This is a genomic window from uncultured Methylibium sp. (genome assembly GCF_902826655.1).
Taxonomy (GTDB): Bacteria; Pseudomonadota; Gammaproteobacteria; order Burkholderiales; family Burkholderiaceae_C; genus Methylibium.
The window spans coordinates 1-53,227 of the sequence record NZ_CADEFR010000021.1 but is presented as its reverse complement, the minus strand read 5'-3'; the positions used below and the strand labels follow the sequence as shown (position 1 = coordinate 53,227).

General features: G+C 71.4%; 62 protein-coding genes and 1 tRNA gene (1 of these 63 cut by a window edge). 32 read left to right on the top strand and 31 right to left on the bottom strand.

What is annotated here, in order from left to right; genetic code table 11:
- Positions 1-257: the end of a GTP cyclohydrolase I gene (folE, locus tag QZV97_RS10965; RefSeq protein ID WP_295641819.1), read on the top strand. 484 nt of this gene lie to the left of the window's left edge; 257 of the gene's 741 nt are visible here — the last part of the coding sequence; the start codon falls outside the window, past its left edge; it ends in the stop codon at positions 255-257.
- 7 nt (positions 258-264) lie between these two features.
- The gene (locus tag QZV97_RS10960) at positions 265-693 is read left to right on the top strand and encodes a BLUF domain-containing protein (RefSeq protein WP_295641818.1); all 429 of its coding nucleotides are present in this window, start codon (positions 265-267) and stop codon (positions 691-693) included.
- Positions 694-738: 45 nt separating this feature from the next.
- Here the strand turns inward: QZV97_RS10960 and QZV97_RS10955 are convergent, their stop codons facing one another.
- Genes QZV97_RS10955 through flgG form a run of 7 tightly spaced genes read right to left on the bottom strand, consistent with a single transcriptional unit; the run spans position 739 to position 8,689 of the window.
- The gene (locus tag QZV97_RS10955; RefSeq protein WP_295641817.1) at positions 739-1,977 is read right to left on the bottom strand and encodes an HDOD domain-containing protein; all 1,239 of its coding nucleotides are present in this window, start codon (positions 1,975-1,977) and stop codon (positions 739-741) included.
- Positions 1,978-1,979: 2 nt separating this feature from the next.
- Entirely contained in the window at positions 1,980-3,176 is a 1,197-nt protein-coding gene (gene flgL / locus QZV97_RS10950; RefSeq protein ID WP_295641816.1) for a flagellar hook-associated protein FlgL, read from the bottom strand.
- 23 nt (positions 3,177-3,199) lie between these two features.
- On the bottom strand, positions 3,200-5,161 hold the full coding sequence (flgK, locus tag QZV97_RS10945) for a flagellar hook-associated protein FlgK (RefSeq protein ID WP_295641815.1): 1,962 nt from the start codon (positions 5,159-5,161) through the stop codon (positions 3,200-3,202).
- A gap of 13 nt (positions 5,162-5,174) precedes the next feature.
- Positions 5,175-6,056: a flagellar assembly peptidoglycan hydrolase FlgJ gene (gene flgJ, locus QZV97_RS10940; protein WP_295641814.1), complete on the bottom strand. Its 882-nt coding sequence runs from the start codon at positions 6,054-6,056 to the stop codon at positions 5,175-5,177.
- A 2-nt stretch (positions 6,057-6,058) separates the two neighbouring features.
- Positions 6,059-7,198 carry a flagellar basal body P-ring protein FlgI gene (locus tag QZV97_RS10935; protein WP_295641813.1) on the bottom strand — a complete coding sequence of 380 codons (1,140 nt, stop codon included), beginning with the start codon at positions 7,196-7,198 and terminating at the stop codon, positions 6,059-6,061.
- Positions 7,199-7,241: 43 nt separating this feature from the next.
- Complete coding sequence (locus QZV97_RS10930) at positions 7,242-7,910, bottom strand: flagellar basal body L-ring protein FlgH (RefSeq protein ID WP_295641812.1); 669 nt, start codon at positions 7,908-7,910, stop codon at positions 7,242-7,244.
- Entirely contained in the window at positions 7,907-8,689 is a 783-nt protein-coding gene (gene flgG, locus QZV97_RS10925; protein WP_295641811.1) for a flagellar basal-body rod protein FlgG, read from the bottom strand. The genes QZV97_RS10930 and flgG overlap by 4 nt, the downstream gene beginning before the upstream one ends.
- A 300-nt stretch (positions 8,690-8,989) precedes the next feature.
- Here flgG and QZV97_RS10920 point away from each other — a divergent pair, with 300 nt between their 5' ends.
- The 14 genes from QZV97_RS10920 (at position 8,990) to QZV97_RS10855 (ending at position 16,191) form a co-directional block, all read left to right on the top strand.
- Complete coding sequence (locus tag QZV97_RS10920) at positions 8,990-9,607, top strand: hypothetical protein (protein WP_295641810.1); 618 nt, start codon at positions 8,990-8,992, stop codon at positions 9,605-9,607.
- A 153-nt stretch (positions 9,608-9,760) separates the two neighbouring features.
- Complete coding sequence (locus QZV97_RS10915; protein ID WP_295641809.1) at positions 9,761-10,174, top strand: hypothetical protein; 414 nt, start codon at positions 9,761-9,763, stop codon at positions 10,172-10,174.
- A gap of 96 nt (positions 10,175-10,270) precedes the next feature.
- Positions 10,271-10,762 carry a DUF1801 domain-containing protein gene (locus tag QZV97_RS10910; RefSeq protein ID WP_295641808.1) on the top strand — a complete coding sequence of 164 codons (492 nt, stop codon included), beginning with the start codon at positions 10,271-10,273 and terminating at the stop codon, positions 10,760-10,762.
- Positions 10,763-10,771: 9 nt separating this feature from the next.
- Positions 10,772-11,176, top strand: coding sequence for a nuclear transport factor 2 family protein (locus tag QZV97_RS10905; RefSeq protein ID WP_295641807.1), 405 nt, complete (start codon positions 10,772-10,774; stop codon positions 11,174-11,176).
- Positions 11,177-11,205: 29 nt separating this feature from the next.
- Positions 11,206-11,715 carry a hypothetical protein gene (locus tag QZV97_RS10900; RefSeq protein ID WP_295641806.1) on the top strand — a complete coding sequence of 170 codons (510 nt, stop codon included), beginning with the start codon at positions 11,206-11,208 and terminating at the stop codon, positions 11,713-11,715.
- Positions 11,716-11,733: 18 nt separating this feature from the next.
- Positions 11,734-12,141 carry a GFA family protein gene (locus QZV97_RS10895; protein WP_295641805.1) on the top strand — a complete coding sequence of 136 codons (408 nt, stop codon included), beginning with the start codon at positions 11,734-11,736 and terminating at the stop codon, positions 12,139-12,141.
- Positions 12,142-12,244: 103 nt separating this feature from the next.
- Positions 12,245-13,084: a hypothetical protein gene (locus QZV97_RS10890; RefSeq protein WP_295641804.1), complete on the top strand. Its 840-nt coding sequence runs from the start codon at positions 12,245-12,247 to the stop codon at positions 13,082-13,084.
- A 21-nt stretch (positions 13,085-13,105) separates the two neighbouring features.
- Positions 13,106-13,372 carry a DUF1653 domain-containing protein gene (locus tag QZV97_RS10885; protein ID WP_295641803.1) on the top strand — a complete coding sequence of 89 codons (267 nt, stop codon included), beginning with the start codon at positions 13,106-13,108 and terminating at the stop codon, positions 13,370-13,372.
- Entirely contained in the window at positions 13,369-13,872 is a 504-nt protein-coding gene (locus tag QZV97_RS10880; RefSeq protein ID WP_295641802.1) for a cupin domain-containing protein, read from the top strand. Before QZV97_RS10885 ends, QZV97_RS10880 begins: the two co-directional genes overlap by 4 nt.
- Entirely contained in the window at positions 13,872-14,288 is a 417-nt protein-coding gene (locus QZV97_RS10875; protein ID WP_295641801.1) for a DoxX family protein, read from the top strand. Before QZV97_RS10880 ends, QZV97_RS10875 begins: the two co-directional genes overlap by 1 nt.
- A 15-nt stretch (positions 14,289-14,303) precedes the next feature.
- Positions 14,304-14,819, top strand: coding sequence for an OsmC family protein (locus tag QZV97_RS10870; protein ID WP_295641800.1), 516 nt, complete (start codon positions 14,304-14,306; stop codon positions 14,817-14,819).
- A 57-nt stretch (positions 14,820-14,876) separates the two neighbouring features.
- Positions 14,877-15,305, top strand: coding sequence for a PH domain-containing protein (locus QZV97_RS10865; protein ID WP_295641799.1), 429 nt, complete (start codon positions 14,877-14,879; stop codon positions 15,303-15,305).
- Positions 15,302-15,820, top strand: a complete 519-nt coding sequence (locus tag QZV97_RS10860; RefSeq protein WP_366558905.1) for a GNAT family protein — start codon at positions 15,302-15,304, stop codon at positions 15,818-15,820. Before QZV97_RS10865 ends, QZV97_RS10860 begins: the two co-directional genes overlap by 4 nt.
- Complete coding sequence (locus tag QZV97_RS10855) at positions 15,817-16,191, top strand: VOC family protein (RefSeq protein WP_295641798.1); 375 nt, start codon at positions 15,817-15,819, stop codon at positions 16,189-16,191. Before QZV97_RS10860 ends, QZV97_RS10855 begins: the two co-directional genes overlap by 4 nt.
- A 21-nt stretch (positions 16,192-16,212) precedes the next feature.
- Here the strand turns inward: QZV97_RS10855 and QZV97_RS10850 are convergent, their stop codons facing one another.
- From QZV97_RS10850 to flgB, 12 genes are all read right to left on the bottom strand, one after another.
- A complete protein-coding gene (locus tag QZV97_RS10850) occupies positions 16,213-16,656 on the bottom strand; it encodes a hypothetical protein (protein ID WP_295641797.1) in 444 nt (147 codons plus the stop codon).
- Positions 16,657-16,742: 86 nt separating this feature from the next.
- Entirely contained in the window at positions 16,743-19,742 is a 3,000-nt protein-coding gene (locus tag QZV97_RS10845) for a serine/threonine-protein kinase (RefSeq protein ID WP_295641796.1), read from the bottom strand.
- A gap of 34 nt (positions 19,743-19,776) precedes the next feature.
- A complete protein-coding gene (locus QZV97_RS10840; RefSeq protein WP_295641795.1) occupies positions 19,777-20,319 on the bottom strand; it encodes an ECF-type sigma factor in 543 nt (180 codons plus the stop codon).
- Positions 20,320-20,403: 84 nt separating this feature from the next.
- A complete protein-coding gene (locus QZV97_RS10835) occupies positions 20,404-21,285 on the bottom strand; it encodes a patatin-like phospholipase family protein (protein WP_295641794.1) in 882 nt (293 codons plus the stop codon).
- Positions 21,282-21,854 (bottom strand): GNAT family protein, encoded by a 573-nt coding sequence (locus QZV97_RS10830; protein ID WP_295641793.1) that lies wholly within the window; start codon positions 21,852-21,854, stop codon positions 21,282-21,284. Before QZV97_RS10830 ends, QZV97_RS10835 begins: the two co-directional genes overlap by 4 nt.
- 58 nt (positions 21,855-21,912) lie before the next feature.
- A complete protein-coding gene (locus tag QZV97_RS10825; RefSeq protein ID WP_295641792.1) occupies positions 21,913-23,964 on the bottom strand; it encodes a diguanylate cyclase in 2,052 nt (683 codons plus the stop codon).
- 4 nt (positions 23,965-23,968) lie between these two features.
- The gene (gene flgF, locus QZV97_RS10820) at positions 23,969-24,697 is read right to left on the bottom strand and encodes a flagellar basal-body rod protein FlgF (RefSeq protein ID WP_295641791.1); all 729 of its coding nucleotides are present in this window, start codon (positions 24,695-24,697) and stop codon (positions 23,969-23,971) included.
- Between the two features lie 9 nt (positions 24,698-24,706).
- Positions 24,707-24,841 (bottom strand): hypothetical protein, encoded by a 135-nt coding sequence (locus tag QZV97_RS10815; RefSeq protein ID WP_295641790.1) that lies wholly within the window; start codon positions 24,839-24,841, stop codon positions 24,707-24,709.
- A 21-nt stretch (positions 24,842-24,862) separates the two neighbouring features.
- A complete protein-coding gene (gene flgE / locus QZV97_RS10810; RefSeq protein ID WP_295641789.1) occupies positions 24,863-26,131 on the bottom strand; it encodes a flagellar hook protein FlgE in 1,269 nt (422 codons plus the stop codon).
- Positions 26,132-26,157: 26 nt separating this feature from the next.
- Entirely contained in the window at positions 26,158-26,811 is a 654-nt protein-coding gene (locus QZV97_RS10805) for a flagellar hook capping FlgD N-terminal domain-containing protein (RefSeq protein WP_295641788.1), read from the bottom strand.
- A gap of 25 nt (positions 26,812-26,836) precedes the next feature.
- Positions 26,837-27,256 (bottom strand): flagellar basal body rod protein FlgC, encoded by a 420-nt coding sequence (gene flgC / locus QZV97_RS10800; RefSeq protein ID WP_295641787.1) that lies wholly within the window; start codon positions 27,254-27,256, stop codon positions 26,837-26,839.
- An 11-nt stretch (positions 27,257-27,267) separates the two neighbouring features.
- Positions 27,268-27,672, bottom strand: a complete 405-nt coding sequence (gene flgB / locus QZV97_RS10795; protein WP_295641786.1) for a flagellar basal body rod protein FlgB — start codon at positions 27,670-27,672, stop codon at positions 27,268-27,270.
- Positions 27,673-27,819: 147 nt separating this feature from the next.
- Here flgB and flgA point away from each other — a divergent pair, with 147 nt between their 5' ends.
- The 5 genes from flgA to QZV97_RS10770 all read left to right on the top strand — a co-directional run bounded on the left by flgA (position 27,820) and on the right by QZV97_RS10770 (position 31,022).
- Complete coding sequence (gene flgA, locus QZV97_RS10790) at positions 27,820-28,515, top strand: flagellar basal body P-ring formation chaperone FlgA (RefSeq protein WP_295641785.1); 696 nt, start codon at positions 27,820-27,822, stop codon at positions 28,513-28,515.
- 109 nt (positions 28,516-28,624) lie between these two features.
- Positions 28,625-28,927: a flagellar biosynthesis anti-sigma factor FlgM gene (flgM, locus tag QZV97_RS10785; RefSeq protein ID WP_295641784.1), complete on the top strand. Its 303-nt coding sequence runs from the start codon at positions 28,625-28,627 to the stop codon at positions 28,925-28,927.
- A gap of 26 nt (positions 28,928-28,953) precedes the next feature.
- On the top strand, positions 28,954-29,340 hold the full coding sequence (locus QZV97_RS10780; RefSeq protein ID WP_295641783.1) for a hypothetical protein: 387 nt from the start codon (positions 28,954-28,956) through the stop codon (positions 29,338-29,340).
- A gap of 103 nt (positions 29,341-29,443) precedes the next feature.
- Complete coding sequence (locus tag QZV97_RS10775; protein WP_295641782.1) at positions 29,444-30,520, top strand: lipid A deacylase LpxR family protein; 1,077 nt, start codon at positions 29,444-29,446, stop codon at positions 30,518-30,520.
- Positions 30,521-30,533: 13 nt separating this feature from the next.
- On the top strand, positions 30,534-31,022 hold the full coding sequence (locus QZV97_RS10770) for an anthrone oxygenase family protein (protein ID WP_295641781.1): 489 nt from the start codon (positions 30,534-30,536) through the stop codon (positions 31,020-31,022).
- A 22-nt stretch (positions 31,023-31,044) separates the two neighbouring features.
- On the opposite strand, the gene QZV97_RS10765 is transcribed toward QZV97_RS10770, so the two are convergent.
- The 11 genes from QZV97_RS10765 to QZV97_RS10715 form a co-directional block, all read right to left on the bottom strand.
- Positions 31,045-31,752, bottom strand: a complete 708-nt coding sequence (locus tag QZV97_RS10765) for an ABC transporter ATP-binding protein (RefSeq protein ID WP_295641780.1) — start codon at positions 31,750-31,752, stop codon at positions 31,045-31,047.
- The gene (locus tag QZV97_RS10760) at positions 31,745-32,503 is read right to left on the bottom strand and encodes an ABC transporter ATP-binding protein (RefSeq protein WP_295641779.1); all 759 of its coding nucleotides are present in this window, start codon (positions 32,501-32,503) and stop codon (positions 31,745-31,747) included. The genes QZV97_RS10765 and QZV97_RS10760 overlap by 8 nt, the downstream gene beginning before the upstream one ends.
- On the bottom strand, positions 32,500-33,474 hold the full coding sequence (locus QZV97_RS10755) for a branched-chain amino acid ABC transporter permease (protein ID WP_295641778.1): 975 nt from the start codon (positions 33,472-33,474) through the stop codon (positions 32,500-32,502). Before QZV97_RS10755 ends, QZV97_RS10760 begins: the two co-directional genes overlap by 4 nt.
- Positions 33,467-34,351: a branched-chain amino acid ABC transporter permease gene (locus QZV97_RS10750; protein WP_295641777.1), complete on the bottom strand. Its 885-nt coding sequence runs from the start codon at positions 34,349-34,351 to the stop codon at positions 33,467-33,469. Before QZV97_RS10750 ends, QZV97_RS10755 begins: the two co-directional genes overlap by 8 nt.
- A 10-nt stretch (positions 34,352-34,361) precedes the next feature.
- Entirely contained in the window at positions 34,362-35,546 is a 1,185-nt protein-coding gene (locus QZV97_RS10745; protein ID WP_295641776.1) for an ABC transporter substrate-binding protein, read from the bottom strand.
- A 35-nt stretch (positions 35,547-35,581) separates the two neighbouring features.
- Complete coding sequence (locus tag QZV97_RS10740) at positions 35,582-36,394, bottom strand: enoyl-CoA hydratase/isomerase family protein (RefSeq protein WP_295641775.1); 813 nt, start codon at positions 36,392-36,394, stop codon at positions 35,582-35,584.
- Positions 36,391-37,944: an AMP-binding protein gene (locus QZV97_RS10735; RefSeq protein ID WP_295641774.1), complete on the bottom strand. Its 1,554-nt coding sequence runs from the start codon at positions 37,942-37,944 to the stop codon at positions 36,391-36,393. The genes QZV97_RS10740 and QZV97_RS10735 overlap by 4 nt, the downstream gene beginning before the upstream one ends.
- The gene (locus tag QZV97_RS10730; RefSeq protein WP_295641773.1) at positions 37,937-38,452 is read right to left on the bottom strand and encodes a (2Fe-2S)-binding protein; all 516 of its coding nucleotides are present in this window, start codon (positions 38,450-38,452) and stop codon (positions 37,937-37,939) included. The genes QZV97_RS10735 and QZV97_RS10730 overlap by 8 nt, the downstream gene beginning before the upstream one ends.
- The gene (locus tag QZV97_RS10725; RefSeq protein WP_295641772.1) at positions 38,449-39,294 is read right to left on the bottom strand and encodes an FAD binding domain-containing protein; all 846 of its coding nucleotides are present in this window, start codon (positions 39,292-39,294) and stop codon (positions 38,449-38,451) included. Before QZV97_RS10725 ends, QZV97_RS10730 begins: the two co-directional genes overlap by 4 nt.
- On the bottom strand, positions 39,291-42,275 hold the full coding sequence (locus QZV97_RS10720) for a molybdopterin cofactor-binding domain-containing protein (RefSeq protein ID WP_295641826.1): 2,985 nt from the start codon (positions 42,273-42,275) through the stop codon (positions 39,291-39,293). Before QZV97_RS10720 ends, QZV97_RS10725 begins: the two co-directional genes overlap by 4 nt.
- A 167-nt stretch (positions 42,276-42,442) precedes the next feature.
- On the bottom strand, positions 42,443-43,327 hold the full coding sequence (locus tag QZV97_RS10715; RefSeq protein WP_295641771.1) for an AraC family transcriptional regulator: 885 nt from the start codon (positions 43,325-43,327) through the stop codon (positions 42,443-42,445).
- 179 nt (positions 43,328-43,506) lie between these two features.
- On the opposite strand from QZV97_RS10715, the gene QZV97_RS10710 reads away from it, so the two are divergent.
- The 10 genes from QZV97_RS10710 (at position 43,507) to QZV97_RS10665 (ending at position 50,285) form a co-directional block, all read left to right on the top strand.
- Positions 43,507-43,971 carry a low molecular weight protein-tyrosine-phosphatase gene (locus tag QZV97_RS10710; protein ID WP_295641825.1) on the top strand — a complete coding sequence of 155 codons (465 nt, stop codon included), beginning with the start codon at positions 43,507-43,509 and terminating at the stop codon, positions 43,969-43,971.
- Positions 43,972-44,126: 155 nt separating this feature from the next.
- Positions 44,127-44,660, top strand: a complete 534-nt coding sequence (locus tag QZV97_RS10705) for a Fe-S cluster assembly transcription factor (protein WP_295641770.1) — start codon at positions 44,127-44,129, stop codon at positions 44,658-44,660.
- Between the two features lie 26 nt (positions 44,661-44,686).
- Positions 44,687-45,907 (top strand): IscS subfamily cysteine desulfurase, encoded by a 1,221-nt coding sequence (locus tag QZV97_RS10700; RefSeq protein WP_295641769.1) that lies wholly within the window; start codon positions 44,687-44,689, stop codon positions 45,905-45,907.
- A 38-nt stretch (positions 45,908-45,945) separates the two neighbouring features.
- Positions 45,946-46,344 (top strand): Fe-S cluster assembly scaffold IscU, encoded by a 399-nt coding sequence (iscU, locus tag QZV97_RS10695; RefSeq protein ID WP_295641768.1) that lies wholly within the window; start codon positions 45,946-45,948, stop codon positions 46,342-46,344.
- Positions 46,345-46,354: 10 nt separating this feature from the next.
- Positions 46,355-46,678, top strand: coding sequence for an iron-sulfur cluster assembly protein IscA (gene iscA / locus QZV97_RS10690; RefSeq protein WP_295641767.1), 324 nt, complete (start codon positions 46,355-46,357; stop codon positions 46,676-46,678).
- 47 nt (positions 46,679-46,725) lie between these two features.
- The gene (gene hscB / locus QZV97_RS10685) at positions 46,726-47,244 is read left to right on the top strand and encodes a Fe-S protein assembly co-chaperone HscB (RefSeq protein WP_295641766.1); all 519 of its coding nucleotides are present in this window, start codon (positions 46,726-46,728) and stop codon (positions 47,242-47,244) included.
- A 7-nt stretch (positions 47,245-47,251) separates the two neighbouring features.
- On the top strand, positions 47,252-49,111 hold the full coding sequence (gene hscA / locus QZV97_RS10680; protein ID WP_295641765.1) for a Fe-S protein assembly chaperone HscA: 1,860 nt from the start codon (positions 47,252-47,254) through the stop codon (positions 49,109-49,111).
- A 7-nt stretch (positions 49,112-49,118) separates the two neighbouring features.
- On the top strand, positions 49,119-49,457 hold the full coding sequence (gene fdx / locus QZV97_RS10675; protein ID WP_295641764.1) for an ISC system 2Fe-2S type ferredoxin: 339 nt from the start codon (positions 49,119-49,121) through the stop codon (positions 49,455-49,457).
- Positions 49,457-50,161 carry a DNA polymerase III subunit epsilon gene (gene dnaQ, locus QZV97_RS10670; RefSeq protein ID WP_295641763.1) on the top strand — a complete coding sequence of 235 codons (705 nt, stop codon included), beginning with the start codon at positions 49,457-49,459 and terminating at the stop codon, positions 50,159-50,161. The genes fdx and dnaQ overlap by 1 nt, the downstream gene beginning before the upstream one ends.
- 49 nt (positions 50,162-50,210) lie before the next feature.
- Positions 50,211-50,285 (top strand) — tRNA-Val (locus QZV97_RS10665).
- Between the two features lie 49 nt (positions 50,286-50,334).
- On the opposite strand, the gene QZV97_RS10660 is transcribed toward QZV97_RS10665, so the two are convergent.
- The gene (locus tag QZV97_RS10660) at positions 50,335-51,027 is read right to left on the bottom strand and encodes a GntR family transcriptional regulator (RefSeq protein ID WP_295641762.1); all 693 of its coding nucleotides are present in this window, start codon (positions 51,025-51,027) and stop codon (positions 50,335-50,337) included.
- 106 nt (positions 51,028-51,133) lie between these two features.
- Between QZV97_RS10660 and scpA the strand changes: the two genes are divergently transcribed.
- On the top strand, positions 51,134-53,227 hold a 2,094-nt coding region (gene scpA / locus QZV97_RS10655; RefSeq protein ID WP_295641761.1), incomplete at its 3' end, for a methylmalonyl-CoA mutase.

Below are 53,227 nucleotides of genomic sequence, written 5' to 3'. Positions count from 1 at the left end.
CGCGACTCACCGAGTGGATCATGAGCCGGCCGCAGATCCAGGAAGAGGCGGTCACCCACGTCGCCGACCTGCTGCAGTCCAAGATGAACCCCGACGGCCTGGCCATCGTGATGGAGGCCGACCACTTCTGCATGCAGTGGCGCGGCGTGCGTGACCTCGACTCGAAGATGATCAACAGCGTGATGCGCGGCAGCTTCCTGAAGGACCCGAACCTGCGCCGCGAATTCCTCGCCCTCGTCAATAACAAGAAGTCCTAGGCCCGAAATGCTGGTCCGCCTGCTCTACGCCAGCCGCGCCGCCGAACCGGTGACGCCCGAACTGGTCGACTCGGTGCTCGCGCAGTGCCGCGCGCACAACCCCGGCCTCGGCATCACCGGCATCCTGTGCCACGGCGGCGACGTGTTCATGCAGGTGCTGGAAGGCGGCCGCACCGCCGTCAACTCGCTCTACGCCGAGATCGTGCGCGACCCGCGCCACCGCGACATCGCGGTGCTCCACTTCGAGGAAGTGACCGAGCGGCGCTTCGCCGGCTGGACCATGGGGCAGGTCAACCTGGCCCGGATCAACCCGTCGATCCTGCTGAAGTACAGCGAGCGCCCGGTGCTGGACCCGTTCGCGGTGTCCGGCAAGGTGTCGATGGCGCTGCTCGAAGAGCTGATCGCGACCGCATCGATCATTGGACGAGCCGGGTAGGCCGAGCTTCAGCGGCCGGCGCGATCCGAGGCGCGTGCGGACGCCTCAGTCCAGCGTCGCCGCGTTCGCCAGCGCCTTCATCAGGCCGCGGTTGATCTCCGCCGGATCCATCAGCAGCGCATCGCAGCCTTCGCGGATGCTGTCGAGCGCATCGCCCTCGACGGCCTGCACCAGCCGGCAGTAGGGCGCGTAGGGCCCGGTGCCGGCGGCCAGCGCCTGGTAGACGCGCTCGGGCACGGGGATGGTCTGCAGCAGCTCGGCGAAGGGCTGCTTGAACATGCGGTCCAGCAGCGAGAACACGCCGCAGATGAAGAGCTCGCCCTGCATCTCGTCGTCGCCGGTGTGGCGCACCAGTTCCTCCATCAGCATGCCGCGGCGCACCGCCGCGAACATCACCGGCTTGAGGTTCACGTCCTTGCTGCCGGTGGCCAGCAGCAGCGCCAGCCAGCGCTTCAGCCGGGTGTAGCCCAGCAGCATGATGGCGTGCCGGAAGGAGCTGATCTCCACGCTCAGCCCGAAGGCGGGCGAGTTGATGTAGCGCATCAGCTTGAAGGCCAGCGTCGGGTCGCGCTTGAGCGTGGCCTCCAGCTTTTCGATCGGCTCGGCCTGGTCCACCTTGTGGATCAGCTCGACCATCACCTGCAGGTCGGGCGCCGCGGCCTTGGTGTTGCTGGGCTTGCCGCTGGCGGCGGCGTGGGCGATCGCGTCGTCCATCGGCCAGCCCAGCACGGCGATCGCGCCGCGACCGAAGGAGGCCTCCATGTCGGCCAGCCGCGCCACGCCCGACTGGATGAAGCCGATGTTGCGCGCCACGCCGGCGGCCGGCGTCGTCTCGCCGACGCGGCGGTCGTCCGCCAGGTCGATGATCGAGTGCTTGAAGCAGGGCAGCACCTCGCGCGGCAGTTCGCGCAGCGGCCGACCCTTGATCAGCAGCGTGTTGCCGCGCGCGTGCAGCGCGACGATGGCGGCGGTGTGGGCGGGGTCGGCGGCCATGAAGGCCGGCACCTCGATCATCACGTTGGCGCTGGGCTCGGCCTGCAGCAGGTCGGCCAGCAGGTTCTCGGACAGCACGTTCAGCGACACCTGGCCGCCGCCCTCGGGCCACACGGCCCCGACCTCGCGCAGCAGCGCAGCGGCGTCGAGCGGCGCGCCCGGCAGCAGCGGAAACACCGTCAGGCGCGTCGCGCTCACCGAACGCTGGCGGTCGATCACCGGCGAGTAGCTCAGCGCGACCTGGCTCAGGAGGCTGGCTTCTGGCGCGGCGCTTTTCAGGATGGCATTCATCGTCAGACGCTCAGGTACTGGAACAGCGACAGGCGCTGCACCGAGGAGTAGGACTTCAGCGCGGCGTCGTAGCCGGTCTGCTGTTCCTGGAACTTCGAGATCGCCTCGACCATGTCGAGGTCCTCGGCGGCCGAGCGCTCGGTCTGCGCGCTGAGCTTCTGCGCGCTCAGGCGGTCGCCCGCGCGGTCGATGCGGTTCAGGGTCTCGCCGGCCAGCGACCGCTGCGCCTGCAGCCGCGTCATCGACTGGTCGACGTCGCGCAGGCCGAAGGCCACGCTCTGCGCGACCTGGCCGCTGTTGCGCCCCGGCGTCTCGAGCGCGGCCGCGGTGCGGTCGAGCGCGTCGAAGACGCTCAGCGAGGCGCTCGACGGCACCAGGTCGAAGCGGTCGGCGTTGGCCGGCGTGCCGCTGATGGTGACCGACTGGCCGTCGATCTCGATCGCCTGGCCGGCCTGGTAGGCCACGTTGGTCAGCGCGGTCGGGTTGCCGTTGCGCAGCACCGTGTAGGTGGTCGTGCCGCCGCTGACGCTGAAGCTGATGCTGTAGGGATCGCCGGTCACCGCCGACGGGTCGCTGACGCGGCCGCCGTCGATCCAGGCGCTGCCGTTCTGCGTCGTCGCCTGCGTCTCGAAGACGCCGTTGCCGGTGCGCGCCTGCAGCCAGGTGGCCTGGCCGTCGAAGGTCAGCGGCAGCGGTTCGCTCGAGCCGGCCTCGGCCGAGCCGGACACGCCCTGGAACTGCACGCCGCCGACCGCGTCGATGAAGGGCGGGCTGCTGGCGCCCTGGCCGGCGAACAGGAAGCTGCCGGCGCCGTCGGGGCTGTTGGCCAGGCTCAGCAGCTCGGTGCGCAGCTGGCGCAGCGTCTGCGCCAGGCCGCGGCGCTCGGCGTCGGTGTAGCTGGCATTGCCGGCCGAGACCAGGGCCTCGCGCGCCTGCTGCAGCAGCTCGCCGGCGCTGCCGAGCACGCTCTCGCTCAGCTCCATCGAGCTGCGGCTCGCGTCGACGGCGCGCTGGCTGGCGCTGGTGCGGGCCTCGACGGCCAGCGCCCGCTCGGCCCGGGCCGCGGCGGTCGGGTCGTCGCTCGCCTTGGTCACGCGCTTCAGGCTGGTCAGCTGCATCTGGCTTTCCTGCAGGTTCTGCTGGCGCTTCTGCAGGTTGGCGACGGCGGCGTCGTAGCTGTTGGAGGTGGTCACGCGCATGGTCGTGTGCTTTCTGGGGGTGATCAGCGGCCGCCGGCGGCCAGCAGCGTCTCGAAGACGCTCTGCGCCACCTGCAGCACCTTGGCGGCGGCCTGGTAGCCCTGCTGGAACTGGATCAGCCGTGCGGCTTCCTCGTCGAGGTTGACGCCGGCCACGCCGGCGCGGGCCGCCTCGGCATTGGTCGCCACCGCGGTGGAGATGTCGCTCGAGGCCTGCGCGCTCTGTACGCGCACGCCGATGTCGGCCATGGCGCGCGCGTAGGCGCCGGTGATGGTCTCGCCGGGCACGAAGCCGCCGCCGCCCAGCAGCTCGCGGCCGACGATGTCGGCATCGCGCAGCGCCAGCAGCGACAGCGCGTTGCCGTTGTTGGCCGCCGGGAAGGCGGTCGGTGCGACCTGCAGCGCGTCGCCGCTGCGCGGCACGCCGTTGAGGTTGAGCTCGAAGCCGTTCAGCGCGATCGGCGAGCCGGCGCTCCAGACGCCGGTGCCGCTGCCGACCAGCGCGTTGCTGGCGTCGCGCAGTTCCCAGCTGTAGTTGCCGCTGTCGTCGGTGAAGGCGATGTTGGCGGTGAGCGCCGGGTTCAGCGCGGCGCTGACGACGCCGAGCGAGCCGACGCTCGCCGTGCCGGTGTTGGCCGTCCCGACGGTGGCCGCCACCGGCGAGGCCGCGGCGATGCCCTGCGGGTCGTCCAGCACGCGCTGCATGCCCTGCACGGCCTGGCTCACCGGGCGCAGCAGGAAGCGGTCGGTCGCGGCCGGCGCGGGCGCGGGGATGTTGATCGTGAAGCCGTCGAGCGTGTCGCCCGAGACGGCGCTGCGCACCAGGCCGTCGCTCAGGCGCGTCACCAGGTACTGGCCCGGCGTCGAGGGATCGCTGCGCAGTTCGTAGTCGCTGGCGACGAGCTGGCGGCTGTCGGCCACCGTCAGCGACACGCTGGAGACGAAGGCGCCGGCGCCGGTGCGCGCATTGGTCGCCGCCGGCAGCGCCACCGGCGCGCCGACCGCGAACAGCGGCGCGCCGCTGCCCGGCGGATTGCGCAGGTCGAGGCCGAAGGACTGCTGCTGGTTCACCGCGCCGGCCATCGCGCTGGCCAGCTGGCCCAGCATCGCGCGGGCATCGGCGAGGTCCTCGTTCTGGAACGTCAGCAGGCCGGCCACCTTGCCGCCGGCCAGGGCCTGCGCCGGCAGCAGGCGCGCACCGCCCGCCTCGTCGATCGCCAGCCGCACCTTGGCGGGGTCGTATTCGTCGGCCACGACGCGCAGGTTCAGCGCCTCGCCGCCCAGCACCAGGCGCTGGCCGCCGCCGAGGAAGACGCTGACCGAGCCGTCGCCGGCCGACACCGTCGTCACCTGGACGATGTCGCTGATCTTGCTGATCAGCAGGTCGCGCTGGTCCAGCAGGTCGTTGGGCGTGTGGCCCGTGCCCTGCGTGCCGGCGATCTGCCGGTTGATGTCGGCGACGGCCCGGGCCATCGCGTTCAGTTCGGCCACCGAGTTCTTCAGGTCCTGCGTCACGCCGGTCTGCAGCGCGTCGAGCTGCTCGCCGGCGGCGCGGAAGCGCGACGCCAGCTCCTCGGCGCGCGCCAGCACCACCTGGCGGGCGGACGTGTCCTGCGGCCGGTTGGCCACGTCGACGAAGGCGTTGAGCATCTGCCCGGCCGCATAGCCCAGCCCGGCCTCGCCCGGCGTGAACGACTGCTCCAGGCGCTGCAGCTGCTCCAGGCGCGTGGCGTCGCGCGCGGCCAGCGACTTGGACAGCGAGGCCTCGCGCGTCAGGAAGGAGTTGGTGACGCGCGTGACTGTGGCCACGTCGACGCCGCGGCCGAAGAAGCCGCCGCCGGTCGACTGCCCGCCGGCCGTCGCCAGCTCGACCTGCTGGCGCGTGTAGCCCGGCGTGTTGGCGTTGGCGATGTTGTTGCTGGTGGTCTGCAGCTGCGCGTAGTTCGCGAACATCGCGCGCGTCGCAAGCGAGAGGATGCTGGCCATCTGCGGGGTCTCCTCAGGCCGTCAGCGTGCGTTGCAGCCGCAGCGTGGTGTTGATGACGCGGCCGAGCTTGTCGGCGTAGGCCGGGTCGGTGGCATAGCCGGCGCGCTGCAGGTTCACCGCGAAGCCCTGGGCGCTGCCGCCCTGGGCCACGACCTTGCTGTAGCGCGGGCTGTCCTTCATGAGCTTCGCGTAGTCGCGGAACGACTCCTCGGCCGACGCGTAGGCGCGGAACTTCGCCTTCACCTTCTGCGGCTTGCCGTCGACGTACTCGGTGGTGGTGACCTCGGTCACCGCACCTTTCCAGCCGGCGCCGGCCTTGATGCCGAAGAGGTTGTGGCTCGGCGTGCCGTCGGCGTTCTTGATCTGCTTGCCGCCCCAGCCGGTCTCGTGCGCGGCCTGGCTCAGGATGAAGGCCGACGGGATGCCCGTCTCGGCCTCGACCTTCTGCGCCGCACCGGTGTGGCGGGCGATGAAATCCTGCGCCTTGCTCATGCCGGGCAGGCGGTTCCAGACTTCGGCCTGAGGCGCGCCCGCGGCGGCGGCGGGCGCGGCCGGCGCCGTGGGGGCCGTGGGCGTCGTGCCTGCGGCGGCCGCGGTCGCGGCAGCACCCATCTGACGCTCCAGCTGCCTGGCGATCATCGCGCCCAGGCCGTTGGGCAGGCCGGTCAGCTTCTGCGCGAACTGCGTGTCCAGCAGCTCGGTGCCCATCTGCGTGCCCGAGTTGTCGAGCAGGCCGCTGGACATCGTGGCCTGGCGCATGCTCTTCATCAGCTGCTGCATGAACAGCGACTCGAACTGCTTGGCCGTCTCCTGGATGGCCGCCTTGGGGTCGCTGCCGGCCTGGGCCTGCAGCGATCGCAGCGCATTCGCGTCGAAGCCGACTCCGGAGCGCATGATCAGATGACTTCCAGTTCTGCGTTCAGCGCGCCCGCGGCCTTGATGGCCTGCAGGATCGCCAGCAGCTCCTGCGGCGTCGCGCCCAGGGAGTTGAGCGCCTTCACCACGTCGGTCAGCTTGGCGCCGGCGGGCAGCTGGATCAGCGAGCCGCCGTCCTGCTTGAGCTGGATGTCGGCCTTTTCGCTCACCACCGTCTGGCCGCCCGACAGCGGGCCGGGCTGGCTGATGACGGGCGTGGAAGAGATCGTCACCGACAGGCTGCCGTGCGCCACGGCGCAGGGGTTCAGCGTGACGGCCTGGTTGACCACCACCGAGCCGGTGCGGGCGTTGACCACCACGCGCGCCGCCGGCGCCGCGAGGGCGATGTCGAGGTTCTCGATGTCGGCCAGGAAGCCGACGCGCGCGTCCGGCTCGGCCGGCATGCGCACGCGCACCGTGCGGCCGTCCAGCGCCTGCGCGGTGCCCGGACCCATCTTGCCGTTGATGACCTTGGCCACCTCGCGCGCGGTCGAGTAGTCGGCCGCGTTGAGGTCGAGCTGGATGCTGTCGCCCTGGGCCAGCGGCGTGGGCACGCTGCGCTCCACCGTGGCGCCGCTCGGCACGCGGCCGGCGTTGAGCGTGTTGACCTGGACCTTGGAGCCGCCCGCCGAAGCGCCGGCGCCGCCGATGATGAGATTGCCCTGGGCCAGCGCGTAGATCTGGCCGTCGGCGCCGCGCAGCGGCGTCGCCACCAGCGTGCCGCCGCGCAGGCTCTTGGCGTTGCCCATCGAGGACACGTTGATGTCGATCGCCTGGCCCGGCTGTGCAAAGGCCGGCAGCGTGGCCGTGACCATCACCGCGGCCACGTTGCGCAGCTGGACGCTGGTGCCGGGCGGCACCGTCACGCCCATCTGCTGCAGCATGGCGTTGAGGCTCTGCGTCGTGAACGGGGTCTGGGTGGTCTGGTCGCCGGTGCCGTCGAGGCCGACGACGAGGCCGTAGCCCACCAGCTGGTTGCTGCGCACGCCCTGCACGGCGGCGACTTCCTTGAGCCGGGCCGCCTGGGCCTCGTGCGGCCACCACAGCGCGGCGCTGGCTGCCAGCAGGCCCAACGGGATGGTCAGGCGCAACAGCGGGTCGGCGAGGGAGGGGCGGTGCATGGCGGTGTCCAACGAGGGTCGTTGGACACCATTCTCAAAAGCTTTAGAGCGGCAGAACGTTCAAAAAGAAGCGCCCCAGCCAGCCTATTCCCTGCGCTTCGGCCTGGGCGCCGCGGCCCCGCTGGTCGATGCGCACGTTGGCGATCTGCGCCGAGGCGACCACGTTGCCCGGGTTGATCGCCCGCGGGTCGACCTGGCCCGAGAAGCGCAGCACGTCGACGTGCTGGTTGACGCCGATCTGCTTTTCGCCGGCGATCTGCAGGTGGCCGTTGGGCAGCACGCCCACCACCGTGGCGGTGATCGTGCCGCTGAAGGTGTTGGCGCTGGCGGTCGTGCCCTTGCCCTCGAAGGCCTGCTCGCTGGAGCCGGTGGCCGAGGCGCGCTTGAAGGAATTGGGGGCGAACAGCGGCAGCGCCGAGATGCCGGCGTTGACCGAGCCGCTCTTGTCGATGCTGCTGGTGGACTGCTGGCTGGCCGCGACCTTTTCCACGATCTGCACGGTGATCGTGTCGCCGACCAGGCGGGCGCGGTGGTCCTCGAACAGCGGGCGGTAGCTGGCCCCCTGGAAGATGGCGCCGTTGTTGACCACCGGCGCGGCCACGGCCTGCGGCCGCACCGGCGAGGTGTCGGCCACGTCGACCTTGGGCGTGAGGGTCTGGCAGCCGGCCAGCAGGGCGGCGGCAGCGGCCCGCGCCAGGACGCCGCGCTTCACAACTGCGCCAGACGCTGCAGCATCTGGTCCGAGGTCTGGATGGCCTTGGAGTTGAGCTCGTAGGCGCGCTGGGTCTGGATCATCGCGACCAGTTCTTCCACCACGTTGACGTTGCTCGTCTCGACGAAGCCCTGGGCCAGCGAGCCCAGGCCGTTGCTGCCCGGCGCGCCCGCGTTGGGCGTGCCCGACGCGGCCGTCTCGGCATACAGGTTCTGCCCGCGCGGCTCGAGGCCGGCCGGGTTGACGAAGCGCGCCAGCTGCAACTGGCCGATCTGCGTGGTGGCCGCCTGGCCCTGCAGCGCGACCGTGACCGTGCCGTCGGCGGCGATGGTCACGCTCTGCGCGTTGGCCGGGATCACGATGCCGGGCTGCACGACGAAGCCGTTGTTGGTGACCAGCTGGCCCTGCGCGTCGACCTGGAAGGCGCCGTCGCGGGTGTAGCCGGTGGTGCCGTCGGGCATCTGGATCTGGAAGAAGCCGTCGCCCTTGACCGCGACGTCCAGGTAGTTGGTCGTCTGCTGCAGGTTGCCCTGGCTGAACTGGCGCGACGTGGCGACCGCGCGCGTGCCCAGGCCGACCTGCAGGCCGGTGGGCAGCTGCGTCTGCTCGGAACTGTTGGCGCCGGACTGCCGCAGCGTCTGGTACATCAGGTCCTCGAACACCGCGTGCGAACGCTTGTAGCCGTTCGTCGCGCTGTTGGCGAGGTTGTTCGAGATGTGGTCCAGCTGGGTCTGCTGGGCCTCCATGCCGGTCTTTGAGATCCAAAGGGAACGCATCATGGCCAGGGGCTCCTTGTCGGCCGATGATGGCGGGGCTGGAGGGCGGCGAAGGGCGGGAAAAGGGCGGGAATTCGGGGCCAGTTCGGTCGCGGAGCGGCGGGCACGCTTGGCACGGTCGTCCTGCGGCCCATCCGGTGAGATTGAGCCGCGTAACGCACTGCCGGGGCCTTGTGCCGATAGGCCGGCGAGGGGGTTTCCGTAGGCGGCGAAGCCGACGATGATGGGCGACATGTCCGCGCATACACCAACCCTTCCCAACCCGACAGGTTGGCCTACTTCACGTTAGGCCTCGCAAATACGATGACTTGGTACGCAGACGAGATCCTCATCACTGGGACGGCCCGAGCTCTCAAGTGGGCTGCGGCTTCTGCACTCGCAGATTCTTCCTACGTCGTTCGCGAGCTTGCCGAGAACAGTTGGGATCGCCCCGACCAAGAACACGGCCTTCCTTCCGAGGGTCTTCTGGTTGTTCGGCCCGTTTGCGGCAAGTCCTCGTATGGCGCGAAGTGGCATGACTCGGCATTCGTTGACTGGTCCACACTTATAGGAACTGAAGTTCAGGTGTCCAGCAATCGAGACGTAGATCAAGTGATCGCCGAGTATCTTGATGAAGAGTCCACGCCCCCGCTGCCATTCAGAGCCTTCCTTAGTCAGCTCTCTCACTCTCTCGAACAGTCGGTTGTTTACTACGCGTGCGCCATGTGGGGTGGCGACATTGACTACGAGTACTCTTTGATCTACTCGCCGAACGAGTTGATCGCCACGACTCGGCCAACCTTGCCTCCTGAGCGTCCTGGTGAAGGCGACGCCCTGCAAGTTGGTCTCTTGGCCCTTGGCCTGCGATTGCCAACTCCATTCTTCGCTCTGCACACGCGATCGTTCCCCTGGGGCGAGCATCGATTGCGCAGCGAGGCCTAACTCTGCGCTCGGGTGGACGCGCTCCGGCATAGCACTTGGCCCGCGCAGCGGTCGTTCCTATCATCCGACACGCGGGCCAAGCGCCATGCCTGCGCGCGCGCCTCGGCTCAAACGTTGTGCCGCGCATCAACCGTCTACGCAGATCGGAGGCAAATGTCTGAGATCGGCTACAACACCAATTTGGCCGCGGAGTTCTACGTCATGTCGGTACTGCACCGCCTTGGCGCCGATGCGGCTCTCAGCTTGGGCAACAAGAAGTCGGTGGACATCGCCGTGGTTCGGGGAGCCGGCGACACCATCACTATCGATGTCAAGGGTCTGGCTGGCACAACGTCCTGGCCGGTAGACAACGTGCAGACAGCGAAGCAGGGCCACTTTCTCGCCTTCGTCTGCTTCCTGGGCAAGATCAAGGAGCCCGGGACACGCCCCGAGACCTGGATCGTTCCATCCAGCAAGTTGGAACCCTTGGTCTACAACTCACCCAATGGCAAGCGTCGTGTCGTGCCTTTGGGAACCTTGCGCAAGGTGGGGGCCGCGTTCAAGGAAGACTGGCTCTCTGTCGTCTAGTGGCGCGGCCTTAGCTCGAGCCGACACGCACCGGGATGGTCCACTGACCGCGACGCAGCTCGAACGATATGGCAACAGGTATCTGGCGAACGAACTATGGCAAAAGGACCGAGCTCCACTGAGCTGACCGCTGGCGCAGAGGGCAAGCCGCGGGCTGACACGAGACGCCCGCATGCGGCGATTCTTCATCCCGTCGACGCCTTCCTCCACGCCATCGCCGGTTGGCGCGCCGAGACCTTGACCCAGGTCCGCCGCCTCATCCACGAAGCCGCGCCCGACATCGTCGAGGAGTGCAAGTGGGCCAAGGCCAGCAATCCCGGCGGCGTGCCGGTGTGGTCGTGCGACGGCATCGTCTGCACCGGCGAGGCGTACAAGCAGGTGGTCAAGCTGACCTTCGCGCGCGGCGCCTCGGTGGACGATCCGCAGGGTCTCTTCAACGCCAGCCTGGAAGGCAACACGCGGCGGGCCATCGACCTCCGCGAGGGCGAGTCGCTGGATGCGCGGGCCTTCAAGGCGCTGATCCGGGCGGCCGTTGCGGCCAACCGGCAGGCGGTCGCGGCCAAGGCGCCGGGCCGTGGCCGGAAGTGAGCCGCGTCCATGCCCACGATCACCCCTGACGCCGTCGTCGCCTTCCTCCACGAGTTCGAGCGCCTGGCCGGGCAGGAGGACTTCGCGCTGATCCGCGACCTGATCGACGAGCGCGCCTACTTCCGCTTCAACGACGGCGACTTCATCGGCCGGGCTGCTATCCAGGCCGCCTTCGAGAAGACCTGGCGCGGTGACCCCACGGTGAAGAAGGCGCGCTTCTACCTGAGCGACATCACCGTGCTGACGGTCGACGAGACCACGGCCACCGCGACCTACACCTGGCACTGGGAAGGCTCGCAGGGCGATCGAAGCTTTGCGGTGCGCGGTCGCGGCACTCGCGTGCTGGTGCGCGGGGCAGGGGGCTTTCGGATCGTGCACGAGCACCTGAGTCGGTTTCCGGCCGCAGCCCGGTAGCATGGAAGGCGACGCAGACAACAACGCCCATGCCCACCATCCGTCGCTGTGACTTGCCGGCCGCTGCCTTGCTGCAGCGGTATGCAGGCGCGGCGGGTTATGCCGACTGCTACGCCGTCGACGTCGCGGGCCGCGTGTCGCACGCCGCGTTCGTCGAGGCCTTCTACACGACCTGGGTGTTCAAGCTGGAGCGGCTGATCCTGCGGCTGTTCGCGTCGCGTCCGTCGACGGACGCCCAGGCCCGGCAGCTGGCGGACGGCACGCGCGACAGCTTCGCGGCGTGGTCCGTCGAGGGCCGCACGGCGGACCAGTTGCTGCTCGCAGACTTCACCGGCCGCACGAAGTCCTGGCTGATGGTGGCCGCGGCCGGGAGTGCGGCGTCGCCGGGGACGCGTCTGTACTTCGGCTCGGCGGTGGTTCCCGTGCGCAGCCGACGCACGGGCCAGGCCGGCCTGGGCTGGATGTTCCGCGCGCTGCTGGGCTTTCACCAGCTGTACTCGCGCATCCTGCTGGGTGCTGCCAGGGCGCGGCTGGGCTGACCCGATGGGGAGGTGCTGATGACCACGAGAACCGCGTCCTGCTGCTGCGGCCAGCTGCGCATCGAGGTCGAAGGCGACCCGCAAGGCGTGGGCGTGTGCCATTGCCTGGCCTGCCAGCAACGAACCGGCAGCGTCTTCGCGGCGCTGGCGGCCTTTGCGGCGCCGTACCGGGTCGTCGGCCAGGCGACGGAGTTCGTCCGCGCCGGCGACCAGGGCGCGAAGTTCCGGTTCCGCTTCTGCCCGGTCTGCGGGTCGAACCTCTTCCACACCGAGGAGGGGCGTGAGGCCCTGGGCGTCGCCGTGGCCGTGGGCGGCTTCGCGGACCCGGCCTTCCCGCCGCCGCAGGACTCGGTCTACGACTGCCGCCGTCATCCCTGGGTGCAGTTGCCGGCCGGCGTGACGGTGTTCGACAAGGACCCGGAGTGAACGCGCCCGCCTGCGCTTGAGGCCCGGACGCTAGACTCGCTCAACGATTCGGCCGTTTCGCAGCGACGCACCCAGACGTCGTCCGGCCGCAGGGAGGACAAGGATGCTCAGGATCCTGCAGTCGTGGTGCTTGGGGCTCGTCATGCTGTCGGTCAGCGGCGGCCTGCTGGCCCAGACCGACAAGGCGACGGCCGAACAGCTGGTCCGCAAGTCGGGCTTGTGGGAGCAGCTGGCCAGCCTGTCGCCGCAGGTGCAGGACGCCTTCTCGGCGGCGCTCGAGCGTGGCGGCAAGCCAACCAGCGATGCCGAGCGGCAGCGCCTGGCCGGCGTGCTAGCGGACGCGTACGCGCCGCAGCGGCTGCAGGCCGCGGCCATCGGCACGGTGTCCCGACGGCTGGGCGCCGCGCACGTGCCGGTGCTGAAGCGCTGGTACGACTCTCCGACGGGGCGGCAGGTGACCCGCCTCGAGGAAGCCGCCTCGGCGGACCCGGTCGAGCCCGACGTCGTCGTGCGTGAAGGCGTGGCGGTGCTGGAGCGCGCGTCGCCGGCGCGACGGGCGCTGCTGGAGCAATTGCTCAAGGAGACCCGCGCGGCCGAGGCGCTGGTGCAGATCGCGATCAACTCGTCGCTGGCCATCCACCGCGGCGTGACCAGCATGCAGGCGCAAGCGCCGGCAATGTCGTCCAAGGAACTGCGGGCGCTGATGGAAGCACAGCGGCCCCAGATGCTGCAGGGCTTCAGCGGCATGATGCTGGCGGGTTTTGCGCGGACCTACGAGCCGCTGCCGGACGACGTGCTGCGGCAGTACGTCGCCTTCCTCGGCTCGAAGTCGGGCGCGCATTTCAACGCGGTGGCGATCGAGGCGCTGGACGCGGCGCTGACCGAGGCCGCCGCCGCGATGGGCCGGGGGCTGCCGGGCACCCGGGACGGGCTCAACACCTAGCCGCCGGCCGACGCGATGCCGATGAACGACCTGCCACCGCTCCCCGCGCCGCGGCTCGGCCGCTACCGCCACTACAAGGGCGGCGAGTACGAGGTCGTCGGCGTCGCGCGGCACAGCGAGACCCGGGAGCCGCTGGTCCTGTACCGCCCGCTCTACGACGACAGCGGCCTGTGGGTGCGGCCGTACGCGATGTTCTTCGAGGACGTCGACGTCGGCGGGCGGCGCCAGCCGCGCTTCGCTGCCGTCGACCCGGTGGATCCCCCATCTTCTCTGGAGTCGCCCTCATGACCGACCGAGCCGCGGCCCTGGCCGCCACCCTGATCCGCAACTTCAACGAGGTGCCGCTCGAGCGCGGCGTGCGCGAGCCGCACTACGACGCCCGCGCGGCGCGACTCGCTCGGGGCACGGCGGCCCGCAAGCTGGGGGCGACGATCGACATCCTGGAGCCCGGCAAGCGCGGCTGCCCGTACCACCTGCATCACGCGCAGGAAGAGATGTTCATCGTCGTCGAGGGCAGCGGCACGCTGCGGGTGGCCGGCGAGATGCTGCCGCTGAAGGCCGGCGACGTGATCTTCATCCCGGCCGGCCCCGAGTACCCGCACCAGATCATCAACACCTCGGATGCGCCGCTCAAGTACCTCTCGATCAGCACGATGGAGACGCCGGAGATCTGCGAGTACCCGGACTCGGGCAAGTACCTGGCCGAGGCCAGCCTCGACAGCCCTGCACGCTTCGACGTGATCGATCGCAAGGGGCCGGGCCTCGACTACTGGGAGGGCGAACCGTGATGCCTCGCTTCCTGGCCACCGACGCCGCACGCAGCCGCTTCGGCTGGGACGCGCTGCGCGTGGTCCTGGCCGGCTTGATCGCCGCGCACGGCTGGGCGCGGCTGGTGGAGGGCGGCGTCGTGCCCTTCGGCGCCTGGCTCGGGAGCCAGGGCTTCCCGCTCGGCCTGGGCATCGCCGGCGCCGTCACGGCGCTGGAGATCGTGGGGACCGTGCTGCTGCTGGCGCGCCGCTGGGTGCTGCCGCTGTGCCTGGCCTACGCCTTCGTCTATGCGATGGGCATCGTGCTCGTGCATGCCCAGGCCGGCTGGTTCGTCGTCGGCCTGGGCCGCAACGGCGCCGAGTACAGCGTGCTGCTGATCGCCTGCCTGCTGTGCGTCGGCCTGCAGCACGGGCGGGCCGCGCGCGGCGCCGACTGACGAGAGAGGGTTTCCATGTCCACCACCCACATCCGCGATTCCCTCGCCAGCGTCGCCCGGCACTTTGCCGATCATCCGCAGGACGCGCTGTCCGTCGACAGCCCCGCGGTCGCGGTGCTGCAGCACGACTTGCGCTGCGTGGCCGCAGGCCCCAACGGCGCCACCATGGCGAGCGACATGCCGGCCGCGATGGGCGGCGGCGGCACGGCGCCGTCGCCGGGCTGGCTGCTGCGCGCGGCGCTGGCCAACTGCGACGCCACCGTCATCGCGATGCGCGCGGCGCAGCTGGGCATCGCGCTGCAGCGGCTGGAGGTCAGCGTCGGCAGCCGCTCCGACGACCGCGGCCTGCTCGGCGTGGCCGACGGCGTGCCGGCCGGCCCGCTGGCGCTGCGCGTGCACATCCGCATCGCGGCCGCCGGCGTGCCGCCCGCGCGGCTGCGCGAGCTGGTCGAGTGGGGCGAGGCCCATTCGCCGGTCGGCGACGCGGTGCGGCGGGCGGTGCCGGTCGAGTCGGAGATCGAGCTGCTGTAGCGGGCCGCGCCACGGTAAAGTCGCGCCCCGCATCCTGCCCGTCACCCCGGAGATCGCATGGCCAGCTACGTCGAGGGAGCCCTGATCAAGGACGAGCGCATCGTCCACCTGGGGCGCATCAGCCTGTGGTCACTGTGGGGCTGGCTGCTGCCGGGCATCGTGCTGCTGCCGGCCTTCGGGCTGGGCCTGGTCTTCCTGATCGTCGCCTACGTCAAGTACAAGACCACCGAACTCGCGATCACCACGCGGCGCGTCATCGCGAAGTTCGGCTTCGTCAGCCGCCGCACGGTGGAACTCAACATCCACAAGGTCGAGAGCGTGCAGGTCGACCAGAGCGTGATGGGCCGGCTGCTGAACTACGGCACGCTGGTCATCGCGGGCGCCGGCGAGCCGCAGGCGCCGATCCCCGGCATCTCCAATCCGATCGCCTTTCGCCGCGCCTTCATCGAGGCGCAGGACGGCGCGCGGGCTCCGCGGCAGCCGTGACACGGCGTGTGCTGGTGCGGCCCCCCGCGCCCGGTGATGCGCGCGACTTTCTCGCCGCCGTGCGACGCAGCCGCGCCTTGCATCACCCCTGGATCAGCGCACCGGACACGCCGGCGAAGTTCCGCGCCTACGCCCTGCGCATGGCCGAGCCGGCGAACCAGGCCTACCTGGTGTGCCGCCGCGACGACGGCGCGCTGGTGGGCGTCTTCAACCTGAGCAACATCGTGCGCGGACCGTTCCGCAGCGGCTACCTGGGCTACTACGCCTTTGCCGGCCACGAGGGCCAGGGCCTGATGAGCGAGGGCCTGCGCGCCGTCGTGCGGCACGCCTTCCGGCAGCTCGGGCTGCACCGGCTGGAGGCCAACATCCAGCCGGGCAATGCGGCGTCGATCGCGCTGGTCACGGCCTGCGGCTTCCGCAAGGAAGGCTGTTCGCCGCGCTACCTGAAGATCGGCGGGCGCTGGCGCGACCACGAGCGCTGGGCGATCCTGGCCGATGGGCAGGCGGCCGCATGAACCTCAACACGGCGCGCGTCTTCGTGCGCGACATCCATCGCGCCAAGGCCTTCTACGGCCAGGTGCTGGGCCTGAAGCTGCGGGCCGACGGCGCACTGCAGGGCTGGTGCGTGTTCGACGCCGGCAACTGCGAACTGGTGGTCGAGGCCGTGGCCGCCGCTGCGCCGGCCGACGAGCAGGCCCTGGTGGGCCGCTTCACCGGCCTGTCCTTCCGGGTCGACGACGTGCACGCCAGTCACCGCGCGCTGGCGGCGAAGGGGGTGACGTTCAGCGGCCTGCCTGAGCGGCAGGCCTGGGGCGGCACGCTGGCGACGCTGCGCGACCCCGAGGGCAACGAGCTGCAGATCGTGCAGCGGCCGGCGGCAGCCTGAGCGGTGCCGGCCGCGGCCGCCTCAGTCGCCGCGCTCGGTGTCCAGGAAATCGATGCGGTTGCGCGCGGCGTTGACGACCAGCGCGTTCCAGCGCCGCTGCTGCGCCGGCGTGGCGGCCCAGCCGCTGCCGAACAGCGCCGGACCCTGGTCGTGCATCACGATCGCGAGCCGTGCCGACGGCACGTGGCCGGCGTCGGCCAGCGCGCTGAGGCGGCCGTAGGCATGCGCGTAGCGGCGCTCGCGGAAGGCCTGCTCGGCCTGGGCGAGACTGGCGCCCTGCACGGTGCTCAGCGAGGGGTCGCGCGCGTCGTAGGCGTTGAACGCGATGAAGGGCACGGCCAGCAGCGTCGTCAGCGGGATCGCGAGCGCGAAGCGGCGCAGGCGCTCGGCGGCGCGGCGCCGGCGACGCAGGCGGGCGCTGGACGACAGCGAAGGCGACGTGGAGGGCGAGGTGGCGAAGGTCATGATGTTCTCCCTGGGGCGTTGATGCGAGCCAAGAAGCAAGGGCTCGTACCCAGTACCACGCAGGGGCCGGCCGCAGCCGGACATGCTCAGCGGCTGGCGACGACGCGGGTCGATGCGTCCTGCAGCGGCGCCTTCAGGTGGGCGCCGAGTTCGGCGTGGGCGCGCTGCGCCCGTGCGGCCTCGGCCAGCAGGGCGCGTGCGCTGCGCCGGTCGCCCAGGTCGATCAGGCAGTCGGCGAGCGCGATGCGCGCCTCGGCCAGCCAGGGACTGTCGGCCCACTCCTGAGCGACCCGCAGCGCGAGCGCGGCCTCGAGCTCGGGGCGCGCCGTCCGCGGCTCGCCGCCGCGCTGGCGTGCCTGGCCCAGGCGCAGCAGCGCCTCGGCCTCGAGCCGCGGGTAGCGGTCGCGCAGCGGCGAGCCGCGCACGTGATCCAGCGCCAGTTGCGCCAGCGACTGCGCGTCGCCCGGCCGCTGCTGCGCCAGGCGCACCTGGGCCAGCAGCAGCTGCGCGCGCGTCTCGTCCAGGCGCAGCGGCAGCCGCGCGGCGTTGGGCGGCGCCGTGACGGCGGCCAGCTTCGCGTCGGCCGCGGCCGCGTCGCCGCCCGCCAGCAGCAGGCGGGCCTGCTCGATCAGGTAGCGGTTTTGCAGCGCCGGCAGGGCCGCATCGCCGGCGATGCGGCGCCACGCGGTCCAGGCTTCGTCGAGTGCGCGCCGGGCTGCGTCGTAGCGGCCCATGGCCGTCAGCGGCTCGGCCTCGAGCAGCAGCAGGCGCGACAGCGGCAGCGAGTCGGGCAGCTGGCGCCGCAGCGTGTCGGTGCCGCTCGCCAGGCGCGCATGGCCTTCGGCGAGCCGGCCGTCGTCGAGCATCAGCTGGCCGCCGACGCGCCGGGCCGCGTCGATGGCATTGGGCGTCGCGTTCGACGCCTCGCGCTCGGTCGCGGCGATGCCGTCCTGCACCAGCCGGCGGCCCTCGTCGCGCCGGCCGGTGGCGTGCAGCAGGCCGCCGAGCTTGAGCTGCGTCTGCAGCGTGACGCTGCTGTGCTCGCCGGTGAGCCGGCGCGCCAGCGCGAGCGCCGTGCGCAGGTCGCGCTCGGCGTCGTCGAGCCGCAGGTCGCCGGCATGGGCCTCGGCGCGTTGCACCAGCGGCGTGATCGACCAGGCCGACGGCCCGTTGAGATGGCGTTCCGCGAGCTCCAGCGCCCGGTCATGTCCCGCCGCGGCGGCCGCGTACTCGCCGGCGATGAACTGCGCCCGCGCCACGGCCTGCTGTGCGTGGAAGTGGCTGGTCCACTCGGACGGGCGGGTGCGGAAGTGCTGCTGCGCGGCCAGCGCGTCGCGGCGGGCCGCGGCCACCGAGTAGTACTGCTGGTGCTGGGCCGACTCCAGCAGCACCCAGCCGCGCGTCTCGGAGCTGTGGTCCCCGGCCGCGTCGAGGATGCGTCGGGCCTCGTCCAGCGCCGCGACGGCACGCATCGGCCGGTCGGTGGCCGCGACGTCGTTGGCCAGGGCGAGCAGCGCCTCGGCGACGCGCGGATCGGATGGGCCGTAGGCGCGGCGCAGCGCGTCCAGCCGCTGCTCGCGCATGCGCACCGCGTCGTCATGCAGGCCGAGCTGGTAGTACATGTCGGCCAGGGTGTTGAGCACGTCGTCCTGCGCCGCCGGCGAGTCCTTCAGGCTCTCGACGGCCTGGGCCGCGCCGATGTCTAGCAGTTCGCGCGCCGTGGTCTGGCGTGCGCGGATCGGGTCGGGGTTCTTCAGCGAGTTGGAGCGGAACAGGTTGAGCAGCACCTCCTGCACCGCCTGCGCGCGCTGCGTCTCGCGCTGCGCCAGCGCCGCCTGTTCGACCGCGCGCTTCGCCTGCCACATCGACACGCCGGCGCCCGCGACGACCGCGACGCCGACGGCCAGGCCGGCGCCGACCTGCAGGCGGTGGCGCCGCACGAACTTGCCGAGCCGGTAGCTGCGGCTGTGCGGCGCGGCGAGGATGGGCTCGCCGGCGAGGTAGCGCTCGATGTCGGCGGCCAGGGACTCGACGCTCGCGTAGCGGTCGCGCTGGCTCTTGCGCAGCGCCTTCTCGAGGATGGTGTCGAGGTCGCCGCGCAGCTGGCGGGCCAGCCGCCGGTCGCCGGCGGTGCGCGTGCTGGCGGGCGGCACGTCGGCGGCGAGGATGGCTTCCTCGAGCGCCGCGGTGCTGTCGCGGCCCAGCCGGTAGGGCCGCTGACCGGCCAGCAGCTCGTAGAGCACGACGCCGAGCGAGTAGACGTCGGTCGCGACGCCGACCGGCTTGCCGGCGACCTGCTCGGGCGAGGCGTAGTCGGGCGTCAGCGCGCGACCCAGCAGCTGCGTGAGCTGCGAGGACGGCGGCGCGTCCTGCTCCAGCAGCTTGGCGACGCCGAAGTCGAGCAGCCGCACCTCGCCCTGCGGCGTGACGAGGATATTGCTGGGTTTCAGGTCGCGGTGCACGACCAGCCGCGCGTGCGCGTGGGCCACCGCGTCGGCGACCTGCAGGAACAGCCGCAGGCGCTGCGCCACGTCGAGCTTGTGCTCGCGGGCATGGCGGTCGATCGGCAGGCCGTCGACGCATTCCATCGCCAGCCACGGGCGGCCCTCGGCGGTGACGCCGGCGTCGTAGAGGCGGGCGATGCGCGGGTGTTCGAGCGAGGCCAGGATGTCGCGCTCGCGCGCCATGCGCTGCGCCAGGCCCTGGCTCCAGCCGGTGCGCGGCAGCTTCAGCGCGACCTGGCGCTGCAGCGCGTCGTCGACCGGCTCGGCCAGCCACACGGTGGCCATGCCGCCGACGCCGATCTCGCGCACCAGGCGGTAGCGGCCGATGCGGTCGCCGGGGCGGTCGGGCGCGGGGTCCAGCGCGTCGAGCGCATCCAGCGCCACCTCGACCGGGCGGCGCAGGAAGGAGTCGGTCTCGACCGCGGCGCGCGACAGCATCGCGCTGAGTGCCGGCACCAGCGGCTGCTGGTCGGCCGGCAGGCCCTGCAGCCAGGTCTCGCGCTCGGTCTCGGGCAGCGCGAGCGCCGACTCGAGCAGCGCGTTGATGCGCTTCAGGCGCTCGGCGTCGGGGCTGGGCTTCATGGCGACGACGGGCCCGCCTTCAGGCTGGCGGGCCCTAGCGGCCGAGCATGTCGGCCAGCAGCAGGCGGGCGCGCTCCCAGTCGCGCCGCACGGTGCGGTCGGTCACGCCCAGCGCGCTGCCGATCTCGACGTCGGTCAGCCCGGCGAAGTAGCGCATCTCGACCACGCGCACCAGCCGCGCATCGACCTTGGCCAGCGTCTCGAGCGCCTCGTGCACCTCGAGGATCTCGTCGTCCGACGCGCCCAGGGCCTCGGCCGCGCGCGTGTCCAGCGTGATGTGCTCGGCCCCGCCGCCGCGCCGGTCGGCACTGCTCCGGCGCACGAAGTCGATCACGATCGAGCGCATCGTCGTGGCGGCGTAGGCGAGGAAGTGCTCGCGGTCCTTGACGGCGACGCCGCCGTCGCGCTGCATGCGCAGGAAGGCCTCGTGCACCAGCGCCGCGGTGTCCAGCAGCGTGTGGCGCCCGCCCGACGCCAGGCGCGAGCGCGCCAGCCGCCGCAGCTCGGGGTAGAGCGCGGGGAAGAGCACCTGCACCGGTTCGGGCTTCGGCGGGATCGTGGGGTCGGGGGACCGCATCGATTCGAGAATACCGCGGCGGGCCGCGCCTGGCACGGCCGAGGTCGGCGCGGCCTCGTCCGGCCGCCCGAACGGCGAGGCGGCTCATGCGGCGCTGCGCTCGGCGGCGTCGCCGGCATCGTCCAGCAGGGCCAGGATGCGCGGCAGCTGCTGCGCCGCCGCGCGCCGGCCGGCCTCGTAGAGGTAGGGCATGGCGCCGGTCTCCCACAGGCCGACGCGGCGGTCGATCTCGAGCTCGATGTGGACCATGCGGTGGCCGGTCGCGCGGGCCGCGGCGACGCGCGCGTCCATCAGGTTGTTGATCATCGCCGTGGTGGCCTGCGCGACCAGGCGCGAGACCCGGTCGATGCGGCGCGGCATCGTGCCGCGCAGGCCCAGCGTGACGACCACCTGCGCGTCGGCCGCGGCCGACACCGGCAGCGGGTCCGAGACCACGCCGTCGACGAGGCGGCGGCCGTCGATCTCGACGCTCGGGAAGATGAAGGGCACGGCGACGCTGGCACGCAGCGCGTCGGCCACGCGGCCGCGGCTCAGCACCACCGGCTGGCCGCTGGCGGCCTCGGTCGCGACGACGCGCAGCGCGATCGGCAGGTCCTCGAGCCGGGCGCTGCCGAAGGCGCGGCGGATGCGCTCGGCGATCAGGTGGTCGTCGCGCATCGCGAAGCCGGCGTCGAAGCCCGCCAGCCGCGGCGCCACCAGCTGCGCGTAGGCGCGCCAGCGGCGCTGCTCGGTCAGCTCGGCCGACCACAGCGAGGTGGCGGCGCGCAGCGCCTCGTCGCTGGCCATGCCGGCGGCGATGGTGGCGCCGAACACCGCGCCCGAGCTGCAGCCGACGACGAGGTCGGGGCGGAGGCCGGCGCGCCACAGCACGTCGTTGATGCCGACGCCGGCGATGCTGCGCACGCCGCCGCTGCCCAGCACCAGGGCGAGCCGTGGCCGGGCCGGCGCGGGGTGGGCCGGCCTCACAGCTGCAGCCCCAGGCCCGGCATGCGCCGCGCCGGCCAGAGCCCCGTCGGCTCGGCGGCCTCGAGGGCGCGCTCGGCGATGACCAGCGACTGCTCGCTGCGGCTGACGCGGCAGCGGAAGCCCGCGCGCTGCAGCAGCACCAGCATCGCCGCGTTGTCGATCAGCACGCGGCCGTAGAGCCAGCGCAGGCCGGACTCGGCGGCCGACTGCAGCAGCGCGCGCACGCAGCGCTGGCCGATGCCGTGGCGGCGCCAGGCCGGATCGACCGTCAGCGCCAGCTCGGCGGCGTTGCCGCTGTCGTCGATGGCCCAGCGCGCCTCGGCGATCAGCGCATCGCCGCCGGCACCCGGCAGGGTGACGCCGAGCGCCAGGTGGTGCGGGTCGACCCGGGTCAGGCGCTGCAGCCACGCGGGCGACAGTCCCTTGATCGCGCCGTGGAAGCGGCTGCGGCGGTCGTGGTCCGGCAGGCTGGCGAAGAGGGCGTCCAGTGCCGGCGCGTCGCGCAGGCACAGGGGCCGCATCAGCAGGGCGGTGCCGTCGGGCGCCGTCCAGTGGTGGTGAGTGTTCATGGCATGTCTCCCTGAACCCGGTACCACGCAAGGCGGCCCGGGATCCGGACATGCAGGTTCAGACCAGCGTCGCGACCGTCGTCGTGGAGGCCCAGTTCGGGCCGGGCGCCGTCCGCACCGCGTCGCGGCCGGCCGCCTTGGCGGCGTAGCAGGCGGCGTCGGCGGCCTCGATCCAGGCGGCCAGGTCGGGCATCTTCGCGTCGAGCCCGGCCACGCCCAGGCTGGCGCCGACGCTCAGCGGGCGACCCTCCCAGACCAGCACGATGCCGGCGATCGCGGCGCGCACGTCCTCGGCGATGCGCAGCGCCGTCGCCGGGCTGCAGCGCTCCAGCAGCAGCGCGAACTCGTCGCCGCCGAGGCGCACCACCAGGTCCGAGGCGCGCACCTGCGAGGCCATCGCCTCGCCCACGGCGCGCAGCATCGCGTCGCCGGCGGCATGGCCGGCGCTGTCGTTGATGGGCTTGAAGCGGTCGAGGTCGATGCACACCAGCGCGGCGGGCATCGACATCGGCGCCGCCGCGATCAGCCGCGCCGCCCGCGCCTCGAGCACGCTGCGGTTGGCCAGGCCGGTCAGCGCGTCGTGGCGGGCCGACCATTCGAGCTGCTGGCGCTCGCTGCGCTGGGCGCTGATGTCGGCCAGGGTCCAGATGGTGCCGGCGGCGGGGTCGTGCGGGTCGACCGGACTGCCGCGCAGGTTGGCCCAGAACGCCGAGCCGTCGGCGCGCCGCATCAGCCACTCGCCGTCGTAGGGGCGGCCGGCCTGGAAGGCCTCGCGCACCTGCGGGCCGAGCGTCTCGCGCGCCAGCGGGTCGGCATAGATCATCGCGGTCGACTGGCCCAGCAGCGCGTTGCGCGGCTGCAGCAGCAGGCGGCAGAACTCGTCGCTGACCAGCTCGAAGCGGCCGTCGCGGGTGAAGGCGATGCCCAGCGGCGCCGCGCTCATCACCGAGGCCAGCTTGCGCAGCACCTCACTGTTCATCGCCTCGAGCTGCACCCGCTCGGTGCCGACCCGGCGCAGCACGCGCGCCAGGTGGCCGATCTCGCCGCGGGCCTGCGGCCAGCCGGCGTCGGCCGCGAGCGAGCCGTCGAACAGGTGCTGCGCACGCCGCGCGAGCTGGCTCAGCGGCCGCAGCAGCAGGTGCAGCAGGCCGAGCAGCAGCAAGGACATCACGCCGACCAGCGCGGCCGCGGCGATCAGGGCTTCGCGGCGCGCCGACTGCAGCGGCGCCAGCAGTTCGGCCTCGCGCCGCACGCGCCAGACCATCCAGTCGGGGCCCGGCACGCCGGCGACGGTCACGACCTCGCCGGACTGCGGCAGCGTCATGCCCGCGGGCTCGACGGCCTGGCCGGCGTCCACCCAGGCCGCGAAGGCCTCGTGCAGGCGCGGCTCCTCGACCAGGTGCTTGAGCAGGCGCTCGCGCTGCGGGTGCGCCAGCACGCGCCCGCCGGCGTCGGTGACGATCAGCAGCGACTGCGTGTCGCCGTCCTGCGGCTCGACCAGGTCGGACAGCAGGTCGCGCTGGGCCAGGCGCAGCGCGCCGCCGATCACGGCGTAGGTGCCGGCCGCGTGGGTCACCGGCTGGGTGAAGACGATGATGGGCTCGCCGGTGATGCGGCCGGGCAGCGGCTCGGAGATGAGCGCGCGGCCTTCGTCGATCGTGCGGCGGAAGTAGGGGCGGTCGCCGATGTGCAGCGCGGGGCGCTGCGCGGTCGTGCCGTCGACCCGGACCAGCACGCGGCCGTCGGGGTCGGCGACGAACAGCCCGGAGAACATGTCGCCGATGATCGGCTTGCCCACCAGGAAGCGCGCCAGCGCCTCGGGGTCGGCGACGGTGGCGGGGTCGAGCTGCGTGGCCACCGAGCGCAGCGCGCGCTGCAGCGACACCGCCCGGCGCGACAGGATCGTGGCCATGCGCACCGACTCGCTCAGCTCGCGCTGGCGCTCGGCGCGCAGCGTGTCGCGTTCGGCGCGCTGCACCAGCAGCAGCGCGATCAGGCCGATGCCCAGCAGCAGCGCGGCGATGCCGCCGAGGGTGATGCGCAGCTTCAGCGAGCCGCGGTCGATGCGCAGGCGTCTCGCCCACCAGCGGTCGATGCGGTCCCGCCCCACGATTTCAGCCGTTCAGCGACAGCAGCGAGGCTGCGGCCTTCTCGTCGGACTCCGCGGTCTGCAGCATCTTCATCTGCGCCTCGAACTGGCGCGCGGCGGCGATCATCGCCACCATGTTCTCGATCGGGTTGACGTTGCTGCCTTCGAGGGCGCCGTCCTGCAGTCGCGCGGTCGGGTCGGCCGGCAGGTCGCCGGCGGCGGCGCGGAACAGGCCGTCGTCGCCACGCTGCAGCGGCGCCTCGGGCGTGACCATCTTGAGCCGGCCGACCGGCGTGATGCTGCCGTTGGCCTGGCGCACGCTGACCGTGCCGTCGGGCGCGATGCTGGGCGTGGTGTTCGCGGGGATGGTGATCGGGCCGCCGTCGCCCAGCACGGTGGTGCCGCCGCTGGTCATCAGCTGGCCCTCGGCATCGGTCTGCAGCGAGCCCATGCGGGTGTAGGCCTCGGTGCCGTCCAGGCCCTGCACGGCCAGCCAGGCGTTGCCGCTCATCGCGACGTCGAGCGGGCGGCCGGTCGCGCTGATGGGGCCGGCGCTGGGGTCGTAGCCGGTGGTGGTCTCGAGCGCGTAGGCGCGCGTCGACGCGCCGTCGCCGCGCACCGGCACGGCGCGGAAGGCCTGCAGCTCGGCACGGAAGCCGGTGGTCGAGGCATTGGCCAGGTTGTTGGCCAGCACGTCCTGGCGCTGCATGGTCGCCTTCGCGCCCGACATCGACAGGTAGATCATGCGATCCATCGCGGACTCCTAGTGCACGGACACGGCCATCGCACGCGGCAGCGCCGGATGGCGCGCGCGCGGGCGGACCTGGAGGAAGGCGGCCGCGAAGCGTCCCGCCAGCCGGTGCGCGGCGGCGAAGCGCTGGACGCGGATCTTCTTCATGGCGTCGGGCCGATCGTCGCGTCAGCGCAGGTTGACCAGCGTCTGCAGGACCTGGTCCTGCGTCTTGATGGTCTGCGCGTTGGCCTGGTAGGTGCGCTGCGCGGTGATCATGTTCACCAGCTCGCCGGTCAGGTCGATGTTGCTCTCCTCCAGCGCGCCCGATTGCAGCGAACCGAAGTTGCCGTCGCCGGCCGCGCCGACCACCGGGTCGCCCGAGGTGTAGGTGCGGGCCCAGGCGTTGCCGCCCAGCGGCTGCAGGCCCTGCGGGTTGCGGAAGTTGGCCAGCTCGATCTGGCCCGCCGGCCGCGACTGGCCGTTGCTGTAGCGCGCCATGATGATGCCGTTGCCCTCGATCGAGATGCCCGACAGCTGGCCTGGCGCGTAGCCGGTCTGGGTCAGGTCGGTCACGCCGAAGCCGGCGCCGTACTGCGTGGCGTTGGTCAGGTCGAGCTGGATGCCGGCGATCGGCAGCGTGGTGCCGCCGCTCGTGCCCGTGGTGGCCGGGATGTTGAGCGTGACCGGGCCGGCCGGCGACAGCGGCGCACTGCCGTTGGTCGCGAACTGCATCGTCGTGGTCGGCGTCGGCACGCCCGCGCCGTCGACGCTGACCGGCGCGCCGTTGGCGGTGACGTAGACGTCCCAGGTGTCGGCCGCGGTCTTCTGGAAGTAGTAGGTCAGCGCGACGTCCTGGCCGGTCGCGTCGTAGACGGTGACCGAGGTCGCGTTGTTGTAGGTCGTCGGGTCCGTCAGGTCGATGCGGGCGGCCGGCGCGGTGGGCAGCGTCACGGCCGAGCGCACGTCGAGGTTCATCTCGATGGCGATCTCGTCGGTGGCGCGCGGGTTGATGCCGGCGGTCGGCAGCTGGATCGCCTGCGCCTGGCCGGGGACGATGGTGCCCTGCGAGTCGGCCGGGTAGCCCAGCAGCTGCTGGCGCTGGTTGTTGACGATGAAGCCGTCGCGGTCGATCTTGAACTGGCCGTTGCGGGTGTACATCGTCGGGTTGCGCCCGTCGCTCACCTGGAAGAAGCCGCTGCCGTTGATCGACAGGTCCATCGGGTTGTCGGTCGTCGAGATGTTGCCCTGCGTGAACTGCTGGGCCACCGCGGCGAGGTTGACGCCGATGCCGACCGTGTTGGAGCCCGACCCGTTGAGCGCGTTCGCGTACACGTCGGCGAACTCGGCGCGCGAGCTCTTGGCGCCGTAGGTGGCGGCGTTGGCGACGTTGTTGCCGATGATCTCGAGGTTCTTGCTCGCCGCGTTGAGACCGGACAGACCTTGCTGGAAGCTCATGGTGATTTCCTCTTCGGGGGCGGCGGTCAGGAGAACGCCTTGATCTGGGTGTAAGGGACCGAGCCGCCGTACAGCAGCTCGAGGGTCAGCGTGTCGCCGCCGGTGGCGACGGCCTTGACCAGGTCGGTGGTGAGCGGCGTCGCGGTCAGGGCCGTGCTGCCCGACTTGGCGACGACGCGGAAGGTGATGCCGTCGGTGCTGGTGCCGGCGGGCGCCTGCCACTCGAAGCCGTTGCGGCCGCTCGACGAGGCCCCGACGTCGACCGTGTCCAGCACGCGGCCGGCCGGCGACAGGATCTCGACCTTGACGCTGTCGGCCGCGCTGGTCAGCTCGAAGCCGCCGGCGGACTTGCCGGTCTCGTCGAAGTTCAGGCGGCTGCCTTCCATCAGGACCGTGCGGCCGACCAGGGCCGCGCCCTGCAGCGCCTGCGACGACAGCATCTGGCTGGACAGCGACTTGACGGTGTCGTTGAGCTTGTCGATGCCGGTCACGGTGTTGATCTGCGCGATCTGGCTCGTGACCTGGGCGTTGTCCATCGGGTTCAGCGGGTCCTGGTTCTTCATCTGCGTGACCAGCAGCTTGAGGAAGCGCTCGGAGCCGTCGTCCTTCTTGGTGGCGGTGACGCCGTTGAGCGCGTCCAGCGTGCCGGACGACAGTTGATTCACGGAAGAGGTGGCCATGGCGGTCTCGGTTCGGGGCGGGGCGTCACTGGCCCATCTGCAGCGTCTTCAGCAGCAGGCTCTTCGCGGTGTTCATCACCTCGATGTTGTTCTGGTACGAACGCGAGGCCGAGATCATGTTGACCATCTCCTCGACCGCGTTGACGTTGCTGTAGGTCACGTAGCCGTCGGCGTCGGCCTGCGGGTGCTTGGGGTCGAGCACGCGGCGGCCGGCGCTCTGGTCCTCGGCGACCTGGGTGACCTGCACGCCGGCGGCGCTGCCGGCAGCCTCGCCCGGGGCGTTGAAGGGCAGGGTCTGGAACACGACCTGGCGCGCCTTGTAGGCCTGGCCGTCGGGGCCGGCCACGGTGTCGGCATTGGCCAGGTTGGAGGCGACGACGTTGAGCCGCTGGCTCTGCGCGCTGACCGCGCTGCCGCTGACTCTGAAGATGTTCAACATCGACATGAACGCTCTCCTTACTGCCCGGTGATGGCGCTGAGCATCGTGCGCACGCTGCCGTTGATGAAGCGCAGCGTGGCCTCGTAGTGCACCGCGTTGTCGGCGAAGGCCGCGCGCTCGCGGTCCATGTCGACGGTGTTGCGGTCCAGGTTGGTCTGGCTCGGCGTCGCGTACTTCAGGCCGGCCTCGCTGCGGGCGCCGGCCGCCGGGCTCAAGTGCCCGGCCTGGGTGGCCGATAGCGCATTGCCGGGGGTGCTGGCGCCGGTCGCTTCCTTCAGCGCGCTGGCGAAATCCATGTCGCGGGCCACGTAGCCCGGCGTGTCGGCGTTGGCGATGTTGCTGGCGATCAGGCGCTGGCGTTCCGACCGCAGGACCAGGGCCTGGGTCTGGAAGTTCAGCGCGTTCGTGAGTCGGTCCAACATGCTGTGCCGTGACGAGGGCCACGCTCTGGTGGCGATGGCTGGCATTCTTGGACCCGGACCCCGGGAACATTAGCGGGAATAGCAGGCCCTTCCGCGGTCAATTCCCGCCGCCGCGGCGCGGTCGGCTCTTTACAGTGGCTCCTCATCATGAAGACGCTATCCGTCCTTCCTGCGCTGCTCGCGCTGGCCTGCGTGGCCGGCGCGGCGCATGCCGAAGGCGCGCGCGATCCGCTCGCGCAGGACGCCGTCGCGCTGGCGCTGAAGAGCGCCCGGCCGGCGGCCGGCCTGCGCGTCGAGGTCGAGGCCGGGTCGCTGGATCCGCGGCTCAGGCTTGCGCCCTGCCAGCAGGTCGAGAGCTATCTGCCGCCCGGCTTCAAGCCCTGGGGCAAGACCCGCGTCGGCCTGCGCTGCCTGCAGGGCACGACGCGCTGGAACGTCTACCTGCCGATCACCGTCAAGGTCTACGGCCGTGCGCTGGTCGCCGCCATGGCACTGCCGGCCGGCAGCGTGATCGCCGCGGCCGACCTGAAGCTCGCCGAGATCGACCTGGCGGCCGACAGCGCGCCGGCCGTCGTCGACGCCGACGAGGCGATCGGCCGCACCCTGACCCGCACGCTCGGCGCCGGCGAGAGCCTGCGCCAGGGCCAGCTGCGGGCCCGCCAATGGTTCGCTGCCGGCGAGACGGTGAAGCTCGTGGCCGTCGGCCCCGGCTTCGCGGTCCACGGCGAAGGCCAGGCCCTGACGGCCGGCCTGGAAGGCAGCGCGGTGCGCGTGCGCACCGACAGCGGCCGCATCGTCACCGGCACGGCCGTCGCGGAACGGCGCGTGGAGCTCAAGCTGTGAACGCGCACGCCTGTTACAAAAAAGGCGCTCAAGTTCGCCCACAGGCCGTCGATACCGCTGACATATTGGAACGTCCGGAGCCTGTTGCCCCGGACTGCAGGAGCCCGTCATGAAGATCGGTCACACCTCGAGCCCCGCGGCGGACGCCGCCCTGCTGGCACGCACCAGCGCCGAGACCGGCGCCGTCGCCGCCAAGGCGAAGAGCGCGCAGTCGGCGGATGGCAGCAGCGTCAAGCTGTCGAGCGCCGCCGCCGGCCTGATGGCCGAAGGCAGCAGCGCCGAGTTCGACGCGGCCAAGGTCGAGCGCATCAAGCAGGCCATCGCCGACGGCAGCTTCAAGGTCGACCCCGAGGCGATCGCCGACAAGCTGATCGCCAACGCCCAGGAACTGCTGGACGCGGCCAGGCGCTGACGCGCCGCCGGCCCCGAGATCCCCTCATGGTCCTGCTTCCCCTGGATGCCCCGGCCCTGGTGGCCGACCGGCTCGAACCTGCGGTCGCCGACGTCGAGCAGCGGCTCGCCGGCCTGGCCCAGGCCCTGCTGTCGCGCGACAGCCGCGGCGTCGACACCGCGGCGGCCGAACTGCAACGTGCACTCGGCTCGGCGCTCGACCACTTCAAGCGTCATCACGGCCCGGTGCCGCCGGCGCTGCGCCAGCGCCTGGCGCAGGCCAGCAGCCAGGTGGCGCTGCAGCGCGACACGCTGGCGCGCGCGACCGCCGCGCTCGACCGCGCGATCGACGTGCTGATCCCGCGCGAGGCCCCGGTCTACAACGCGCGTGGCGGTGCCGCGCACGCGGTCCACAGCGGGCTGCTCAAGGCCTGAGCCGGCCGCGCCGCCTGCCGGCGCGATCTCCCCATACCGAAGGATGCGCCGCGCGCGGTGCGCGGACCACACTGACTGCCCACGCAGGACAGGGAGGTTCGCCATGAAGCACGCACTCGCGCGGCTGATCCTGGCCGGCGGCGTCGCCGGCCTGCCGTCGATCGCCGCCCTCGCGGCTCCCGAGCCGACCGGCGACTCGCGGCTGCAAGGGAGCTTCTTCGCGATCGAGAACGACTACCTCGGCCGCACCAAGGTCCACACCGACCGCTGGTACACGAACGGCCTGCTCTACGCCCGCAGCTACCAGCGCGACAAGCCGCCGGCCCTGCTGGCCGCGGCGCTGGAACTGGGGCGTCGCCAGTTCGGCCTGCTGGCCGACACCGAGGGGCCGACGACGACGCTGTTCTTCGGGCAGAACATCTACACGCCGTCCGACATCGAGCGTGTCGACCAGCAAGTGTTCGACCGGCCCTGGGGCGGCTGGCTGTTCGCCGGCACCGGGCTGTCGCTGTTCGACGGGCCGCGCCATCGCAGCGTCGAGGTCAAGCTCGGCGTGGTCGGCCCGGCCTCGATGGCCGAGCAGGTGCAGCGCGGCTTCCACAAGATCATCAAGGACGACGACCCGGCCGGCTGGCGCAACCAGCTGCGGCCGCGGCTGGGCCTGCAGGCCTCGTACATGGTGACCCACCGGCTGACCGACGCGGACCTGGGCTTCCTGCCGAACTGGGCCGGTGTGCACGGTCACGCCCGCGCCACGCTCGGCACCGTCAAGACGCTCGGCGCGCTGGGCCTGACCCTGGTGGCCGGCGAACGCGACCGCGTCTTCGGCGCGCCCGACGAGGGCGACTACCTGGCGGCCGACTTCAGCGAGCGCGCGGCCAGCCCGCTGAAGCTGCCTCTGCTCGGCTGGCCGACGACGCTGTTCCTGCAGGCGCAGTGGTCGGCGGTGGCCTACAACCACTTCGTCACCGGCCGCACCTACGGCGAGCCGCAGCCGCAGATCGAGCTGAAGCGGTCGAACCTGATGATGACGCTGGGCTTCTCGGTCCAGATCCGCGAGCGCTACCGCCTCGAGTACCGCGTCAAGCGCCGCACGCCCGAGTTCAGCGTGCCCGGCCAGGCGCGTGACGACGGCTACCATAGCTACGGCGAGCTGCGCCTCGTCTGCGCCACGAACTGAGTCCTCGTCCGACTTGAACCTCGACCCCGCCTGGATCCTTGCCCTCACGCTGGCGGCTGCGCTCGGCAGCGGCCTGATCGCCGGCGTGTTCTTCGCCTTCTCGGCCTTCGTGATGAAGGCGCTGGGCCGCCTGCCGGCCGGGCAGGGCATCGCGGCCATGCAGTCCGTCAACGTGGTGGTGCTGAACCCGTGGTTCCTGGGCGTGTTCCTGGGCACCGCCTTGCTGAGCCTGCTGGCGCTGGCCGCGGCCTGGATGCAGTGGGGCACGCCCCGCGCCGCCTGGCTCGCCGCGGGCGGCGTGATGTACCTCGCCGGTTGCCTGGGCGTGACGATGGCCTGCAACGTGCCGCGCAACGAGGCGCTGGCGCGCATCACCCCCGGCAGCCGCGGCGCCGAGGCGCTGTGGACCGACTACCTGCGCACCTGGACGGCGTGGAACCACGTTCGCACGGGGGCCTCGCTGGCGGCGGCCGCGGCCTTCGGCTTGGCGCTGGCCGCTTGAACGGCCGGCGCCCGCTGGCGCGTCAGACCGTGATCGCCGCGAACAGCGCCCGCCGGTCGTCGGCGTCGGTGCCGCGGCCTTCCAGCACCACCTGGCCGCGTTCCAGCGCGTAGAAGCGCGTCGCCAGATCGAGGGCGCGCCGCACGTTCTGCTCGACCAGCACGATCGGGATGCCCTCGCGGGCCAGGCCCTGCATGATGTCGAAGATCTCGTCGACGATCTTCGGCGCCAGGCCTTCGGTCGGCTCGTCGATCAGCAGCAGGCGCGGCTCACCGACCAGCACGCGCGCCATCGCGAGCATCTGCTGCTCGCCGCCGGACAGCGTGGTGCCGAGCTGGCGCCGCCGCTCGGCGAGGCGCGGAAAGCGCTGGAAGCTCGCGTCGAGCTTGCGCCTGGATTCGACGCCGCTGCGCCGCGGCACCTGCATGAAGCCGAGCGCCAGGTTCTCCTCGACCGTGAGGCCGGGGAAGATGCGCCGGTCCTCGGGCACGAAGCCGACGCCGCGACGGCAGATCGCGTCGGAGGCCGCGCCGCCGATGTCCTGGCCGTCGAGCACGACGCGTCCGCGGCTGGGTGCGAGCCAGCCGGCGATGGTCTTCATCACCGTGGTCTTGCCGACGCCGTTGCGACCGAACAGGCCGACCACCTCGCCGGCGCCGACCTTCAGGTCCACGCCCTGCAGCACGTGGCTGAGGCCGTAGTGGACGTGCACGCCCTGGAGTTCAAGCATGGGCGGCGTCTCCGAAGTAGGCGGCCTGCACGGCGGCGTCGGCCCGCACCTGCTGCGGCGGGCCTTCGGCCAGCTTGGCGCCCTGGTGCATCACGACGACGTGGTCCGACAGGTTCATCACGAGGTCCACGTCGTGCTCGACCAGCAGGATGCTCAGCTGGTCGCCGGCGAGGCTGCGGATCATGGCCTCGGTCTCCTGGGTGTCGGCATGGCTCATGCCCTGGGTCGGCTCGTCGAGCAGCAGCATGCGCGGCCGCGCCGCGAGCGCGACCGCGATCTCCAGCCGGCGCTGCTCGCCGTGCGACAGCGTGCCGGCCAGCGCGTCGGCCTGGGCCTGCAGGCGGAAGCGCTCGATCAGCTCGTCGACGCGCTGCAGCGCGACGCGGCTGGCCGCGACCGGCCGCAGCAGGCCGCGACCGCCGCACAGGAACTGCGCCGCGAGGCGCAGGTTCTCGCGCACCGGCAGCTCGAAGAACAGGTTGGTGATCTGGAAGGAGCGCGCCAGGCCGTGGGCCAGCATGCGGTCGGGGCGTGCGCCGGTGACGTCGCGGCCGTCGAACTCGACGCGGCCGGCGCTCGGCCGGATCGCGCCGCTGATCAGGTTGAACAGGCTGCTCTTGCCGGCGCCGTTGGGGCCGATGACCGCGGTGATGTGGCCGCGCTGCGCGTCGAAGCTGACGTCGTCGACGGCGCGCAGCGCGCCGAAGCGCACCGACAGTCCGCGCACCGAGAGGATGGGGCCGGGGCTCATCGCCGTGCCTCCCGGCGGCCGAAGCGCCGCTGCAGGGCCGGCGCGACGTAGCCGATCAGGCCCTTGGGGAAGAAGATCACCGACACCATGAACAGCACCCCGATCGCGATCTGGTGGTGGGCGGTGTAGGAACCGACCACCGACTTCAGCACCGTCAGGATGGCCGAGCCGTACAGCGGCCCGATCAGCGTGCCGGTGCCGCCGACGATGACGTTGATGATCGCGTTGCCCGAGACCTGGAAGAACATCAGCTCCGGCGACACGAAGCCGCGCAGCATCGGGTACAGCGCCCCCGACAGCGCCGCGATGTCGGCCGCGATCACGAAGGCCGCGAGCTTGTAGCGCCAGGGGTCGGCGCCGAGGAAGGCGACGCGGTGCTCGTTGGTGCGGATCGCGTCGAGCTGGCGGCCGAAGGGCGTGTCCATCAGGTAGGCCAGGCCGGCGTAGATCAGCGCGATGAAGCCCAGCACCAGCAGGAAGAAGGCGCCCGCGTGGCCGGCGTCGACGGTGAACAGCCCGAACGCGATCTGCGGCACCGGCACGCCGATGATGCCGTCGGAGGCGCCGAGCTCGCGCGTGTTGAACACGACCTTGGCGACCACCTGGGCGAGGCCGAAGCTGATCAGCGCGAAGTACACGCCCTTGGCGCGGATCGCGATCAGCCCGCCGACCAGGCCGACCACGCTGCCGGTGACCAGCACCACGCCCAGCACCAGCCAGAAGGACGGCGCGCCGGCCTTCAGCACCAGCGCCGACACGTAGGCGCCGAAGCCGAAGAACAGCGCCTGGCCCAGCGGCAGCAGGCCGGTGCGGCCGAGCAGCAGGTCCACCGACAGCGCCAGGCCGCCGAAGATCAGCGCCTCGGTCGCGAGGCGGAAGAAGAAGACGTCGCCCTTCAGGCTGGCGACGGCCGCGAAGGCCAGCGCGATGCCGAAGAATCCGAAGGCGAGCCAGCGCAGCGGCTTATGCATGACCGAGCTTCCCGAACAGGCCCTGCGGGCGCCACATCAGCACCAGCACCATGATCCCGAACAGCAGCGGATCGCTCCACACCGGCGAGATGTAGAGGCTGGAGATCGACTGCACCTGGGTCAGCAGCAGGCCGGCGATCACCGCGCCCTTGATCGAACCCATGCCGCCGATGATCACGACGCTGAAGGCGATCAGCACGAAGTCACGGCCCATGGTCGGGAACACCGAGTAGATCGGCGCCAGCAGCACACCCGACAGCCCGGCCAGCGCGACGCCGAAGGCGAAGGTGCCGGCATAGACCGCCTTGACCGGCACGCCCAGCGAGGCCGCCATGTGGCGGTCGAAGGCGGCGGCCCGCACCATCGCGCCCAGGCGGGTGCGAAAGACGACGAGCCACACCGCGGCGATCACCGCGCCGCCGAGCGCCATCAGGAACAGCCGGTAGTTCGGGAAGAACAGGCCGAACATCTCGGTCGCGCCGGAGATCGGAGCCTCCAGGCGCAGCGGGTTGGCGCCGAACACGATCTTCAGCGCGTCCTCCAGGATGATGGCGAGGCCGAAGGTCAGCAGCAGCGTCAGCGTGTGGCGGTCCTTGGTGTGGAACACGCGCTGGATCAGCGCGCGCTCGGTCGCGTAGCCGACCACCGCCATCAGCAGCGGCGTCAGCAGCAGCGCCCACCAGAACGACAGGCCGATGCCGACCAGCGCCACGGCGGCGTAGGCGCCGACGGCATAGAACTCGCCGTGGGCCATGTTGATGACGTCGAGCAGGCCGAAGATGATCGTCAGCCCGAGCGCCATCAGCACCACCGCGACGCCGATCGACAGGCCGTTGACGACCTGCGGCGCGAGGACGAACTGCAGCCAGTCCAGCATGGCGATGCGCTCAGAACTTCTCGCAGCGGTCGGGGCCGATCGCGGCGGCCGCAGGGACCTTGCCGACGATCCCGAAGGCGCCGCCGTTGACGCGCACCGCGTACATGTCCTGCATCGCCTGGTGGTCGCCGGCGCGCAGCGTCTTCTGGCCCTGCGGCGTGGCCCACTGCAGGCCGCGCATCGCGTCGCGGACCTTGGCGGTCTCGGTGCTCCCGGCCTTCTCGACCGCCGCCTTGTAGAAGAACAGCACGCCGTAGCTGTCGGCGCCGTAGAGGTCGGGCTTGGCCTTGTTGGCCGCCTCGAAGTCGGCGACGAACTTCCTGTTCTCCGGCAGGTCGATGGTGGGCGAGTAGCCGACGCCGGTGACGAAGCCGTCGGCCGCCTTGCCGATCGCCGCCAGGTTCTGCGAGGTCACGGTGCCCGAGGCGCCGACGATCTGCACGCCGCGGTTGACGCCGAACTCGGCCATCTGCGTGAACAGCCGCACCGTGTCGTTGCCGGCCACCGAGGTGTAGATCACCGCCGGGCGGGCCGCGCGGATCTGGCCGAAGAAGGGCGAGTAGTCCTTGTTGTCGAGCGGCGCGAACACCTCGCCGACCGTCTTGGCGCCCTTGCCCTCGGCGGCCGACTTGAAGGCGGCGACCGTGCTGCGGCCCATCTCGTAGTCGGGGCCGAGGTAGAAGACGTTGGCGCTGGGCTTGTCCTTCGCCACCCACTCGGCCAGCGCCGCCGACTGCATGCCGGCGCGCGCGTTGACGCGGAAGACGTTGGGCGAGCACTTGTCGGCGGTGATCGAGTCGGCGAACGACACGGTGGTGGCGATCAGGCGGTCGTTGCGCTCGGCGACCTGGCCCACGGCCAGCGTCGAGCCGGAGTTCACGGTGCCGGTCAGGAAGTCGACCTTGCCGACCTGGAAGAGCTTCTCGGCCTTCTGCGTCGCGACCGCCGGGTTGGCTTCCTCGTCCTCGTAGACGAGTTCGAGCTTGCGGCCCATCACGCCGCCGGCCGCGTTGATCTGCGCGGCCGCGAGGTCCAGGCCCCACTTCACCTGCTGGCCGATGCCGGCATAGGTGCCGGACAGCGGCGTGACCACGCCGACCTTGATCGGCGTGCCCTGCGCGGCGGCGCCGGCGCAGGCGGTGGCCGCGGCGGCGGCGAGAACGAGGCGGGCGAACTGGGGGATCGAGGTCTTCATGCTTGTCTCCTGGGGTGTGGGGCGGGTCGTCGGGATCACTGTCCGGTGAAGTGGGGCTTGCGCTTGCCGTGGAAGGCCTCCACGCCTTCCTTGAAGTCGGCCGAGCTGCGCAGCCGCGAGTAGCTGTGGCCTTCGAGCTCGATCGCGATCGACAGCGGCGAGTCCTCGGTGTCGTTCAGCAGCTTCTTGGCGGTGCGCTGGGCCAGCGGCGAGAAGCTGCGCAGCTCGTCGACCAGCGCATCGGTGGCCTTCTCCAGTTCGGCGTCGGGCACGCACGCGGTCGCGACGCCCCAGTCGAAGGCCTGCGCGCCGGGGATGCGGCGCGAGCGCATCACGATGTCCTTGGTGCGCGTGATGCCGACCATCTTCTGCAGCCGCGCCGAGCCGCCGGAGCCGGGGATCTGGCCGAGCTTCTGCTCGGGCAGGGCGTACAGCGTGGTCGCGGTGACGAGGCGGAAGTCGCAGGCCAGCGACAGCTCGAAGCCGACGCCGAAGCAGTAGCCGCGGCCGGCCGCGATCACCGGCTTGCTGCAACGCGCCGGCGCGGCGACGTTCCAGGCCAGGCGGGACACGTGCTCGGGCGTCGCCTCGAGGAAGCCCTTGATGTCGCCGCCGCTGGAGAAGTGCTCGCCGATCGCCCGCACGACGATCACGCGCACGCGCGGGTCGGCGTCGAGCGCCTCGAACACGATGCGCAGCTGCTCGCGCGCGCCCATGCTGATCACGTTGAAGGGCGGCCGGTCGAGGACGATGTCGGCGCGTTCGCGCGCGGCGTCGATCTCGACGCGGAAGCCGTCGAGTTCTTTCGGCAGCGTCTGCGCCGGGTGCTGGAGGTCGGTGAGGGTCATGACGGGGCTCCGGGGGAACGGGACGGGTCGGTCGGCGCGGCGTCGAACTCGCCGGCGACGAGCTTGCGGCGCAGCACCTTGCCGACCGGGGACTTGGGGATCTCGCGCACGAAGACGTACTCGCGCGGGCGCTTGAAGTTCACGAGGTCGCTGGTCCGGCAGTGCGCGTCCAGCGCCGCGGCGTCGACCGGCGCGCGCGCCTTGACGAAGGCGACGACCTTCTGGCCCCAGCGCTCGTCCTCGAGGCCGGCGACCGCGACCTCGTCGACCGCCGGGTGCAGCGACAGCACCGACTCGATGTCGACCGGCGAGATGTTCTCGCCGCCGCTGATGATCATGTCGTCGACGCGGCCGGTGACGTAGAGGTCGCCGTCGGCGTCGACGTAGCCGGTGTCGCCGGTGAAGTACCAGCCCTCGCGCAACGACTTCGCATCGGCATCGGGGCGGCGGTGGTAGCCCTCGAAGGCCTCGTCGCCGGCCAGGTCCGCGATGATCTGGCCTTCTTCCGTCGGCAGCGTGCGCTGCTCGACCGACGTGGCATCGAGCTTCACCACGCGCAGCCGCGTGTTGAGGCCGGCGCGGCCCGCCGAGCCGGGCTTGCCGAGCGCGTCCTGGTTGATCGAGAAGGTGTAGATCTCCGAGCTGCCGTAGTGGTTGACGAAGAGCTCGGGCTCGAAGGCGCGGGCCAGCCGCAGCAGCAGCGCGTCGTGCATCGGCGCGCCGGCGAAGCCGAGCTTGCCGACGCTAGACACATCGGTGGCGGCGAAGTCCGGGTGCGACAGCAGGTCGTGGTACAGCGTCGGCACCAGGTAGAGGTGGCTGATGCGCTCGGCCTCGATCGCGGCCAGCGCGGCGGCCGCGTCGAACTTCGGCATGCAGACGAAGCGGCCGTCGATCAGCGCCAGCGCCAGCAGCGAGCGCACGCCCATCGTGTGGTACAGCGGCATCACGCCCAGCGTGCGCTCGCCGACGCCGTAGCGGTTCTGCGCGACGTGCGCCAGCGCGGCGATGCGCTCGGCGCGCTGGCGGCGCGGCACGCCCTTGGGCTTGCCGGTGGTGCCGCTGGTGTAGAGCATCAGCGACAGGTCCCCGGCCGCGGCCAGCGGCAGCGGCATGGAGGCGTCGGCGAGCCAGTCGTCGAAGCGCAGCGTCGCGCCGGCCGCGCCGCCGACACCGATGCGCAGCACACGCTGCGCCGGCGCCGAGGCCGCGACCGCCGCCTCGACCACCGGCTCGAAGACCAGCGCGCGCGCGGCCGAGTTGGCCAGGCAGTAGTCGATCTCCTCGGGCTTGGCGCGCCAGTTCAGCGGCGTGACGACGATGCCGGCGAACTGGCAGGCCCAGTGCAGCGTCGCCATCTCCCAGCGGTTCTGCAGCACCACCAGCAGGTGGTCGCCGCGCTTCAGGCCGGCGGCCGCCAGGCCACGCTGCACGGCGCCGACGCGCAGCGCCCAGTCGGCGTAGCTGAGGCGCAGCGCGCCGTCGACCAGCGCGATCGCCTGCGGGCTGCGCTCGACGCTCTGCAGGAAGGTGCGGCCCAGGTCAAGCATCGGTGGCCCCCGCCTTCGCGGCGCGCTCGCGTGCCACCTCCATCACCGCGGCGACGATGGGCGTGTAGCCGGTGCAGCGGCACAGGTGGCCGGACAGCATCTCGCGCACCTGGTCCTCGCTCGGCTCGCGGACGCGGCCCAGCCAGTCGGCACACGACATCAGGATGCCGGCGGTGCAGAAGCCGCACTGCAGCGCGTGGTGGCGCCGGAAGGCGGCCTGCAGGTCGCCCAGCAGCCCGTCCGGCCCGGCCAGGCCCTCGACGGTGTCGACCCGCCGGCCGTCGACCTGTACCGCCAGCATCAGGCAGGCGCGCGCCGCCACGCCGTCGATACGCACCGTGCACGCACCGCAGACGCCGTGCTCGCAGCCGACGTGGGTGCCGGTCGCGCCGAGCTCTTGGCGCAGGAAGTCGCTGAGCAGCAGGCGCGGCGACGCCTGGCCGCTGCGCGGCCGTCCGTCGAGTGTGAGCTGCACCGGGTGCAGCCGGTCACGGGTGAGCGCGGTCATGCGGCGGTCCGTAGGTGGCGGTGGCGGAGGGCCTGGTCGGCGGCGCGGCGCCCGAGCGTGCGCACCAGCTGGCGGCGCAGGCGGGCACTGGCCTGCGGCTCGTCGCGCGCGTCCAGCGACCAGGCGAGTTCGTTGAGGGCGTCGTCCAGCGCGGCACCGGCCAGCACGGGCGGGTAGTCGCGCGCCACCGGCCGGTCGGCGACGCCGCCGATCGCGATGCGCAGCCGGCGCTCGTCGGCGACGACCGCCGCCGCGCACACCGCGAAGTCGCCGTGGCGCATCGAGAACTCCTCGAAGCCGTGGCCGGCGCCGGGCCGCGCGAGCGGGAAGTGCACGGCCTCGAGCAGTTCATCCGGCGCGCGTGCGGTCAGCAGCATGCCGGTGAAGAACTCGGCAGCCGGCACCACGCGCCGCCGCTTCGCGCTGCGCAGCACGACCTCGCCCTCGAGCGCCAGCAGCACGAGCGGCAGCTCGGCCGACGGGTCGGCGTGCGCGATCGAGCCGCCGACGGTGCCGCGGTTGCGGATCTGGAAGTGCGAGATGTGCGGGAAGGCGAGCGCCAGCAGCGGCAACTCGGCGGCGAGCGTCGGCCGCCACTCGACGCTGGCCTGGGTGGCGGCGGCGCCGATGCACAGCCGGCCGCCGTCGATGCGTACCTGGGCGAGCGCCGCGCTGCGCGAGATGTCGACCAGCAGCGCTGGCTGCGCGAGCCGCATGTTCAGCACCGCCATCAGCGACTGGCCGCCGGCCAGGATGCGCGCGTCCTCGCCGTGGCGGGCCAGCGCGGCCACCGCCTCGTCGGCGCCGTCGGCGCGCAGGTAGTCGAAGGCGGCGGGCTTCATGCGCCGACTCCCAGGCGCCGCAGCAGGCGCTGCCACCACGAGGCCGGCGCTGTGGAGCCCCCGGCCTGGCGGCCCAGCGACTCGAACAGTTGCGCCAGCACGATGCGCGCTGCGCCTTCCAGCATGCGGCTGCCGACCGCAGCGACCTTGCCGCCGACCTGGGCGGCGTAGTCGTAGTGCAGTCGCGTGCCGCCGTCGTGGGCCTCGAGCCGCACCGTGCCGCTGCCGGCACCGGTGCCGAGCGAAGACTGGCCCGAGCCGGCCAGCCGCAGGCTGCGCGGCGCGTCGATCTCCGACAGCGCGATCTCGGCCGCATAGCGCGCCTTGACCAGGCCGACGCCGACGGTCACGTCGGCGCGGTAGCGCTGCTCGCCGATCGGCTGCAGCGCGTGGCAGCCCGGGATCACGCGCGCCAGCGCCTGCGGGTCGAGCAGCACCGCGAACACGCGCTCCGGCGGCGCGGCGATGTCGATCGTGCCGGCGGCGTGCAGCGACAGGCCGTCGGCGGGTGCGGCGGCCGGCTGCGCGGCGACGGCCAGGCCGGCCGGCGGCGCCGGCTCGTCCCGGGCCAGCAGCGCGAGCACGCGCGACGGCGTCAGCGGCAGTCGCACGTCGACCTCGCCGAGCCGCTCGCGCAGCGGCGCCAGCGCGTCGGCGAAAGCGTTGGCGATGCACACCGGCGTGCTCATGTTGTTGCCTTCGCCCAGGCCCTTGGCGCCCAGCGGCGTGAAGGGCGAGGGCGTCTCCAGGTGGACGATCACCGGGTCGGGCACCTCGCAGGCGGTCGGCACCAGGTAGTCGGCCAGCGTGCCGGACAGGAAGCCGCCGTCGGCCGCGTAGCGGAACTCCTCGGTCAGCGCCGCGCCCAGGCCCTGCGCGAAGGCACCGCGGATCTGGCCGTCGGCGAGCGCCGGGTTGAGGATCCGGCCGGCGTCGTGCGCGGTGACGTAGCGGTCGACGCGCACGCGGCCGGTGGCGGGGTCGATGTCGAGCCCGCAGACGTCGAACACGAAGCCGTAGGCCGCCGAGGTGTTGACGCGGTCCTGCGCGTCGGGCGCGGCCAGCGTCTCGGCGGTCCAGAAGGCGGTCTCGCGCAGGCCGGGCTCGACGCCGTCGGGCAGCAGCGCCGGCGCCCAGTGGGGGCTGCCGGCGATGCGCGCGAAGGGCTGGGCGCGACCCGAGGCCGGATCGACGATGCGACCGCCCTCGAAGCGCAGCGACTCGGGCGCGGCGTCGAGCACCGGTGCCGCGATGCGCGCGAGCTTGTCACGCAGCTTGACGGCGGCCAGGTGCACCGTGCCGGCCACCGCACCGGCGAAGCGGCTGGAGTAGTTGCCGGCCGCCACCGACCACGCGTCCTTCGCGGTGTCGAACTCGACGTTGACCTGCACCTGCCCGGGCTGCAGGCCGAAGACGTCGGCGACGACCTGGGCGCACACGGTGATGTGGCCCTGGCCGGCCGGGGCCGAGGCGATGCCGACGTTGACGCCGCCCAGCAGGTCGATCGCGACCGTCGCGCTGGCGATCGCGCCGTTCTTCGGGCCGGCCTTCGCGCGCTGCTCGGCCGTCAGCACGGTGCTGATGTAGCCCATGTTGGAGATCGAGGGTTCGACGACGGCCGCGCAGCCGATGCCGTAGAGCCGGCCGGCGGCGCGCGCCTCGGCCTGGCGCTCGCGAAGGCCCTGGGCCGCGGCCGCCTCGAGCGCGAGCTCGGTGACGCGCGCGTAGTCGCCCGAATCCAGCACCGCGCCGGCGGCGGCGAGGTAGGGGAACTGCTCGCGCCGCACGTAGTTGCGCCGGCGCAGCTCGACGGGGTCGAGGTGCAGCGCCTCGGCGATGCGGTCCATCAGCCGCTCGAGCGCGTAGTAGACCTGCGGCCCGCCGAAGCCGCGCACCAGGCCGGTCGGCGTCTTGCTGGTGAGGACGACGCGGTTGCGCACCTCGAGGTGGGCGATGTCGTAGGCGCCGGTCAGGGCGCCGTGCATGCGGTAGAAGGTCGCCGGCTCGGGCGCGCGCAGGTAGGCGCCGACCTCGTCGCACTGGTCGTAGCGCAGCGCGCTCACGCGGCCGTCGGCGGCGACCGCGGCCTCGATCGTCGTCAGGCGCGCAGTGGCGGAGGTCGCGGCGCTCAGGTGCTCCAGCCGGTCCTCGACCCACTTGACCGGTGCACCGGCCTTGCGCGAGGCCAGGCACATCATCACGACGTAGGGGAAGACCGCCTGCTTGACGCCGAAGCTGCCGCCGGAGTCGCGCGGCACGCGGTGGCGCAGCTTGTTGCCGGGCACCTGCAGCGCCAGCGCCATCACCGCGTGCAGCGAGAACGGCCCCATGAAGTTGGACAGCACCTCGTAGCCTTCGTCGCCGGGCAGGTGTTCGGCGACGACCACGCCGCACTCGATCGGCGTGCAGCTGTTGCGCGGGTAGTGGACGGTCAGCGCGACGCGGTGCGCGGCCGACGCGAAGGCGGCCGCAGCGTCACCGTAGGCGAAGGCGCGGTCCGAGACGACGTTGCTGCCGACGGCCTCGTGCAGCAGCGGCGCGCCGTCGGCCATCGCGGCCTCGATGCCGACGACGGCCGGCAGCGGCCGGTAGTCGACGCGGATCGCGTCGAGCGCGTCTTCGGCGAGGTAGCGGTCCTCGGCCACGACCACCGCGACCGGCTCCCCGACATGGCGCACGCGGTCGACCGCCAGTGCCCAGTGCTGCATCGGCTGTTTGACCCCGACGACGAAGGGCTGGGCCCAGCGCTGCACGTCCTCGCCGGTCAGCACGGCGCGCACGCCCGGCATCGCCAGGGCGGCCGAGGCGTCGACGCCCAGCAGCTCGGCGTGCGCGTGCGGCGAGCGCAGCACGGCCGCGTGCAGCGTGCCCGGCGCGGTCCCCAGGTCGTCGGCATAGCGGCCGCGGCCGCTCAGCAGTGCCGCGTCTTCGAGACGCGGCACCGGCTTGCCGACGTGGGGGGCTTGCAGGGCTTGCGCCATGCCGGGATCGCTGTGCACCTCGTCTCCTGCCTGTTGTCCTTGATGTGGACGTGAAGGCTAGGGACGGCACCGAACCACCGTGAGCACGGCGGTCCGGTGAAGGTCCAGGCAGTCTGATCAGGGTCCGGACAGTCCGGCGACTTGCATGGCGCGGCGCAGCAAAGCGCTCAGATCAGGTCCTGCGTGGCGCCCGTCTCGACCGGCGGGTCGAACAGGTTGACCGCGCGGCGGTAGTCGGTCGGCGTGATGCCCAGGTGCTGGCGGAAGAAGCGCGCGAAGTGGCCCGGCGCCGAAAAGCCCAGGTCGTGGGCGACGTCGCCCACCGGCTCGGCGGATTGCGACAGGCGGTCGATCGCCGCCTCGAAGCGCAGCACGTTGGCGTAGACGAGCGGCGTGACGTGGGTGTCGCGCTGGAACAGCGTGAAGAAGTGGGCCCGCGACAGGCCGGCCTGGCCGGCGAGGTCGTCCATGTCGAAGTCACGCGCCAGGTTGTCGCGCATGTGGCCGATGACGCGACGGATGCGCGGATCGATCGAGGTCGGCGGCTTGCTGCGCAGCAGGGTCGCGAGGTCGCGCCAGCCGGCATAGCTGTCGATCACCGAGATCACCAGGTTGAACAGCAGGTTCTCGAGTCGCGCAGCGGCGACCTCGTCGGCCCACCACAGCTCGAGCACGAACTCCTCGGCGATCTTCTGCGTCTCCGGCTTGATGCGCACGCAGGGCTGGGGGAAGAAGCGCGGGTGGCCCGACAGCGTCAGCGAGCGCTGGATCTCGCTGAGCCAGGCCGGCTCGATGTAGAGCGCCAGGATCAGCGTGCGCTGGCCGGGCGGCGCGTCGTGCGTGTAGGCGTGCGGTTCCCAGGCGTTGACCAGCACCGCGGTGTCGTCGCTCAGCGGCTGGCGCTCGCCGCGCACCAGGAAGGCGCTGTCGGCGCCGCCAGCCTTGATGAGGATGTGGCAGTGGTGGTGCGCATGCGCCACCAGCGAGGCGTTCATGTCGAGCAGGGCGACGCGTCCGAAGCGGCCCTGGAAGATCTTGATCGCGGAGGACATGGGAGACGGCGGGCGCTGGCGGACGGAGGGCGGTCGGGCCCGCATTCTGGTCCGCGGGCGGCGCGCGCGCGCCGGGGATTGCCCACCCACCGACCCGCGGTGTGCCCCGCGGCGATACTGCGCGCGCCGTCCCCGCCGCAGGAGATCGCTTGAGTTTCGACCGACCGATCGCCGTGCTGATGGTCTGCATGGGCAACATCTGCCGCAGCCCGACCGCCGAAGGCGTGCTGCGGGCCAAGCTGGCCGCAGCAGGGCTGGCCGGGCGGGTGAGGGTGGACTCCGCCGGCACCCACGCGTATCACGTGGGCGAGCCGCCGGATGAGCGCAGCCAGACCCATGCTGCCCGGCGCGGCTACGACCTGTCGGCGCTGCGGGCGCGGGCCGTGGACCCGGACGACTACCGCCGTTTCGACCTGCTGCTGGCCATGGACTGGGACAACCTGGCGCTGCTGCAGGACGACTGCCCGTCGGGGTCGGAGCGCAAGCTGCGGCGCCTGATGGAGTTCGCGCCGGGCGCCGGGAGCGAGGTGGTTCCCGACCCCTACTACGGCGGCAGCCGGGGCTTCGAGCAGGTGCTGGACCTGGTGGAAACGGCCTGCGATGGCCTCATCTCCCATCTGTCTGCAAAGCCCGGCTGGCGCTAGGGGAACTTCTGCCGGGTAGTCCGACCAAATCAGTCGGCTTCCTCTATAATTGAGTCATTCAGTCGGGATTAGACCCTCCGACGGTGGCTCGACAGGGGATCTCGTCTCTCCCCCTCGGGCGCCCGTTCCAGCGTCCCCCGCCACAGGAGTTCAGCATGCGTCTCACCACCAAAGGTCGCTTTGCCGTCACCGCCATGATCGACCTGGCGCTGCGCGAGCACGGCGGACCGGTCGCCCTGGCGGCGATCAGTTCGCGCCAGCAGATCTCGTTGTCCTACCTGGAGCAGCTGTTCGGCAAGCTGCGCCGCCACGAGCTGGTCGAGTCGACCCGCGGTCCGGGCGGCGGTTACTCGCTCGGCCGCAAGGCCGAGGAGATCACCGTGGCAGACATCATCGTCGCGGTCGACGAGCCGATCGACGCCACCGGCTGCGGCGGCAAGGAAAACTGCATGGGCGACGACACCGGCCGCTGCATGACGCACGACCTGTGGGCCAGCCTGAACACCAAGATGATCGAGTTCCTGGACTCGATCTCGCTGCGCAAGCTGGTCGACGACCAGCTGGCCAAGGGCGTGTCGATCGAGGAGGCGCCGGTCAAGCGCGCGATCTCGTCGCAGCCGGTGGTCAAGCCGATCAAGATCACCGCGCCCAATTCGGTGTTCGCCCTCGGCAGCACGCTCGCCAAGTAAGCCCGCCCAGCCAGCATTCGCGCGCCATGGACATGACCCCGCATTTCCCGATCTACATGGATTACGGCGCGACGACGCCGGTGGACCCGCGCGTCGTCGACGCGATGATTCCCTGGCTGCGCGAGCACTTCGGCAACCCGGCCTCGCGCAGCCACGCCTGGGGCTGGGAGGCCGAAAAGGCCGTCGAGGACGCGCGCGAGCAGGTCGCCCGGCTGATCGGCGCCGACCCGCGCGAGATCGTCTGGACCTCGGGCGCGACCGAGTCCAACAACCTCGCGCTCAAGGGCGCCGCCAGCTTCTACAAGACGCGCGGCAAGCACATCGTCACCGTCAAGACCGAGCACAAGGCCGTGCTCGACACGGTGCGCGAGCTGGAGCGCCAGGGCTTCGACGCCACCTACCTTGAGGTGCAGGAAGACGGCCTGCTCGACCTGGAGAAGTTCAAGGCCGCGCTGCGGCCCGACACCATCCTGGTCTCGGTGATGTTCGTCAACAACGAGATCGGCGTCATTCAGGACATCCCGGCGATCGGCGCGATCTGCCGCGAGCGCGGCATCGTCTTGCACGTCGACGCGGCCCAGGCCACCGGCAAGGTGGCGATCGACCTGGCCACGCTGCCGGTCGACCTGATGAGCCTGGCCTCGCACAAGACCTACGGCCCCAAGGGCATCGGCGCGCTCTACGTGCGCCGCAAGCCGCGCGTGCGCCTGGAAGCGCAGATGCACGGCGGTGGCCACGAGCGCGGCATGCGCTCGGGCACGCTGCCCACGCACCAGTGCGTCGGCATGGGCGAGGCCTTCCGCATCGCCCGCGAGGAGATGGGGACGGAGCAGGAGCGCATCCGCGCGCTGCAGCAGCGCCTGATCCGCGGGCTGGCCGACGTCGAGCAGACCTTCCTCAACGGCCACGCCGAGAAGCGCGTGCCGCACAACGTGAACATGAGCTTCAACTTCGTCGAAGGCGAGTCGCTGATCATGGGCATCAAGGGCCTCGCGGTGTCCTCGGGCTCGGCCTGCACCTCGGCCAGCCTGGAACCGAGCTACGTGCTGCGCGCCCTGGGGCGCAGCGACGAGCTGGCGCATTCGAGCCTGCGCATGACCATCGGTCGCTTCACGACCGAGGAAGAGATCGACTACGCGATCAGCACCATCCGCCACAACGTGGCGAAGCTGCGCGAACTGTCGCCGCTGTGGGAGATGTACCAGGACGGTGTGGATATCAGCACCATCCAATGGGCCGCCCATTGATCCGGCGCACACTGAGACTGCATTGAGGAGTACCCACCATGGCCTACAGCGAAAAAGTCGTCGACCACTACGAGAATCCCCGCAACGTCGGCTCCTTCGAGAAGGGTGACGAGACGGTCGGCACCGGCATGGTCGGCGCGCCCGCCTGCGGCGACGTGATGAAGCTGCAGATCAAGGTCAATCCGCAGACCGGCCTGATCGAGGACGCCAAGTTCAAGACCTACGGCTGCGGCTCGGCCATCGCGTCGAGTTCGCTCGTCACCGAGTGGGTCAAGGGCAAGAGCCTCGACGAGGCGCTGACCATCAAGAACACCCACATCGCCGAGGAACTGGCGTTGCCGCCGGTCAAGATCCACTGCTCGATCCTGGCCGAGGACGCGATCAAGGCTGCGGTCAGCGACTACAAGGCCAAGCACGGCGCGTCGTCGCTGCAGTGAAGGTACGACGATGGCAGTGACCCTGACCGAGGCGGCCGCCCGCCACGTGACGCGCTACCTCGGCAAGCGTGGCAAGGGCGTCGGCGTGCGCCTGGGCGTCAAGACGACCGGCTGCTCGGGCCTGGCCTACAAGCTCGAGTACGCCGATGAGGTGGCACCCGAGGACGTGGTGTTCGAGGACCAGGGCGTCAAGGTGCTGGTCGACCCCAAGAGCCTGCCCTACATCAGCGGCACGCAGCTCGACTTCGTGCGCGAAGGCCTGAACGAAGGCTTCCGGTTCAACAACCCGAACGAGCGCGACCGCTGCGGTTGCGGTGAGTCGTTCCGGGTCTGAGGCGGGGAACCGAGACCGAGGCGCGGCACGGCCGCGCCTTTTTTGTGATGAAGCTCGACAGCGACGACTTCCAACTGTTCGACCTGCCGCGCCGCCAGGCGCTGGAGCGTGCCGTGCTCGACGCGCGCTGGAAGGCGCTGCAGGGCGAGGTGCATCCGGACCGCTTTGCGTCCGAGGGCGCGGCCGCACAGCGCGTCGCCATGCAATGGGCCGTGCGTGTGAACGAGGCGTACGCGCGGCTGAAGGATCCGCTCAAGCGCGCCGCCTACCTGTGCGAGCTGCACGGCGCCCGCATCGACGCCGAGAGCAACACCGCGATGCCTGCCGACTTCCTGATGCACCAGATGCAATGGCGCGAGGCGCTCGACGAGGCCAGCGAACCCGCGGCCGTCGAGGCGCTGAACGACGAGGTGCTGGCCTGGCGCCGCGACGCGCTGGACGACCTGCAGGGCACGCTCGACGAGCGGCAGGACTGGGCCGCTGCCGCGCAGCAGGTCAGAGCCCTCATGTTCGTCGAGCGCTTTGCGCAGGACCTCGATCGTCGGCTGGAAGCCTTGGGACAATAAGGACACCATGGCCCTGCTGCAGATCTCCGAACCCGGCCAGTCGCCGGACCCCCACCAGCGACGCATCGCGGTCGGCATCGACCTCGGCACCACGCACTCGCTGGTCGCGGCGGTGCGCTCGGGCGCGGCCGAGTGCCTGCCCGACGACCAGGGCCGCGTGATCCTGCCGTCGGCGGTGCGCTACCTCGAAGGTGGCCGCCGCGCGATCGGCTTCGACGCGCTGGCCGCGCAGGCCGACGATCCCGAGAACGCCATCGTCTCCGTCAAGCGCTTCATGGGCCGTGCGCTGGCCGACGTCGCTGGGCACGACAGGCTGCCCTACCGCTTCGTCGACCGCCCGGGCATGGTGGCGCTGGACACGCGCGACGGCGTTAAGACGCCGGTCGAGGTCTCGGCCGAGATCCTCGCGACCCTGCGCTTCCGCGCCGAGGACAGCTTCGACGCGGAAGACCTGTTCGGCGCCGTCGTCACCGTGCCGGCCTACTTCGACGACGCGCAGCGCCAGGCGACCAAGGACGCGGCGCAGCTGGCCGGCCTGAACGTGCTGCGCCTCATCAACGAGCCCACCGCCGCCGCGATCGCCTACGGGCTGGAGAACGGCAGCGAAGGCCTCTATGCGGTCTACGACCTGGGCGGGGGCACCTTCGACATCTCGCTGCTGCGGCTGACGCAGGGCGTGTTCGAGGTCGTCGCGACCGGCGGAGATTCGGCACTCGGCGGCGACGACTACGACCACGCGCTGGCCGACTGGGCCCTGGCCGAAGCCCGGCTCGAAGCCCGCACGGCGCAGGACAAGCGCACGGTCCTGGTGGCGTCGCGTGCGACCAAGGAGGCCCTGTCGGCCGCCGACACGACGCGGCTGCACGCGCGCCTGAGCACCGGCACGCTCGACCTCGCGGTCACGCGTGAGCGCTTCGACGCGATCACGCGTCCGCTGACCGACCGCACGCTCACCGCGGTGCGCAAGGTGCTGCGCGACGCCAAGGTCGGCAAGGACGAGGTGCAGGGCGTCGTGATGGTCGGCGGATCGACGCGCATGCCGCAGGTGCGCGCGGCCGTCGCGGCGCACTTCGGTCGCGATCCGCTGACCGACCTGAACCCCGACGAGGTCGTGGCCCTGGGTGCGGCGATCCAGGCCAACCAGCTGGCCGGCAATTCGCCGGGCGGCGAGCTGCTGCTGCTGGACGTGACGCCGCTGTCGCTGGGCCTGGAGACGATGGGCAGCCTCGTCGAACGCATCATTCCCCGCAACAGCACCATCCCCATCGCCAAGGCGCAGGACTTCACGACCTTCAAGGACGGGCAGACCGCGATGGCGATCCACGTGCTGCAGGGCGAGCGCGAGCAGGTCGAGCACTGCCGCTCGCTGGCGCGCTTCGAGCTGCGCGGCATCCCGCCGATGGTGGCCGGCGCCGCGCGCATCCGCGTCACCTTCCAGGTCGACGCCGACGGCCTGTTGAGCGTCAGCGCGCGAGAGCAGGGCTCGGGGGTCGAGGCGGCGGTGACGGTCAAGCCCAGTTACGGCCTCGCCGACGACGAGATCGCGCGCATGCTGCAGGACGGTTTTTCCACGGCCGAAGGCGACATGCGCGAGCGCGCGCTGCGCGAGGCGCGCGTCGAGGCCGAGCGCATGGTGCTGGCGACGCGCTCCGCGCTGGCCGCCGACGGCGACCTGCTGAGCGAAGCGGAGCGCGACGCGATCGAACGGCTGGTCGCCGCAACGACCGAACAGGCGCGCAGCGAGGACCCCGCGGTCGTCGACGCGGCCGTCAAGGCGCTGACCGATGGCACCGAGGCCTTCGCCGCCGAACGCATGAACCGCGGCATCCGCGAGGCGCTGGCCGGACGCCGCGTCGAAGAAGTGTGAGGACCGCATGCCGGTGATCAAGATCCTGCCCCATCCCGAGTACTGCCCCGAGGGCGCGCGCATCGAGGCCGCGCCGGGCACGTCGATCTGCGAGGCCCTGCTCGAGCACGACATCGAGGTGGAGCACGCCTGCGAGATGAGCTGCGCCTGCACCACCTGCCACGTCGTCGTGCGCGAGGGCTTCGCCTCGCTGAACGAGATGGACGAGAACGAGGAAGACCTGCTCGACCGCGCCTGGGGCCTGGAGCCGAACTCGCGCCTGAGCTGCCAGGCCATCCTGGCGCAGCAGGACCTGGTGGTGGAGATCCCCAGGTATTCGATCAACCACGCCAAGGAGAACCACTGATGACGCGGCAGGTGTTCCTCGACACCGAAACCACGGGTCTCAGCCCCGAGAGCGGTGACCGCATCATCGAGATCGGCTGCGTCGAGATGCTCAACCGCCGCCTGACCGGCGAGAACAGGCACTTCTACCTGAACCCCGAGCGCCGCAGCCACGAGGACGCCGTCAAGATCCACGGCCTGACCGACGAGTTCCTGGCCGACAAGCCCAAGTTCGCGGTCGTCGCCGACGACCTGATGGCCTACCTGGCCGGCGCCGAGATCATCATCCACAACGCCGCCTTCGACGTCGGCTTCCTCGATGCCGAGCTCCGGCGCCTGGGCCGGCCGCCCTTCGCCCTGCAGGTCGGGCGCGTGACCGACAGCCTGACGATGGCGCGCGAGATGTTCCCCGGCAAGAGCAACTCGCTCGACGCGCTGTGCAAGCGCCTCGAGGTCGACAACAGCAACCGCACGCTGCACGGCGCGCTGCTCGACGCCGGCCTGCTGGCCGAGGTCTACATCCGCATGACGCGCGGGCAGGACTCGCTGGTCATCGATGCCGGCGACAGCAGCGGTGCCCAGGTGGCCGTCGCGGCCATCGACCTGAGCGGCTTCGAGCTGCCGGTGATCGACGCCAGCGAGGCCGAGCGCGCGGCGCACGAGGCCTTGCTGGCCGAGCTGGACAAGGCCTCGGGCGGCAAGACGCTGTGGCGTGCCATGGCATAATCCGCGCGCTTCGCGAGACTCGCGAAGTCCGGATTCCTCCAGCGAAACCGGGCGGTTAGCTCAGCGGTAGAGCACTGCCTTCACACGGCAGGGGTCGCAGGTTCGAACCCTGCACCGCCCACCAGGTCCCATCCACATCGACGCCACCTCCGGGTGGCGTTTGCGTTTGCGCTTCACTGCATGGCCGCCGCTTCCTTGCCGTTCGCGATGTGCTGGCGCATCAGGCGCTGCGCCCGGTCGGCATTGCGCGCGCGCAGTGCCGACATGATCTGCCGGTGCTCGTTCAGCGAGGCCTCGAGCCGGCCCTGCTTGAACAGCGAGTGGTGGCGGTTGAGCTTCATCACCTTGCGCAGGTCCGCCACCATCTGCAGGCGCCAGCGGTTGTCGGCGATCTCGAGCAGGCGCAGGTGGAAGCGCTCGTTGGCCGCGAAGAAGCGGTCGCGGTCGTCGAGCTCGGCTTCGAGCCTGCGGTGCAGCGCCTCCAGCTCGGCGATCTGCTCGGGCGTGGCCCGTTCGGCGACGACGCCGGCCGCATCGCCCTCCAGCAGCGCCAGCAGGTGGAAGACCTCGCTCAGGTCGCGCAGCGAGACCTCGGTGACGTAGGCGCCGCGGCGCAGCTTCATCGTCACCAGGCCTTCGGCGGCCAGCACCTTCAGCGCCTCGCGCAGGGGCGTGCGGCTGATGCCGTGTTCGGCGGCGAGCGCCTTCTCGTCGATCCAGCTGCCGGGGGCGAGGCGGTGCGACAGGATCAGCCCGCGCACCGACTCGGCGACCTGCTCGTACAGCGCGCGCTCCGCCGGAGCGGCGCGCGCGGCCTCGGCCGCGGGGCCTGCTTCGGCGGTCTTGCTGCTGGTGAGGACGGTCATCGGACGTCGGCTTGCTGAGGCAACTGTAATTCAAATTTGAATTATGATCACGCCGTTCCGACCGTCCACCCCCAGGACGGCATCTGCTTCGCTTTCGAGAGCCGCCATGTCCGACCGTCCTACGACCCCTCCCGTCGATCTGGCCGCATGGCAGAAGGCCGCCGCCAAACAGGCGCCCGGCGGTGATCTCGCCGCGCTGAACTGGACCACGCCGGAAGGCATCACGGTCAAGCCGCTCTACACCGCGGCCGACCTCCAGGGCCTGCCGCACACCGACACGCTGCCGGGCTTCGAGCCCTATCTGCGCGGCCCGCAGGCGACGATGTACGCCTCGCGTCCGTGGACCATCCGCCAGTACGCCGGCTTCTCGACCGCCGAGGAGTCCAACGCCTTCTACCGCAAGGGACTGGCCGGCGGCGCGCAGGGCGTGAGCGTCGCCTTCGACCTGGCCACCCACCGCGGCTACGACAGCGACCACCCGCGCGTGACCGGCGACGTCGGCAAGGCCGGCGTTGCGATCGACTCGGTCGAGGACATGAAGATCCTGTTCGACGGCATCCCGCTCGACAAGGTCAGCGTGTCGATGACGATGAACGGCGCCGTGCTGCCGGTGCTGGCGGGCTACGTGGTGGCAGCCGAGGAGCAGGGCGTCGCGCAGGACCAATTGAGCGGGACCATCCAGAACGACATCCTCAAGGAGTTCATGGTCCGCAACACCTACATCTACCCGCCCGAGCCGAGCATGCGGATCATCGGCGACATCATCGAGTACACGGCGAAGAAGATGCCGAAGTTCAACTCGATCTCGATCTCCGGCTATCACATGCAGGAGGCCGGCGCGAACCAGGCGCTGGAACTGGGCTTCACGCTCGCCGACGGCATGGAGTACGTGCGCACCGCGCAGGGCAAGGGCCTGGACGTGGACGAGTTCGCCGGGCGCCTGAGCTTCTTCTGGGCGATCGGGATGAACTTCTATCTCGAGATCGCCAAGATGCGCGCCGCGCGCCTGCTGTGGAGCCGCATCATGAAGGGCTTCGGCGCGAAGAACCCCAAGAGCCTGATGCTGCGCACCCACTGCCAGACCTCGGGCTGGAGCCTGACCGAGCAGGACCCGTACAACAACGTCGTGCGCACCGCGATCGAGGCGATGGCGGCGGTCTTCGGCGGCACGCAGAGCCTGCACACCAACAGCTTCGACGAGGCCATCGCGCTGCCCACCGAGTTCTCGGCGCGCATCTCGCGCAACACCCAGCTCATCATCCAGGAAGAGACGCACATCACCAGCGTGATCGACCCCTGGGCCGGCAGCTACATGATGGAAAGGCTGACCCATGACATGGCCGACAAGGCCTGGGCGCTGATCGAGGAAGTCGAGGCCATGGGCGGCATGACCAAGGCCGTCGACTCCGGCTGGGCCAAGCTCAAGATCGAGGCCAGCGCGGCCGAGAAGCAGGCGCGCATCGACTCGGGCAAGGACGTGATCGTCGGCGTCAACAAGTACCGGCTCGACAAGGAAGACCCGCTCGACTTCCGCGCCATCGACAACCACCTGGTGCGCGACCAGCAGATCGAGCGCCTGCAGCGCATCCGCGCCACGCGCGATGCGGCCAAGGTCCAGGCCGCGCTGGCCGCGCTGACCGACAGCGCGAGGTCCGGGCAAGGTAACCTGCTGGACCTGAGCATCCAGGCGATCCGGCTGCGCGCCACGGTGGGCGAGGTGTCGGACGCGCTGGAGCAGGTCTTCGGGCGCCACCGCGCCGACATCCAGAAGGTGACCGGTGTGTACGCAGCCGCCTACGACAGCGCCGAAGGTTGGGACAAGCTCAAGACCGAGATCGCGGCGTTTGCCGACGTGCACGGCCGCCGGCCGCGCGTGATGATCTCCAAGCTCGGCCAGGACGGCCACGACCGCGGCGCCAAGGTGGTGGCGACCGCCTTCGCCGACCTCGGCTTCGACGTCGACATGGGCCCGCTGTTCCAGACCCCCGAGGAATGCGCGCGCCAGGCGATCGAGAACGACGTGCACGCGGTCGGCGTGTCCACGCTCGCGGCCGGCCACAAGACCCTGGTGCCGGCGATCATCGACGAGCTGAGGCGCCAGGGCGCCGACGACATCATCGTCTTCGTCGGCGGTGTGGTGCCGCCGCAGGACTACGACTTCCTCTACGAGGCCGGCGTCAAGGGCATCTACGGTCCCGGC

Bases quoted from the DNA above. Each gene is read 5' to 3' on its own strand.
- iscA (WP_295641767.1), top strand. From the start codon at position 46,355: ATGGCAGTGACCCTGACCGAGGCGGCCGCCCGCCACGTGACGCGCTAC.
- QZV97_RS10915 (WP_295641809.1), top strand. From the start codon at position 9,761: ATGTCTGAGATCGGCTACAACACCAATTTGGCCGCGGAGTTCTACGTC.
- QZV97_RS10700 (WP_295641769.1), top strand. From the start codon at position 44,687: ATGGACATGACCCCGCATTTCCCGATCTACATGGATTACGGCGCGACG.
- QZV97_RS10730 (WP_295641773.1), bottom strand. From the start codon at position 38,452: ATGACCGCGCTCACCCGTGACCGGCTGCACCCGGTGCAGCTCACACTC.
- QZV97_RS10855 (WP_295641798.1), top strand. From the start codon at position 15,817: ATGAACCTCAACACGGCGCGCGTCTTCGTGCGCGACATCCATCGCGCC.
- QZV97_RS10885 (WP_295641803.1), top strand. From the start codon at position 13,106: ATGAACGACCTGCCACCGCTCCCCGCGCCGCGGCTCGGCCGCTACCGC.
- QZV97_RS10905 (WP_295641807.1), top strand. From the start codon at position 10,772: ATGCCCACGATCACCCCTGACGCCGTCGTCGCCTTCCTCCACGAGTTC.
- flgG (WP_295641811.1), bottom strand. From the start codon at position 8,689: ATGATGCGTTCCCTTTGGATCTCAAAGACCGGCATGGAGGCCCAGCAG.
- QZV97_RS10750 (WP_295641777.1), bottom strand. From the start codon at position 34,351: ATGCTGGACTGGCTGCAGTTCGTCCTCGCGCCGCAGGTCGTCAACGGC.
- QZV97_RS10875 (WP_295641801.1), top strand. From the start codon at position 13,872: ATGCCTCGCTTCCTGGCCACCGACGCCGCACGCAGCCGCTTCGGCTGG.
- QZV97_RS10720 (WP_295641826.1), bottom strand. From the start codon at position 42,275: ATGGCGCAAGCCCTGCAAGCCCCCCACGTCGGCAAGCCGGTGCCGCGT.
- hscB (WP_295641766.1), top strand. From the start codon at position 46,726: ATGAAGCTCGACAGCGACGACTTCCAACTGTTCGACCTGCCGCGCCGC.
- QZV97_RS10755 (WP_295641778.1), bottom strand. From the start codon at position 33,474: ATGCATAAGCCGCTGCGCTGGCTCGCCTTCGGATTCTTCGGCATCGCG.
- QZV97_RS10745 (WP_295641776.1), bottom strand. From the start codon at position 35,546: ATGAAGACCTCGATCCCCCAGTTCGCCCGCCTCGTTCTCGCCGCCGCC.
- QZV97_RS10805 (WP_295641788.1), bottom strand. From the start codon at position 26,811: ATGGCCACCTCTTCCGTGAATCAACTGTCGTCCGGCACGCTGGACGCG.
- flgJ (WP_295641814.1), bottom strand. From the start codon at position 6,056: ATGCGCTCCGGAGTCGGCTTCGACGCGAATGCGCTGCGATCGCTGCAG.
- QZV97_RS10765 (WP_295641780.1), bottom strand. From the start codon at position 31,752: ATGCTTGAACTCCAGGGCGTGCACGTCCACTACGGCCTCAGCCACGTG.
- flgF (WP_295641791.1), bottom strand. From the start codon at position 24,697: ATGGATCGCATGATCTACCTGTCGATGTCGGGCGCGAAGGCGACCATG.
- QZV97_RS10865 (WP_295641799.1), top strand. From the start codon at position 14,877: ATGGCCAGCTACGTCGAGGGAGCCCTGATCAAGGACGAGCGCATCGTC.
- flgE (WP_295641789.1), bottom strand. From the start codon at position 26,131: ATGAGCTTCCAGCAAGGTCTGTCCGGTCTCAACGCGGCGAGCAAGAAC.
- QZV97_RS10960 (WP_295641818.1), top strand. From the start codon at position 265: ATGCTGGTCCGCCTGCTCTACGCCAGCCGCGCCGCCGAACCGGTGACG.
- fdx (WP_295641764.1), top strand. From the start codon at position 49,119: ATGCCGGTGATCAAGATCCTGCCCCATCCCGAGTACTGCCCCGAGGGC.
- dnaQ (WP_295641763.1), top strand. From the start codon at position 49,457: ATGACGCGGCAGGTGTTCCTCGACACCGAAACCACGGGTCTCAGCCCC.
- QZV97_RS10740 (WP_295641775.1), bottom strand. From the start codon at position 36,394: ATGACCCTCACCGACCTCCAGCACCCGGCGCAGACGCTGCCGAAAGAA.
- hscA (WP_295641765.1), top strand. From the start codon at position 47,252: ATGGCCCTGCTGCAGATCTCCGAACCCGGCCAGTCGCCGGACCCCCAC.
- QZV97_RS10830 (WP_295641793.1), bottom strand. From the start codon at position 21,854: ATGAACACTCACCACCACTGGACGGCGCCCGACGGCACCGCCCTGCTG.
- flgL (WP_295641816.1), bottom strand. From the start codon at position 3,176: ATGCGCGTGACCACCTCCAACAGCTACGACGCCGCCGTCGCCAACCTG.
- QZV97_RS10890 (WP_295641804.1), top strand. From the start codon at position 12,245: ATGCTCAGGATCCTGCAGTCGTGGTGCTTGGGGCTCGTCATGCTGTCG.
- QZV97_RS10715 (WP_295641771.1), bottom strand. From the start codon at position 43,327: ATGTCCTCCGCGATCAAGATCTTCCAGGGCCGCTTCGGACGCGTCGCC.
- flgK (WP_295641815.1), bottom strand. From the start codon at position 5,161: ATGGCCAGCATCCTCTCGCTTGCGACGCGCGCGATGTTCGCGAACTAC.
- QZV97_RS10895 (WP_295641805.1), top strand. From the start codon at position 11,734: ATGACCACGAGAACCGCGTCCTGCTGCTGCGGCCAGCTGCGCATCGAG.
- flgA (WP_295641785.1), top strand. From the start codon at position 27,820: ATGAAGACGCTATCCGTCCTTCCTGCGCTGCTCGCGCTGGCCTGCGTG.
- QZV97_RS10780 (WP_295641783.1), top strand. From the start codon at position 28,954: ATGGTCCTGCTTCCCCTGGATGCCCCGGCCCTGGTGGCCGACCGGCTC.
- QZV97_RS10845 (WP_295641796.1), bottom strand. From the start codon at position 19,742: ATGAAGCCCAGCCCCGACGCCGAGCGCCTGAAGCGCATCAACGCGCTG.
- QZV97_RS10870 (WP_295641800.1), top strand. From the start codon at position 14,304: ATGTCCACCACCCACATCCGCGATTCCCTCGCCAGCGTCGCCCGGCAC.
- QZV97_RS10840 (WP_295641795.1), bottom strand. From the start codon at position 20,319: ATGCGGTCCCCCGACCCCACGATCCCGCCGAAGCCCGAACCGGTGCAG.
- QZV97_RS10725 (WP_295641772.1), bottom strand. From the start codon at position 39,294: ATGAAGCCCGCCGCCTTCGACTACCTGCGCGCCGACGGCGCCGACGAG.
- QZV97_RS10775 (WP_295641782.1), top strand. From the start codon at position 29,444: ATGAAGCACGCACTCGCGCGGCTGATCCTGGCCGGCGGCGTCGCCGGC.
- QZV97_RS10815 (WP_295641790.1), bottom strand. From the start codon at position 24,841: ATGAAGAAGATCCGCGTCCAGCGCTTCGCCGCCGCGCACCGGCTGGCG.
- QZV97_RS10880 (WP_295641802.1), top strand. From the start codon at position 13,369: ATGACCGACCGAGCCGCGGCCCTGGCCGCCACCCTGATCCGCAACTTC.
- flgM (WP_295641784.1), top strand. From the start codon at position 28,625: ATGAAGATCGGTCACACCTCGAGCCCCGCGGCGGACGCCGCCCTGCTG.
- QZV97_RS10710 (WP_295641825.1), top strand. From the start codon at position 43,507: ATGGTCTGCATGGGCAACATCTGCCGCAGCCCGACCGCCGAAGGCGTG.
- QZV97_RS10900 (WP_295641806.1), top strand. From the start codon at position 11,206: ATGCCCACCATCCGTCGCTGTGACTTGCCGGCCGCTGCCTTGCTGCAG.
- QZV97_RS10850 (WP_295641797.1), bottom strand. From the start codon at position 16,656: ATGACCTTCGCCACCTCGCCCTCCACGTCGCCTTCGCTGTCGTCCAGC.
- iscU (WP_295641768.1), top strand. From the start codon at position 45,946: ATGGCCTACAGCGAAAAAGTCGTCGACCACTACGAGAATCCCCGCAAC.
- QZV97_RS10920 (WP_295641810.1), top strand. From the start codon at position 8,990: ATGACTTGGTACGCAGACGAGATCCTCATCACTGGGACGGCCCGAGCT.
- QZV97_RS10660 (WP_295641762.1), bottom strand. From the start codon at position 51,027: ATGACCGTCCTCACCAGCAGCAAGACCGCCGAAGCAGGCCCCGCGGCC.
- QZV97_RS10910 (WP_295641808.1), top strand. From the start codon at position 10,271: ATGGCAAAAGGACCGAGCTCCACTGAGCTGACCGCTGGCGCAGAGGGC.
- QZV97_RS10955 (WP_295641817.1), bottom strand. From the start codon at position 1,977: ATGAATGCCATCCTGAAAAGCGCCGCGCCAGAAGCCAGCCTCCTGAGC.
- flgB (WP_295641786.1), bottom strand. From the start codon at position 27,672: ATGTTGGACCGACTCACGAACGCGCTGAACTTCCAGACCCAGGCCCTG.
- flgC (WP_295641787.1), bottom strand. From the start codon at position 27,256: ATGTCGATGTTGAACATCTTCAGAGTCAGCGGCAGCGCGGTCAGCGCG.
- QZV97_RS10735 (WP_295641774.1), bottom strand. From the start codon at position 37,944: ATGCTTGACCTGGGCCGCACCTTCCTGCAGAGCGTCGAGCGCAGCCCG.
- QZV97_RS10760 (WP_295641779.1), bottom strand. From the start codon at position 32,503: ATGAGCCCCGGCCCCATCCTCTCGGTGCGCGGACTGTCGGTGCGCTTC.
- QZV97_RS10705 (WP_295641770.1), top strand. From the start codon at position 44,127: ATGCGTCTCACCACCAAAGGTCGCTTTGCCGTCACCGCCATGATCGAC.
- QZV97_RS10935 (WP_295641813.1), bottom strand. From the start codon at position 7,198: ATGCACCGCCCCTCCCTCGCCGACCCGCTGTTGCGCCTGACCATCCCG.